Source organism: Rhodococcus sp. NPDC079359 (assembly GCF_040702585.1).
GTDB lineage: Bacteria > Actinomycetota > Actinomycetes > Mycobacteriales > Mycobacteriaceae > Rhodococcoides.
Genome location: NZ_JBFBLH010000001.1, coordinates 519,044 through 576,714, shown reverse-complemented (window position 1 = coordinate 576,714; position 57,671 = coordinate 519,044). Strand labels below are relative to the sequence as shown.

The window sequence follows — 57,671 nt, the reverse complement described above, 5'->3', positions numbered from 1 at the left end:
GCCATACCAGCGCAGCGTTGCACCGGTTCGAGCAGCAAGCTCTTGCCACGGAACGAGATTGGCGTGGTGCTCGAGTTCGGTGACGACGATCTCGTCGCCGGGACCGAGGTGACGATCGAATCGTTGATCGGCAAGCACGTACGTCACGAGGTTGAGCGACTCGGTCGCGTTCTTGGTGAACACGATCTCGTCGACATCCGCCCCGACGAACGACGCGATGGCCGCGCGCGCACCTTCGTAGGCGTCGGTGGCCTCTTCGGCCAACTGATGCGCCCCGCGATGCACAGCGGCGTTGCACGTGGTCAGGAACTCACGCTCGGCGTCGAGTACCTGCACGGGCCGCTGCGAGGTGGCACCGGAATCGAGGTACACCAACGGCTTCCCGTCGCGGACGGTGCGCGAGAGGATGGGGAAATCGCGACGAACCGTGGCGACATCGAACGATGTCGCCACCGCCGCAGCTGCGGGTGCAGCCATACTCATGCTCCGGTGGTCGCGGCCTGCGCGTAACCGGCGTATCCGTTGGCTTCGAGCTCGTCGGCCAGCTCTGCACCGCCGGACTTCACGATTTCGCCGTTGACGAAGACGTGGACGAAGTCGGGCTTGATGTAGCGCAGGATGCGGGTGTAGTGCGTGATCAGCAGCACTCCGCCGTCTTCACGCTCCTTGTACTTGTTGACGCCCTCGGACACCACGCGCAGAGCATCGACGTCGAGGCCGGAGTCGGTCTCGTCGAGGATGGCGATCTTCGGCTTGAGCAGTCCCAGCTGGAGAATCTCGTGACGCTTCTTCTCGCCGCCGGAGAAGCCTTCGTTGACGTTGCGCTCGAGGAAGTTGGCCTCGATCTCCAACTCGCTCATGGCGGTCTTGGCTTCCTTGACCCAGTGCCGAAGCTTGGGGGCCTCACCGCGCACGGCGGTGGCGGCGGTACGCAGGAAGTTCGACATCGAGACGCCGGGCACCTCCACCGGGTACTGCATCGCCAGGAACAGGCCGGCACGAGCGCGCTCGTCGACACTCATCTCGAGCACGTCTTCACCGTCGAGGGTGATGGTGCCGGAGGTCACCGTGTACTTGGGGTGGCCTGCGATGGCGTAGGACAGCGTGGACTTGCCGGAACCGTTGGGCCCCATGATCGCGTGCGTCTCACCGGACTTCACGGTGAGGTCGACACCCTTGAGGATGTTGATGGGCTCCGCGGTCGAGTCGGAGTTGGCGACGCTGACGTGCAGATCGCGGATTTCGAGTGTGGACATCACAGTTCCTTTGTGCAGTCGAGAAAGGTTCGGGTGAGACCTACGCGCCGGCGACGGCGAGTTCGGTCTCGATGGCGGCGTCGAGACGCTCGCGTACGGCGGGGACCGGAATCTTGTCGATGATCTCGTGGAAGAAGCCCCGGACGACGAGTCGGCGAGCAACCTCCTCCGAGATGCCACGAGCGCGCAGGTAGAACAGCTGCTCGTCGTCGAACCGGCCGGTGGCGCTGGCGTGGCCTGCTCCGACGATCTCCCCGGTCTCGATCTCTAGGTTCGGCACCGAGTCGGCGCGAGCGCCATCGGTCAGGACCAGGTTCCGGTTGAGCTCGTAGGTCTCGGTGCCCTCGGCCTCGGCTCGGATCAGAACATCGCCGATCCACACGGTGTGCGCGTCGACGGTTCCGGGTCCGGTTTCGCCCTGCAGCGCGCCCTTGTACATCACGTTGGACTTGCAATGCGGTGCCGAATGGTCGACGAGCAGTCGCTGCTCGAGGTGCTGGCCTGCGTCGGCGAAATACACACCGAGCATGTTCGCGTCGCCGCCGGGTGCGCTGTAGCGCACGGTCGGGCTGATGCGCACCAGGTCGCCGCCGAGACTGACGTTGTAGTGCCGCAGCACGGCGTCGCGTCCGAGCATCGCGTGGTGTGCGGCGACGTGCACGGCGTCGGACTGCCAGTCCTGGATCAGTACGACGTGCAACTGCGAGCTGTCACCGAGAACGAACTCGACGTTCTCGGCGTACGTTCCGCTACCCCGCTGGTCGATCACGACGGTGGCGCGAGCGAACGTGCCGAGCCTGATCTGCACGTGGCCGTAGGCGACGTGGTCGACCCCGGGACCGTCGACGGTGATCTCGATCGGATCGGCCACCTCGACCTCGTTCGGCACGGAGACGATCGTGGCCTCGGTGAACGCCGAGAATGCCTGTGCGGCAATACGATCGGCCGGGACACCGGCCTTGCCCAGTCGCTCGTCGTCGCGGCCGACGGTCTCCACGACCACCGACTCCGGGGCGCCGACGGTGACCCGAGCGGCCCCGTCGGCGACAGCGGAACCGTCGTGCAAGCCGCGCAGCCGACGCAGCGGCGTGAAACGCCACAGCTCGTCACGGCCGGACGGGATCTCGAATGCATTCACGTCGTAGGACGTGAACTGAGTGCCCTTGTTCTCGACGAGCTTCGACTTGTCTTCCTTGGCCGACTCTGGATTCTCGGATGCCACAGCACCCATGACTCCGGTGAGGGGGTTGTTCACTTATCCGACCGACCCTTCCATCTGCAGCTCGATGAGCCGGTTGAGCTCGAGCGCGTATTCCATCGGCAGTTCGCGAGCGATCGGCTCGACGAAGCCGCGCACGACCATCGCCATGGCCTCGTCCTCGGTCATGCCGCGGCTCATCAGGTAGAACAACTGATCGTCGCTGACCTTCGAGACGGTGGCCTCGTGGCCCATCGACACGTCGTCCTCGCGGATGTCGACGTACGGGTACGTGTCGGAACGACTGATCGTGTCGACGAGCAACGCGTCGCACTTGACCGTCGAGCGCGAGCCGTGCGCACCCTTGTTGATCTGGATCAGACCGCGGTACGACGTCCGGCCACCGCCGCGAGCGACGGACTTGCTGACGATGTTCGAGGACGTGTGCGGTGCCAGGTGCAGCATCTTCGAGCCGGTGTCCTGGTGCTGGTCCGGGCCTGCGAACGCGACCGAGAGAACCTCACCCTTGGCGTACTCACCGGTCATCCAGACGGCCGGGTACTTCATGGTGACCTTGGAGCCGATGTTGCCGTCGACCCACTCCATGGTTGCGCCCGCCTCGGCCTTGGCACGCTTGGTGACGAGGTTGTAGACGTTGTTCGACCAGTTCTGGATGGTCGTGTAGCGGCAGCGACCACCCTTCTTGACGATGATCTCGACCACGGCGGAGTGCAGCGAATCCGACTTGTAGATCGGTGCGGTGCAGCCCTCGACGTAGTGCACGTAGGCACCCTCGTCGACGATGATCAGCGTGCGCTCGAACTGACCCATGTTCTCGGTGTTGATCCGGAAGTAGGCCTGCAGCGGGATGTCCACGTGGACGCCCGGCGGGATGTAGATGAAGGATCCACCGGACCACACCGCGGTGTTCAATGCGGAGAACTTGTTGTCGCCTGCGGGGATGACGGTGCCGAAGTACTCCCGGAACAGCTCCGGCTGCTCCTTCAGGGCGGTGTCGGTGTCGAGGAACAACACTCCCTGGGCCTCGAGGTCCTCACGGATCGAGTGGTAGACCACCTCGGACTCGTACTGAGCAGCGACACCGGAGACGAGGCGCTGCTTCTCCGCCTCGGGGATGCCGAGCTTGTCGTACGTGTTCTTGATGTCTTCCGGCAGGTCTTCCCACGTGGCAGCCTGCTTCTCGCTGGACCGCACGAAGTACTTGATGTTGTCGAAATCGATGCCGTCGAGGTTGGAACCCCAGTTCGGCATCGGCTTGCGCTCGAACGTCTTGAGCGCCTTCAGGCGTGCCTCGAGCATCCACTCGGGCTCGCTCTTCTTCTGCGAGATGTCCCGAACGACGGCCTCGGAAAGACCGCGCTTGGCACTTTCACCGGCTACGTCCGAGTCGGCCCAGCCGTATCCGTAGGTGCCGAGCGAGGCGATGGTCTCGTCCTGGGTCAGCGGCGCGGTGGGTGTCACCTGGTCTGGTGTGACGGTCATGCGGGCTCCTTCCGGAGGCGTGGGCGTTCTCCGACACGGGGCTGCGCGTCGGGAGTCTTCTTGTCGGAACTATCGGTGTTCGAGTACCGCGTCGGTGACAGCGGTACGTGCGTCGTGCAGGCGCAATTGCCGTTTGCGATGGTCGCCAAACGCTGCACGTGCGTGCCGAGGATCTCGGCGAACGCGGTTTGCTCGGCCTCGCACAGCTCCGGAAACTCGGAGGCGACGTGCGACACCGGGCAGTGGTGCTGGCAGATCTGCACACCGTTGCCCACCTGACGGGTGGTGGCAGAAAAGCCCGCCGCGCTGAACGCGTCGGCGATCCGGTCGGCAGCGTCCTCCACGGCATGCGCATCGGAACCCGTGGCCGGCTCCACGTCGGCCACGATGGTGTTGACGCGTTGCCGCGCGAATGTCTCGATGGCCGCGTCCCCGCCGATCTTGCGTAACTGCCGCATGGCGGCACCGGCAAGATCGTCGTAGGTGTGGCCGAGACGGTTACGCCCGGCTGCGGTGAGCTGGAAGTGCTTCGCCGGTCGGCCTCGGCCCCGTTGCCGGGCACCTGCGGGGGTTGTGATGCGGGCCTCGCCCGCGTCGATGAGTGCGTCCAGGTGACGTCGGACACCCGCCGCGCTCAACCCCAGTCGAGTGCCGATGTCGGAGGCGGTGATGGGGCCTTCCTCCAGCAGCAGCGTGACCACAGCGCTCCGCGTCTGCCCCTCGGGCGCCGACGTGGGTCGCACCGACGAAACGCCTGCGCCGGAGGCCGACGACTCGACACTTCCCGGACGCACGAGCGAGCTCTCGGTTGTTTTCACAACACCAGTGTGACGGAATTGCTGTACTCGGTCCAGCAAGGGTGCCCTATGCGGGCTACTCACCCAGCGCGGTGGCCGATGCGCATGTCGTCGGGTGGAGCACCGTGCAGGTGGTGACCGAGTGCCCCGCTACGCTCCCACTGTGCCATCGACCGACAGTGAGCCCAGTTTCGAGAGCTCACCTTCCGCGGGCGGTCCCGGTTCTCCCCCGGTGTCCGGCACATCGAAGTCCACGCCGGCCGCACTCGTCCACAGGTTCGTCGTGGCCCCGGCACGTCGAGTCATCGGCCTCGAGCCCACGCCTCCGGGCGGGGTGGTGGCAACCCTGCACGGAGACGAGCAGGAGGCACCGGGGCTGAATCCGGCGGAGACGAACCAGCTCAGGAACATCCGCCGTTTCGGCGCCGCGGGCGCACTGCTGATGGCGATCGGAGCACTCGGCGCAGGCGCGCAGCCGGTGCTGCAGAACCCGATCGCAGGCGTCCGACTCCTGAGCCTGCCGTCCCGGATGGCGACCACCGCACTGACCGTCACGATGACCGGAACCGTCATCGTGGTGCTCGCGTGGTTGCTGCTGGGAAGATTCGCGTTGGGACGCTTGCGATCGGGAGCGACCCCGCGGCGACTCACCCGCTCCCAGATGGACCGCACGTTGCTGCTGTGGATCCTGCCGTTGTGCGTGGCACCGCCGATGTTCTCGCGCGACGTCTACTCGTACCTGGCTCAGAGCGAGATCACCGCACGCGGACTCGACCCGTACGAGGTCGGTCCGGTCGATGCACTCGGGGCCGACAACGTACTGACCCGAACGGTTCCCAACATCTGGCGGGAGACCCCGGCACCCTACGGCCCGCTGTTCCTGTGGATGGGGCGTGGCATCACGTACCTGACCGGCGAGAACATCGTCGCCGGCATCTTTCTGCATCGCCTGCTCGCATTGGCGGGCGTGGCGTTGATCGTCTGGTCGCTGCCCCGCCTCGCCCGACGCTGCGGGGTTGCGTCGGTGACGGCACTGTGGCTCGGTGCCGCGAATCCGTTGCTGCTCTTCCATCTGGTGGCCGGTATCCACAACGAGGCCCTGATGATCGGGCTGATGCTGGCCGGTACCGAACTGGCGCTTCGCGCGATCGAGCGCTCGGGTCCCCTCCGCAACAGCGATATCGCGTTCCTCGTCGGCGGTGCAGGCTTGATCGCGCTGTCGTCTTCGATCAAGATTCCCTCGCTCATCGCGCTCGGCTTCGTGGGGATGGCCCTGTCGAGGAGGTGGGGCGGGACCCTCAGATCCGTGGTGTACGCCGCAATCCTGCTCGGCTCGATAGCCGTCGCGGTCCAAGTCGCGGTGAGCCTGGGCAGTGGGCTCGGCTTCGGCTGGATCAACACTCTGGGGACCGCCGGCGTGGTGCGCAGCTGGATGTCGATTCCCACGATTCTCGGGCTGGGCACCGGTTTCGTCGGCGTACTCCTCGGCCTCGGCGACCACACCACCGCTGTGTTGGGTCTCACTCGCCCGATCGCTGCCGTCGTCGCGGGAATCATCGTCGTCCGCATGCTCATCGCCGTTCTGCGCGGCCGTCTGCATCCGGTCGGCGCACTCGGCGTCGCGCTCGGTGCCGTCGTCCTGTTGTTCCCCGTGGTCCAACCCTGGTACCTGCTGTGGGCGGTGATTCCGCTGGCGGCATGGGCCACCACTTCCTCGTTCCGGCGTCCGGCCATCGCCTTCTCGTCGTTGGTGAGTGTGATCCTGATGCCGAACGGCAGTGAGTACCAGCCGTTCCAGATCGTGCAGGCCGCAGTCATGACCATCCTGACGATCGCAGTGCTCTACCTGTTCACGCGAAACCGGCTGCCGTGGCCCACCCGCACCGGACCACCGGCACGCGACCGCAGCGCAGACGAATACGCTGAGTCCTCGTGATCTCCGGGACGTCCGACGCGACGCAACCTGTCGTACAGCTGACCGACGTACGCAAGTCGTACGACGGTGTCAGTGCCGTCGACGGACTCAGCCTGAACATCGGCCCCGGCGAGGTTCTCGCACTGCTGGGCCCCAACGGTGCCGGAAAAACCACCACCGTCGAGATGTGCGAAGGATTCGTCGTACCAGACGGCGGCTCGGTCCGAGTCCTCGGACTCGACCCCGTCGCGCAGTCGGCGCAGCTGCGGCCACGCATCGGCGTCATGCTCCAGGGCGGAGGTGCGTACCCCGGTTCCAAAGCCGGCGAGATGCTCCAACTCGTCGCCTCGTACTCGGCCGACCCCCTCGATCCGGCGTGGCTGCTCGACTGCCTCGGCCTCACCTCGGCCGTCCGCACCCCGTACCGGCGGCTCTCCGGTGGGCAGCAGCAGCGGCTCGCCCTGGCCTGCGCCATCGTCGGACGACCCGAACTGGTGTTCCTCGACGAACCGACCGCCGGGCTCGACGCCCAGGCCCGGCTGCTCGTGTGGGAGCTGATCGACGCCCTGCGCCGCGACGGAGTCGGCATTCTGCTCACGACACATCTGATGGACGAGGCCGAGCAGCTCGCAGACCGGCTGACGATCATCGACAACGGTCGCGTCGTCGCCTCGGGCACTCCCTCGGAGCTGACCAAGCAGGGTGCCGAGGGCCAACTGCGCTTCACCGCACCCCCTGGACTCGAACTCTCCATGCTCGACGCGGCTCTTCCCCCGGGGTACGTACCGTCGGAACCGACTCCCGGTTCCTATGTGGTCGCCGGTGTGATCGAGCCGCAGATCCTGGTGATCGTCACGTCCTGGTGTGCACAGCAGGACGTGTTGGCGACCGAACTGCAGGTCGACCAGCGCCGCCTCGAGGACGTGTTCCTCGAACTGACCGGCAGAGAATTGAGGAAGTGACCGTGCGCAGAGAAGCCCGGCTCGCCGACAACCGATTCGAGACAGGTCTGTTCACGCCTCGCCCGCAGCCCGCGTCGGCTGCACGTATGTTGCTCGCGCAGACCCGCCTCGAGCTGAAGTTGTTGCTGCGCAACGGTGAACAGTTGCTGCTGACGATGTTCATCCCGATCACGTTGCTGATCGGATTGACCCTGCTGCCCTTCGGCGAGCTCGGCGACGACCGAGTTGCCCGAGTGGTCCCGGCCGTGATGATGGTGGCCATCATGTCGACGGCGTTCACCGGGCAGGCGATCGCCGTCGGGTTCGATCGTCGCTACGGTGCCCTCAAGAGGCTCGGGGCAACACCGCTCCCTCGTTGGGGCATCATCGGCGGCAAATCCGCTGCCGTGGTGATCGTGGTGATTCTGCAGTCGGTTCTGCTCGGCTCGATCGGCGTCGCTCTCGGATGGCGCCCGAGCGTGACGGGTCTGTTGCTCGGTGCCGTCATCATCGCTCTGGGAACCGTCACCTTCGCGTCCATGGGGTTGCTGCTGGGCGGCACCCTGCGCGCCGAGATCGTGTTGGCGCTGGCGAACATCGCCTGGTTCGTGATGCTGGGCGTCGGCAGCGTGGTGTTCGTAGACGACCAGATCCCCCAGGGACTGCAGAACGTGGCACGCATCGTTCCGTCCGGCGCACTGGGCGAGGCACTGAGCAGGGGTGTGGCGTCGTCGTTCGACGTGTTCGGTGTGGTCGTACTGCTGGTGTGGGCTGCGGTGTGCAGCACGCTCGCCGTGCGCACGTTCAAGTTCACCTGAGTCACGCTCGCTACCCAACGACGCTCTGTAGTTGATCGGCGTTTACCATCGTGGAGTGCCTTACCTCCTACGGAAGCTCTATGGCGTATTCCTGCGCGTCGTCGATCTCCTGCCACTGCCGTCGCTTCGTGTGCAGCGAATTCTGGCTTTCATCGCAATCCTGACGCAGGGCGGCATCGCCGTCACCGGTGCAGTCGTTCGCGTCACCGGATCCGGTCTCGGCTGCCCCACGTGGCCGCAATGCTTCCCCGGTAGCTTCACTCCCGTCGGAGTGTCCGAGGTGCCGATTCTGCATCAGGCCGTGGAGTTCGGCAATCGCCTGCTCACATTCGTGGTCGTTCTCGCGGCCGCCGCTGTCGTGATCGCCGTCACCAGGGCGCGGCGTCGTCGCGGAGTGCTGTTCTTCGCATGGCTGATGCCACTCGGTACCGTCGTGCAGGCCGTGATCGGTGGATTCACCGTGCTGACCGGACTGCTGTGGTGGACCGTCGCCGTTCACCTCGTCGTCTCGATGGCGATGGTGTGGCTGGCCACGCTGCTGTACGCCAAGGTGGGCGAGAGCGATGCGGCATCGGAGTCGACGCCGACGGTGCCCGGTGCTCTGCGAGCGCTGACGGGACTGTCCGGGATTGCTCTGGCGGGTGTGCTGATCGCGGGCACCATGGTGACCGGAGCCGGTCCGCACGCAGGCGACAAGAGCATCGAGGAACCGGTACCGCGCCTCGGTATCGAGATCGTGACGCTGGTGCACGCGCACTCGCAGTTCCTCGTCGGCTACCTGGCGTTGCTCGTCGGACTGGCATTCGCGCTGTATGCAGTGCGTGCGCCGAAGGCGGTCACGTTTCGACTCAACGTCCTGATCGCTCTGGTGCTCGCACAGTCTCTGATCGGACTGGTCCAGTACTTCACCGGGGTTCCGGCCGTGCTCGTCGCCTTCCACGTGGCCGGTGCGGGCGCGTGTACCGCCGCCACCGCGGCCGTCTGGGCGGCCTGCCGAACTCGCGGCCCGGCAACGTCCGAGAAGATCGAGACCGCCGAGGACGTTGCAGTTCGCTCCTGACGATCGGCCGAACTTCGAACAGGGTGGAGGGGCAGCCGACCTCCCCCTCAGATGGCCGACTGCCCCTCCACTGACTTCGACGCACCGGGTACCGAGATGGTTCCCGCCTGATCCAACAAGTTTTGCGACTTGTCTCCGCTCAGACGATCGCCTGGTTGCGCGCCTTCGGGAACTTCTTCTGATTCGCCACCCACCCGGCCATCTTCTCGTGGTGTCCGGGTGCCGGATTGACCGAACTGACCAGCTCGCGGTCCCATTCGGCCTCGGTCAACTGGTCGAGACCGTCGACGATCGCGCGGGCGATGGCGGTCGTCGCCACCACCTGGTCCCCCAGAACTCCATCGGCACCGACCATGGTGAGCCGAGTCCCGGCCCGACCGACCGGCTGGATCACCACGTTGGCAGAGTTGCCGTGGTCGGCGAGAAAGCTCTTCACGGCCGCGAGCGTTCCCTTGGGAACCTCGTCCGACTCGTTCTTCTCGATGCCCGCACTGTCGATTTCGGTAGCCATGCCGACACGATACCGAGGTCGTTCACGATCCCCGCATCGACCCGTCGAGTCGTTACTGATCGGTAACTTCGCTCGCGTGCGCGCATCGAGCAGATCTGTACACCCCAGTGCGACGCGCCCGTGTAGAACGGTGTTCATGCGTGCCATTCGAATCGACAACACCGGCGGACCCGAGGTCATGAACGTCGTCAACGTTCCGACACCGACACCAGGACCCGGTCAACTCCTGGTCCGGATCGACGCCATCGGCATCAACTACATCGATACGTACTTTCGGCGCGGACTGTATCCCCGCGCGCTGCCGTACGTTCCCGGCGACGAAGGATCCGGGATGATCGAACAACTCGGAGCGGACGTCACCGGCTTCGCGCCGGGACACCGCGTCGCCTGGGCCGCAGCACCGGGTAGCTACGCCGAATACGTCCTGGTCGACGCCTCCTCGGCCATCGCGGTTCCCGACGGCGTTCCTGCCGATCAGGCCGCCTCGGCACTGCTGCAGGGCATGACGGCGCACTATCTGATCGAATCCACCTACCCGGCCCAGCCGGGTGACACCGTCCTGGTACACGCCGGCGCAGGAGGCGTCGGACTGCTGTTGACGCAGATGGCGGTGACCAAGGGCGTGAACGTGATCACGACGGTATCCACGGACGCGAAGGCCGAACTGTCGAAACAGACCGGCGCAGCGCACGTGCTCCGGTACGACGACGACATCGCCGCACGCGTTCGCGAGATCACCGACGGCGAGGGCGTCCATGCGGTGTACGACGGCGTCGGTGCGGACACGTTCGAGGCAAGTCTGGCGTCGCTCCGAATCAGGGGCACGCTGGCTCTGTTCGGTGCCGCGAGCGGTCCGGTCCCGCCCATGGATCCGCAGCGGCTGAACGGCGCAGGATCTCTGTTCCTGACCAGGCCCACGCTCGCGCATCACATACGGGACAGAGCCGAACTGGAGTGGCGCGCCGGAGATGTATTCGCAGCGATCGCAAGCGGAGCGCTCACGGTCCGGGTCGGTGCGCGCTACGCACTCGAGGACGCGGGGAAGGCCCACATCGACCTCGAGTCACGCAGGACGACCGGCTCCATCGTTCTGGTTCCCTGATTCGGCTCTCGGCGGACGCTCGCTCAGGAGAAGATCTGGGCGAGCGTTTGCCAGCCGAGCACCGAGTCGACGGCAAGGCCGCAGAACACCAGTGCCAGGTATTCGTTGGAGAGAATGAACAGCTTGAGGGGCTTGACCGGAGTTCCCGCTCGGACGCCTGCGTACAGGCGGTGCGCCACGACGAGGAACCACACTCCCGACGCCACGGCGACGGCCGCGTAGACGATGCCCGAGCCCGGTGCCAACGCGAGCGTTGCGGCAACGGTGGCCCACGCGTAGAGCACGATGTGCTTGGTGACCTTGGTTTCCGAGGCGACCGCAGGCAGCATCGGCACGTTGGCGGCCTGGTAGTCCTCCTTGTAGCGGAGCATGAGCGCCCAGGTGTGCGGCGGCGTCCACAGGAAGATGACCAGGAACATCACCAGCGCCTGCCACCCGATCGTGCCGGTCACGGCGGACCAGCCGATCATCACCGGCATGCAACCGGCCGCGCCACCCCACACCACGTTCTGCGAGGTGCGCCGCTTGAGCACGAGTGTGTAGACGAAGATGTAGAAGCAGATGGTGACGACGGCAAGCACACCGCTGAGCATGTTGGTGGTGGCCCACAGCCAGAAGAACGAGAACACACCCAGGACGAGCCCGAAGATCAGGGCGTGCGAGACGGGCATGGCACCGCGGGCGAGTGGGCGCTTCTCGGTGCGCTTCATCACCTTGTCGATGTCTGCGTCGACCACCATGTTCAGCGTGTTGGCGCTGGCCGCGGCCAGCATTCCGCCGAAGAGCGTGGTGAGGATCAGCCACGGATCGACGTTTCCTCGGTCGGCCAGCAGCATCGCCGGAATGGTCGTGACGAGGAGGAGTTCGATGACCCGGGGCTTCGTGAGCGCGACATACGCAAGAAAGAGTGCGAATGCTCTGCGCGGGGCGGACGTCGTCGGCGCGGCCTGCGTGGGCTCACCCGTGTCGTCTGCTCCGAATCCGGGGCCGCCGGCGAAACCGTGTCCGCCCGGCTGCTGCCCAATTCGCACTGCTACTCCTCGCACGACTGTTGTTCTCTGGCGCTCGGCCACTTGCTCGCGTGCCACCGGCACGCGGTTGACTCTCCATGGCGACAGTTCGGCGCCTGCGCGCACGCGCGGCCGACCGCAATTGCTACCGCGGGAGCCGACGAACGTACGCCTACTACGACCGATGGTAGACGGCTGGGTTTGCACCTCCAATTCGCAGGGCACCCAAAGTGAGGAATATGTCGCCTACGAGTAACCCCCGCGCAATCGCCCGGGGGAAGGCACGACAGTAGGGTCGGACAGAACTAGGCTGGTGGAGGACGTCCTTCGGCACCGACCACATGCGTGCTCCAACCAGGCGCATCGCAGTCGCCGCCGAGCGACGATTCCTCGGAGCCACAACTCGAACGAATGTCAGGAGATTTCTGCTCGTGTCGATCACAGACGATATTGACGTCCTCACCACGGCGCACCACCCGAGCGACTGGACGGACCTGGACACCCGAGCGGTCGACACCGTTCGTGTTCTGGCAGCGGACGCAGTGCAGAAGGTCGGCAACGGCCACCCCGGAACCGCGATGAGCCTGGCTCCCCTCGCCTACACCCTCTTTCAGCGCACCATGCGCCACGACCCCACCGACACGCACTGGATCGGCCGCGACCGGTTCGTGCTCTCGTGCGGGCACTCGAGCCTGACCCTCTACCTGCAGCTCTATTTGGGCGGCTTCGGACTCGAGCTCGCCGACATCGAGGCACTGCGCACCTACAAGTCCAAGACACCCGGACACCCCGAGTTTCGCCACACCGACGGCGTCGAGATCACCACCGGTCCGCTCGGCCAGGGACTCGCCTCCGCCGTGGGCATGGCCATGGCGGCGCGCCGCGAGCGTGGCCTGTTCGATCCCGAGCCCGCTCTGGGCGAGAGCCCGTTCGATCACTTCATCTACGTGATCGCCTCCGACGGAGACATCGAAGAAGGCGTCACGTCCGAGGCGTCGTCGCTGGCCGGTACACAGCAGCTCGGCAACCTGATCCTGTTCTACGACGACAACAAGATCTCCATCGAGCACTCCACCGACATCGCCCTCAGCGAGAACACCGCCGCGCGCTACGAGGCCTACGGCTGGCACGTCCAGGTGGTCGAGGGCGGCGAGAACGTCACCGCGATCGAAGAGGCCGTCGAGGCTGCCAAGGCCGTCACCGACAAGCCGTCGATCATCGTCCTGCGCACCATCATCGGTTTCCCGGCCCCCACCATGATGAACACCGGTGCTGTTCACGGTGCCGCACTGGGCGACGAGGAGATCGCGAAGGTCAAGCAGGCACTCGATTTCGACCCCGCCAAGACGTTCGAGGTCACCGACGAGGTCATCGGTCACACCCGCAAGCTTCAGGAACGCGGCCGTACGGCCCACGCCGAGTGGACCGTCGAATTCGACGCCTGGGCCGCGCGCGAGCCCGAGCGCAAGAAGCTGCTGGACCGCCTGACCCAGGGCACGTTGCCCGAGAACTGGACCGACGTTCTGCCCACCTGGGAGCCCGGCAGCAAGGCCGTCGCGACGCGTGCGGCGTCGGGCGAGGTCCTCAACGCCGTCGGACCTGTTCTCCCGGAGCTGTGGGGCGGCTCCGCCGACCTGGCCGGCAGCAACAACACCACGATCAAGGGTGCGAAGTCCTTCGGCCCCACGTCGATCTCCACCGACGACTGGGATGCCGAGCCGTACGGCCGCACGCTGCACTTCGGCATCCGTGAGCACGCGATGGGTGCCATCCTGTCCGGCATCGTCATGCACGGCCCGACCCGTGCCTACGGCGGAACGTTCATGCAGTTCAGCGACTACATGCGGCCGGCAGTTCGACTCGCGTCGTTGATGGACATCGACCCCATCTACGTATGGACGCACGACTCCATCGGCCTCGGCGAGGACGGCCCGACGCACCAGCCGGTCGAGCATCTCGCCGCGCTGCGGGCCATCCCCAACCTGTCGGTGGTACGCCCCGGTGACGCCAACGAAACCGCATTCGCATGGCAGGCCGTGCTGGCCAAGTCCAGCAGCAGCGGACCCGTCGGTCTCGCGCTGACGCGTCAGGGCATCCCGATTCTCGAGGGCACCAGCTACGAGGGCGTCTCGAAGGGTGGATACATTCTCGTCGAGTCGTCCAAGGCGACCCCGGACGTCGTCCTGATCGGCACCGGCTCCGAGCTGCAGTACGCCGTGGAGGCGCAGAAGCAGCTCGAGGCGCAGGGCATCGCCGCCCGCGTCGTCTCGATGCCGTGCGTCGAGTGGTTCGAGAGCCAGGATCAGAACTACCGCGACCAGGTGATCCCGCCCACCGTCAAGGCCCGGGTGTCGATCGAAGCCGGCATCGCGATGCCGTGGTGGAAGATCGTCGGCGGCTTCGGCGAGATCATCTCGCTCGAGCACTACGGCGAATCTGCCGACGCTGCAACACTTTTCCGCGAGTTCGGCTTCACGGCCGAGGCCGTCACCGCAGCCGCACAGCGCTCCATCACCAATGTGAAGGGATAGTTCATGACCCAGAACAAGAATCTCGCAGAGCTCTCCGCCGCCGGAATCTCGGTATGGCTGGACGACCTGTCCCGTGATCGCATCCGCTCGGGCAACCTGAAAGACCTGATCGACACCAAGAGCGTCGTCGGAGTGACCACCAACCCGTCGATCTTCCAGGCAGCCCTGAGCACGGGCGATGCCTACGACGAGCAGGTGACCAAGCTCGCCGGTGAAGGTGCCGACGTCGAGACCACGATCCGCACGGTCACCACGGACGACGTTCGCGAGGCCTGCGACATCCTGATGCCTCAGTACGAGGCAAGTGCAGGCGTGGACGGCCGGGTGTCGATCGAGGTCGATCCCCGCATGGCGCACGATGCCGACAAGACGTACGAGCAGGCCGTCGAGCTGTGGAAGATCGTCGACCGCCCGAATCTGCTCATCAAGATCCCGGCCACCGAGGCCGGAATCCCCGCAATCGCCAAGGTGATCGGCGAGGGAATCAGCGTCAACGTCACGCTGATCTTCTCCGTCGAGCGCTACGAACTGGTGATGAACGCCTACCTCGAGGGTCTCGAAAAGGCGCGCGCAGCCGGTCACGACCTCGACAAGATCCACTCGGTCGCGTCGTTCTTCGTCTCCCGCGTGGACAGCGAGATCGATTCCCGACTCGATGCGATCGGCACCCCCGATGCCGAGGCACTCAAGGGCAAGGCCGCTCTGGCGAACGCGCGCCTCGCCTACGTGGCGTACCAGCAGATCTTCGAGGTCGCTCCTCGATTCCGCGAGCTCGTCGGTAGCGGCGCGCGTCCGCAGCGTCCGCTGTGGGCGTCGACCGGCGTGAAGTCCGACGCCTACCCCGACACCATGTACGTCACCGAGCTCGTCTCACCGAACACGGTGAACACGATGCCGGAGAAGACCATGGACGCGGTTGCCGATCACGGCGAGGTCGTCGGCGACACCGTTTCGGGCAAGGGACCGGAATCGCAGGAGATCTTCGACCGCATCTCGGCGCTCGGTATCGACATCACCGACGTCTTCCTGACGTTGGAGAACGAAGGCGTCCAGAAGTTCGAGGCCGCCTGGAACGAGTTGCTCGAGGCCACCGGCGAGCAGCTTCGCCAAGCAGGTCAGAAGAGCTGATCGACTGTGCCCACCGCAGAAACCGAACCTCTCCATTCCGCGGACTGGCTCAACCCTCTCCGCGACGCGCGAGACAAGCGGCTCCCCCGCATCGCGGGCCCGTGCAGCATGGTCATCTTCGGAGTGACCGGCGATCTCGCGCGTAAGAAGCTCATGCCTGCGGTGTACGACCTGGCGAACCGGGGGCTTCTACCCCCCGGTTTCGCCCTGGTCGGGTTTGCCCGGCGGGAATGGCAGAACCAGGACTTCGCCAAGATCGTGCACGACTCCGTGCGCGATCACGCGCGAACGCCGTTCAGCGAGGAGGTGTGGAACACCCTCGCCGAGGGATTCCGGTTCGTCCAAGGCTCCTTCGACGACGACGACGCGTTCGACGAGCTGTCACGAACACTGACCGAGCTCGACGAGACCCGCGGCACCGGCGGCAATCACGCCTTCTATCTGTCCATCCCACCCAGCGCGTTCCCCGTCGTCCTCGAGCAGCTCTCGCGCTCGGGACTGGCGCAGAGCAAGGACGGCAATTGGCGACGCGTGGTGATCGAGAAGCCGTTCGGACACGATCTGCAGAGCGCGAAAGAGCTCAACGCGGTCGTGAACCGAGTGTTCCCCGAGGACACCGTGTTTCGGATCGACCACTATCTCGGCAAGGAGACAGTGCAGAACATCCTGGCACTGCGCTTCGCCAACCAGCTGTTCGATCCGATCTGGAATGCGCATTACGTCGACCACGTTCAGATCACGATGGCCGAGGACATCGGATTGGGCGGTCGCGCGGGGTATTACGACGGAATCGGTGCCGCCCGCGACGTCATCCAGAACCACCTTCTGCAGCTTCTCGCCATCACCGCGATGGAGGAGCCGGTCAGCTTCAACCCCAAGGAACTGCAGTCGGAGAAGATCAAGGTGCTCTCGGCAACCAAACTTGCCGAGCCACTCGATCGAACCTCGGCGCGCGGTCAGTACTCCGCGGGGTGGCAGGGCAGCCAGAAAGTGAAGGGGCTCAAGGAGGAAGAGGGTTTCGACTCCGAGTCGAACACCGAAACCTACGCCGCCATCACCCTGGAGGTGGATACGCGACGCTGGGGTGGGGTGCCGTTCTACCTTCGGACCGGCAAGGCACTCGGGCGTCGAGTCACCGAGATCGCGATGGTGTTCAAACGCGCTCCGCACCTACCGTTCGACGCCACGATGACCGAGGAACTCGGTCAGAACGCGTTGGTGATCCGAGTCCAGCCCGACGAGGGCGTGACGATGCGGTTCGGCTCCAAGGTGCCGGGCTCGAGCATGCAGGTGCGCGACGTCAGCATGGACTTCAGCTACGGCCAGGCGTTCACCGAATCCTCGCCCGAGGCGTACGAACGCCTCATCCTCGACGTGCTGCTCGGTGAGCCGTCGCTGTTCCCGGTCAATGCCGAAGTGGAACTGTCGTGGAAGATCCTCGATCCCATTCTGGAATTCTGGGCTTCCGGCGGCACCGCGGAACCGTACGAAGCCGGTACCTGGGGGCCTTCCTCGGGTGACGAGATGATGCACCGCACCGGACGCGAATGGAGAAGACCGTGATTGTCGACATCCCCGCCACGACGACGGCCGAGGTCGGCAAGAAGTTGGTGGAGGTGCGCGAAGCAGGCGGTGCGGTGACCATCGGCCGGGTGCTGACACTGATCGTCGCCAGCCGTGATCCGGCCAAGGCCGAACGGGCGATCGACGCAGCGAACGAGGCCAGCCGCGAGCATCCGTGCCGCGTCATCGTGCTCATTCACGGAGACCGATCCGCAGAATCGAGCCTCGACGCACAGATCCGTGTGGGCGGAGACGCCGGTGCATCGGAGGTCGTGGTGTTGCGCCTGAACGGCGAACTCGCCGATCACGAGCACAGTGTGGTGATCCCGTTCCTGCTGCCCGATACCCCGATCGTGGCGTGGTGGCCGGACGAGGCACCGACCGTTCCAGCGAAGGATCCGCTGGGACGCTTGGCAATTCGCCGGATCACCGATGCCACGAACTCGCCCGACACCACGGCGACGATCAAGGGTCGGCTCAGCAGCTACACCGAGGGCGACACCGATCTCTCCTGGAGTCGCATCACGTACTGGCGCGGCCTGTTGGCCACCGCGCTCGACCAGGCTCCGTTCGAGGCGGTCGTCTCGGCCACTGTGTCCGGACTGGCCGAAGAACCCGCACTCGACATCCTGGCAGGTTGGCTGGCCGCCAAACTCGACGTGCCGGTCCACCGCCGTGCGGGTGAGCTGAAGGTGGAGCTGATCAGAGAGAACAGCAGCATCTCGCTGACGCGTCCGCAGACCGGCAAGACCGCAACCCTGCGACGCACCGGTCAGCCCGACGCGGAGGTCGCACTGGCGCGTCGCAACACTCGCGAGTGCCTCGCCGAGGAACTGCGCAGACTCGACACGGACGAGATCTACGAACTCGCCCTGCACGGACTGTCGAAAGTGAGCTATGAGTAAGACATCGGTACTCCAGTACTTGGACGCGCAGGCCCTGGTCGACGCTGCACGATCTCGCTTCGTCGACGTGGTCACGGCCGCGCAGGCCGAGCGCGGCTCCGCATCGGTGGTGCTCACCGGTGGTGGCACCGGAATCGCGCTGCTGGAAGCGCTACGTGAGGACTCCGGATCGATCGACTGGGGCAAGGTCGACATCTACTTCGGCGACGAACGCTTCCTGCCCTCGGGTGATCCCGAACGCAACGAGGTCCAGGCCTCGGAGGCGCTGCTCGATCACGTCGATGTTCACCCGGATCGGGTGTTCCGGATGGCCGCATCCGACGGACCACACGGCAGCGACCCCGAGGTGGCCGCCGCAACGTACGCACAGATCCTGCATTCCGGATCGGAGGGTGAGCCGACGCCCCGGTTCGACGTCCATCTCCTCGGAATGGGCGGCGAAGGCCATATCAATTCACTCTTCCCCCACACCGATGCAGTGCGTGAGCAGCACCGCTTCGTCGTGGCGGTCGAGGACTCCCCCAAGCCCCCGCCGGTGCGCATCACACTGACGCTGCCTGCGGTTCGCCGCGCACAGCACGTGTGGTTGCTCGTCTCGGGAGCGAACAAAGCCGACGCCGTCGCCGCTGCGGTGGGCGGAGCCGATTCCGACGACGTCCCGTCGGCAGGCGCGCTCGGCACCGAATCGACGGTCTGGTTCGTCGATGCAGGCGCTGCGTCAAAGCTGGACACGGTCTGATCCCACCCGACTAATCGGGGTCGGCAGCGTCGGGGTCACATCCGGGCCGCTCGCAGTCGTAGTCGCCGACGCTCCGGGCATATCCTGATATCGAACGACCGATCCGCCTACTGCTCATGCGGTAGGCGGATCCGTCTCTCCAGGTATCGATCGAACTGCTGCACTGCGTCATACCTCGTTGGACGCGATCGACCGACAACCGGTTCCTCGCCCCTCGTGCGTGGCTAACCGCTGTTGCGCAGCGCCGTCGCGAGACCGTTCATCGTCAGCAGAATTCCTCGCTTGACCCGTTCGTCGTCGTCACCGTTGCGGTATCGACGCAGCATCTCGACCTGCATCTGATTGAGCGGCTCGAGGTACGGGAAGCGATTGTGCACCGAGCGCTCGAGCGACGGGTTGTCTTCGAGCAGACGACTGTGACCGGTGATCTTCAGGTACATCCGCACCGTCGTGGCATGTTCGGCTTCGATCATCCCGAAGATCCGCGCGCGCAGGTCCGCGTCGGGAACCAACTCCGCGTACCGAGCCGCGATGCCCAAGTCCGATTTGGCCATGACCTGCGCGAGGTTGGACAGAACGGTCTGGAAGAACGGCCACTTTCGATACAGCTCGGTCAGCACCTCGAGCTTGGAATCGTCGTCGCCGACCCACTCCTCGAATGCCGAACCTGTGCCGTACCAGCCGGGCAGCATCACGCGGCACTGACTCCACGACATCACCCAAGGAATGGCACGCAGGTCGTACACCGAGTTCGTCGGCTTTCTCGATGCCGGACGGGAGCCGATGTTCAGCTCACCGACCTCGGCTACCGGCGTCGACGTTCGGAAGTACTCGACGAAACCGGGCTCCTCGTGCACCAGCCGGCCGTAGGCCGCACGCGCCTTCGCGGCGAGGTCGTCCAGGATGTCGTATGCGGCTTCTGCGCCGTCTCCGAGACCCTCCACATCCAGCAGAGTCGATTCGAGAGTTCCCGCAACCAGAGACTCGAGGTTTCGGCGCGCCATGGACGGCTCGGCGTATTTCGCCGCGATGATCTCGCCCTGCTCGGTGAGCCGCAACGATCCCTGTACCACTCCGGGCGGCTGCGCCAGGATCGCGTCGTAGCTGGGACCGCCGCCGCGGCCGACCGTACCGCCGCGACCATGGAAGAGCCGCAGACGAATACCCGTCTTGCGTGAGGCCTCGAGCAGATCCAACTCGGCGCGGTACAGCGCCCAGTTCGCCGCGAGGTATCCACCGTCCTTGTTCGAGTCCGAATACCCCAGCATGACTTCCTGGTTCATGCCGCGCCCAGCGACCAGCGCGCGATAGATCGGAACGTCGAGCGTGGCGAGCAGGGTCGCGGCACCCTGCTGCAGATCCTCGATGGTCTCGAACAGTGGCACGACACCCACCGTCGACGTGGGTGCCGAGCCGTCGGTGCCGGGGTCGAAGATGCCTGCTTCCTTGAGCAGCAACGCCGCTTCGAGCATGTCACTGACCGACTGACACATGCTGATGATGTAGTTCTGGATGGTGTCGGGGCCCAGGTGGTCGATGGCCTCCTTGGCGGCCCTGACGATGCCCAGTTCCTTGGTGGCGAGCTCACTGAGCTGCGCGTTGGGGCCGACGAGCGGCCGCCTGGTCGCAAGTTCCTGCGACAGAACCGAGACCCGCTCGTCCTCCCCGAGGGACATGTAATCGGAGTGGACACCGGCCCAGGCCAACAGCTCGGCGACCACCTCTTCGTGTGTCTCGGAGTTCTGCCTCATGTCCAACGCCTGCAGATGGAATCCGAACGTCTCGACCGACTGCCGAAGCCGGAGCAGACGATCGTCGGCGATCAATGCATCCCCGTCGGCCCGCAGAGCCCGATCGATGACGTCGAGGTCGTCGAGAACGTCTTGCGGACCGGCGTACTTCTGCGCACCGAGGTCGATCCCGGAGACCGGCACCGCGTCGAGCACAGCCCGGGCGGTGGCCGTGAGCCGCGCCCGGATACCGGCGACGGCGACGCGATACGGCTCGTCCGATCGACGGTCGTCCGGCTCGGTCGATGCGCCGGCCAGCGCCTTGAGATCCTCGGTGACATCCACCAGACGCGCGGACATCGACAGTTCCTTCTCCAGCGCGACCAATTCGTCGAGGTAATGCTCGAACGCCACGTATCCCGCTTGATGGGTCGCGGTGTGGACCACCTCTGCGGTCACATTCGGATTGCCGTCGCGGTCGCCGCCGATCCAGGAACCGGGCCGGAGAATGGGTCGAGGCAGTAGATCGTCCTCGGGCCACCGTGCCCGCAGCGCTGCCCGCACGTCGGCGTTCAACGCCGGCATGACATCGAACAGGGAGGACTCGAAGTACCGGAGGCCGACCTCGATTTCGTCCTGAATCCTCAACCGCGACAACCGAATCAGAGCCGTCTCCCACAGGGTCAGTACTTGCCTGCGGATCTGCACGTCGATGGCGGCCAGTTCCTTCGCCGCAGTGGCGGCCTTGCCCTCACGTGCCGCAGCGGCGACATCGCGGCGCCGCATCAGCTCGGTGATCTTCGACTGCACATCGAACACGGTGCGTCGACGTGTTTCGGTGGGGTGCGCGGTGATCACCGGCGCGACCAACGCATCTGTCAGGGCCGCGGCCACCTGCTCACGCGACGGTGCTGCGGCATCGATCTTGAGCCAGGTGGCGTCGAGACTGCTGTCCTGTGGCGGGTCCTCGCGATCGAGGTGAATCGCTCGACGACGTTCGCGGTGCAGATCCTCGGCAAGATTGGCCAGCAGCGAGAAGTGACTGAACGCGCGAATCAGTGGAACTGCCTGTGCCACTTCGACGTCGGTGTAGCGACCGACGGAATCGTCGCGTTCTATCTCCGACCTGCGTACCGCGAAGGATTCGACGCGAGCCGACTCGATCAGCTCGAAGACGTCGTCGCCCTCGTGCTCGCGAATGATCTCACCCAGGATGCCGCCCAGATAGCGGATGTCCTCACGGAGAGGCTCTGTCAACTCCCGACCCTGAGCTGTCGGTGGGACGAAGGCTGGGGAACCGACTGACTCGTAGGAGGATTCGCTCATCCACCCAGTATCGTCGCTCCGTCACCAACTCGCACTCGGAGCCGAATCCGATCAGGTGTACTTGATCTCCAGACCGATACCGAGGATGGCGATGAGCCAGATGATGCCGGTGAAGACCGTGAGGCGATCGAGGTTCTTCTCGACAACGGTGGAACCGGAGAGGCTGGACTGGACTCCGCCACCGAACAGGCTGGACAATCCGCCGCCCTTGCCGCGATGCAGCAGGATCAGCAAGATCAGTGCCAGGCTGGTGACGACCAGCAGAATATCCAGAAACAGATCCATGTCCACCTCAAACTCGATTCGATGCCTTCAGCAGCCTACCTGGCCCCGCGAACGGCTTCGGACACCCCGCCGAAGCGAGGTGTCCGAAAACCGTTCGGTACAGCGTTGCCGATGGCCGATCAGGGCAGGGGTCCACCTGCGGCGATGGCCGACAACGTGGCGAACTCGTCCGCCTTGAGCGAAGCGCCACCGACGAGGGCACCGTCGACATCGGGCTGTCCGACGATCTCGCCGACGTTCTTCGCGTTGACCGAGCCGCCGTAGAGCACTCGCACGCCCGCGGCGACCTCGTCCGAGGACAGCGCCTTCAGTTCCTCACGAATGGCACCGCACACTTCCTGAGCGTCCGACGCCGACGCGACCCGGCCGGTACCGATGGCCCATACCGGCTCGTAGGCGATGACGACCTTGGAGATGTCGTCGGCCGACAGTCCTTCGAGCGACCCGCGCAGCTGTGCCACGTTGTAGGCCACGTGCTCGCCGGCCTCACGGATGTTCAGACCCTCGCCGATGCACACGATCGGGGTGAGCCCGTTCTTCAGGGCCGCCTTCGTCTTGGCGAGCACGACGGCGTCGTCCTCGCTGTGCAGCGTGCGTCGCTCGGAGTGACCGACGACGACGAAGGTGCACCCCAGCTTGGCCAGCATCGATCCGCTGATCTCACCGGTGAAGGCACCCTTGTCCTCGGACGAGACGTCCTGTGCACCGTAGGTGAGCAGGAGTTTGTCGCCCTCGACCAGGGTCTGCACGCTGCGGATGTCGGTGAACGGCGGGATCACCGTCACGTCGACCTTGTCGAAGTACTTCTCGGGCAACGAGAATGCGATCTTCTGCACCAGCGAGATGGCCTCGAGGTGGTTGAGGTTCATCTTCCAGTTGCCCGCGATGAGCGGCTTACGTGCCATGCGTTACGCCTCCAGGACGGATAGGCCGGGGAGCTGCTTGCCTTCGAGGTATTCGAGGGATGCACCGCCGCCGGTGGAGATGTGCGAGAAGCCGTCGTCGGGCAGTCCGAGGGTGCGTACCGCCGCGGCCGAGTCGCCGCCACCGACGACGCTGAACGCGCCCTTCTCGGTGGCTCCGATGATCGCTTCGGCGATGCCCTTGGTGCCGGCCGAGAACTTGTCGAACTCGAACACTCCGGCCGGTCCGTTCCAGAAGACGGTCTTGGCATTCGAGAGGACGACAGCAAAGCGGCTGACCGAATCGGGTCCGATGTCCAGACCCATCCAGCCGTCCGGAATCTCGGATGCCTTCACGGTCTTCGCCTCGGCGTCTGCCGCGAACTTGTCTCCGACGACGATGTCGACGGGCAGGTGGATCACGTCGCCGAAACGCTCGAGCAGGTCCTTGCAGACCTCGATCTGATCCTCCTGCAACAGCGAGTTGCCGACCGAATACCCCTGCGCGGCAAGGAAAGTGAACGCCATACCGCCGCCGATGACGAGGGTGTCGACCTTGGGGGCCAACGCCTCGATGACGCCGAGCTTGTCCGAGACCTTGGAGCCGCCGAGCACCACCGCGTACGGACGCGCGGCGTCCTCGGTGAGCTTGGCCAGCACCTCGACCTCTGCAGCGACGAGAGTGCCCGCGTAGTGCGGCAGCAACTGCGCCACGTCGTAGACCGATGCCTGCTTACGGTGCACGACGCCGAATCCGTCGGAGACGAATGCTGCGTCGTCGCCGGCCAGAGCAACGAGCTCACGAGCCAGAGCAGCTCGCTCGGACTCGTCCTTGCTGGTCTCGCGCGGATCGAAGCGAATGTTCTCGAGCAGCAGCACATCGCCGTCGGTCAGACCCTCGGCCCGAGCCTCGGCGTCCTGACCCACCACGTCGCCCGCGAGCTGAACGTGGCGGCCCAGCAGTTCGCCGAGCTTCGCTGCGACCGGAGCCAGGCTGTACTTCGCGTCCGGCTTGCCGTCGGGACGACCGAGGTGCGCGGTCACGATGACCTTGGCACCCGCCTCGACCAGTGCCCGGAGAGTCGGGATCGACGCCTGGATGCGGCCGGGGTCGGTGATCGTGCCGTCCTCGAGCGGGACATTGAAGTCCGATCGCACGAGGACGCCACGGCCTTCGACACCGGCATCGAGCAGATCCTGCAGTGTCTTGACAGCCATCGGTGTCAGAGGGACTTGCCGACGAGACCGATGAGGTCGGCGAGGCGGTTGGAGTAGCCCCACTCGTTGTCGTACCAGGAGACGATCTTGACCTGGTCGTCGATGACCTTCGTCAGCGGCGCGTCGAAGATCGACGAGTGCGGGTCGGTGACGATGTCCGAGGAGACGATCGGATCGGTGTTGTACTTCAGGATGCCCTTGAGGGGGCCCTCGGCTGCGGCCTTCATGGCGGCGTTGATGTCGTCGGCGCTGGCCTTCTTCTTCAGCAGCGCAGTCAGGTCGGTGACCGAGCCGGTGGGGATCGGTACCCGAAGCGCGTAGCCGTCGAGCTTGCCGAGCAGCTGCGGGAGAACCAGGCCGATGGCCTTGGCCGCGCCGGTGCCGGTCGGCACCACGTTCAGGGCTGCGGCGCGGGCGCGACGCAGATCGCTGTGCGGGCCGTCCTGCAGGTTCTGGTCCTGCGTGTACGCGTGAATGGTGGTCATCAGACCCGAGACGATGCCGAACTCGTCGTCGAGAACCTTGGCGATGGGGCCGAGGCAGTTGGTGGTGCACGACGCGTTGGAGATGATGTTCTGGCTGCCGTCGTACTTGTCGTCGTTGACGCCCATCACGATGGTGATGTCCTCGCCCTTGGCGGGCGCGGAGATGATGACCTTCTTGGCACCGGCGTCGATGTGGCCCTGTGCCTTCGCAGCGTCGGTGAAGATGCCGGTGGACTCGACGACGACGTCGACACCCAGGTCACCCCACGGAAGTGCGGACGGGCCCTCACGCAGCGACAGCGCCTTGATCTTCTGGCCACCGACGACGATGGTGTCCTCGCCCTCGAGCGAGACATCGTGCGGCAAGCGACCCAGGATCGAGTCGTACTTGAGCAGGTGTGCGAGCGATGCGTTGTCGGTCAGGTCGTTGACAGCAACGATTTCGATGTCGGTGGTACCGAGCGCCTTCTGCGCATCGACAGCCCTGAAGAAGTTACGCCCGATGCGGCCGAAGCCGTTGACGCCTACCCGGATCGTCACTGTTCGCTCCTAAAAGTTGTGAAAGCAGATGTCTGATTGTGCCTGCGTGCGGGGTGCCACACGCGGTTCCCACCCTAGTGTGCGCGCAGGCAGAGCGCGCGCATCACGTGATCGGGCCGGTCATGCCTCGTCGAGCAACTCGGCGGTGACGGCGGACTCGGTGTCCGGAATTCCGGTTTCCTTCGCCTTGCGGTCGGCCATGGACAGCAGGCGTCGAATTCGGCCTGCCACGGCGTCCTTGGTCATCGGCGGGTCGGCCAACTGGCCGAGTTCCTCGAGCGACGCCTGGCGATGCTGCACTCGGAGCGAGCCCGCGGCGGCCAGATGATCCGGCACATCCTCGCCGAGGATGTGCAGGGCCCGCTCGACGCGCGCTGCGGCGGCGACGGCGGCCCTGGCCGAGCGGCGCAGGTTGGCGTCGTCGAAGTTGGCGAGCCGGTTCGCGGTGGCCCTGACCTCGCGTCGCATCCGTCGTTCTTCCCAGATGAGCCGGGTGTCCTGTGCGCCCATGCGGGTGAGCAGTGCCCCGATCGCCTCGCCGTCGCGGACGACCACTCGATCGGTGCCGCGGACCTCGCGTGCCTTGGCGGCCACGCCGAGGCGTCGAGCGGCTCCGACGAGCGCGAGAGCTGCCTCGGGACCCGGGCAGCTGATCTCCAGAGACGAGGACCGACCCGGTTCGGTGAGTGAACCGTGCGCCAGGAATGCGCCCCGCCATGCCGCCTCGGAGTCCCCCACCGTGCCGCCGACCACCTGGGCGGGCAGGCCGCGAACCGGGCGACCGCGCAGGTCCAACAGGCCGGTCTGCCGCGCCAGTGCCTCGCCGTCCTTGGCCACGCGCACCACGTAGCGAGAGGTCTTGCGGAGCCCGCCCGCTCCGAGCATGTGCACGTCGGAGGAGTAGCCGTACAGCTCGAAGATCTCCCGACGCAGCCGTCTCGCAATGGACCCGAGGTCCACCTCTGCCTCGACCACCACTCGGCCTGCCACGATGTGCAATCCACCGGCGAATCGCAGGAGTGCGGACACCTCGGCCTTGCGGCAACTGACCTGACTGACGGTGAGCCTGCTCAGCTCGTCCTTGACCTCCGCTGTCATGGCCACGAAGTGATCCCCTCTCTGCGTGCGGTAGTCGGTGCGGTGCCGTCGGTGGACGACACGATGGAACCGAGAGCCGCAGCAAGCTTGCCGTAATGATGTGCGTGGGTGCCGTTTTCGGCAACGTCGACGTAAACGACCTCGGCACCGAGCCGGGCCGCTGCCCGCGCCACGTGCTCGCGGTTGCTGCCTTCCGGGACCGAGGCGGAATCGACCAACACGTAGTCGATTCCCAAATCCGGTGCGTGTTGGGAGAGTACGTGGACATGGCGCTCGGCGGAGAATCCGGTGGTCTCCCCCAGCTCCGGTGCGAGGTTCAACACCAGTACCTTCGGCGCGCTCGTGCGAGCGAGCGCGGCGAGCTGATCGGGCACCAACACGTGCGGGATGACGCTGGAGAACCACGATCCCGGTCCGAGCACCACGAGGTCGGCCTTCTCGATCGCAGCGAGTGCATCCGCCGAGGCAGGCGGTTCGGGTGGCAACAGTCGAACGCGGCGAACCTTGCCCGGAGTCGTCGCCACCGCAACCTGTCCGCGAATGACGCGGCTCACGCGTGGGTCGTCCTCCAGACCGGAGACATCGGCCTCGATGTCGAGTGCGATCGGCGACATCGGAAGCACCCGTCCGTCGATTCCGAGCATCCGCACCATCTCGTCGAGTGCGGCGATCGGATCGCCCAGTACCTCGGTGAGGCCGGCGAGGATGAGGTTGCCCACCGAATGTCCGGCCAGAGCGCCCGTGCCGCCGAAGCGGTGCTGCAGGACGTCCGTCCAGAGCTGCGTCCTCTCGTCCGATCGTGCCAGCGCAGCCAGTGCCATGCGCAGGTCTCCGGGCGGAATGACGCCGAGCTCGGCCCGCAGACGCCCCGAGGATCCCCCGTCGTCGGCGACCGTGACGATGGCGGTGACGTCGGGACCGAGCAGCCGGGCCGCCGACAGCGTGGCGTACAGGCCGTGCCCGCCGCCGAGCGCGACGATCCTGGGGCCCGCTGCCGGTACTTCGGTGTCGACCTCGCTCATTCGCGACCCAGATCCCGATGCAGCACGCGCACCGACACATCACCCTGGTCGGCGAGTATTGCCGCCAGTGCCTCGGTCATCGCGACACTTCGATGCTTTCCTCCGGTGCAGCCAACGGCCACCGTCATGTACCTCTTGCCTTCCCGCACGTATCCCTCGATGGTCAGATTCAGCAGGTGCGTGTACGTCTGCAGGTAGTCGCGTGCCCCGTCCTGCCCCAACACGTAATCGCGAACGTCCGCGTCCTGGCCGGTGTGTTCGCGCAGCTCGGGCACCCAGTGTGGGTTGGGCAGAAAGCGCACGTCGCAGACCAGGTCGGCGTCCATCGGCAGGCCGTACTTGAAGCCGAACGACTGCACGGTGACGCCCACTCCTGTGGTCTCGGCCGCACCGAACACCGTCTCGATCTTGCGCCGGAGTTGATGCACGGACAGGGACGTGGTGTCCACCGTGAGATCCGCAGCTGCCTTGACCTGAGCGAGTCGCAACCGTTCGGCGGTGATGCCCTCGGTCAGCGTTCCGTCCTGACCGTCGTTCTGCAGGGGATGGCTACGCCGGTTGGACTCGAATCGACGGATCAGCACGGCGTCGGACGCGTCGAGGAAGAGCACTCTGTTGCGCACGCCCTTGGAGTCGAGTTCTTTCACCACCCAGCCCAGATCGCCGGTGAACAGGCGGCTTCGAACGTCCATCACCAGTGCCAGACGCTCGATTCTGGGCTTGGACTCGCGTCCGAGATCGACCATCTTGGAGATGAGCTCCGGCGGTAGGTTGTCGGCGACGTACCAGCCGAGATCCTCGAGAATCTTGGCCGCAGTGCGCAATCCTGCGCCGGACACCCCGGTGACCAACGCCACCTCGATCTCGTCGTGCTGCGACTCCCCCTCGATGGACTGCTCGAGGTGTTCTTCGGACGGTGGATGTCTCTGTGTCTGGTGTTCGCTCACTACGAAGCCTGTCCCGCCGATTCCACACGCGGTGCGATCGCATGTTCCGCCGTGTTCTCGCCCGATGTCGTTGCACTTGCGTTGCCATCATCGCCTACATCGGCGTCGTCCGTGTCGGAACCCAGCGCGGCCAGCACCGACTTGGCCGTGGTCTCTCCGATTCCCGGAACCTCGACGATCTCCGCGACCGTCGCACGCTTGAGGTTGGCGACCGAACCGAAGTGTGCCACCAACGCTGTTCGACGCGACTCACCGAGTCCGCGAACCGAATCGAGGGCCGACGCCGTCATCCGCCGTGATCGCTTGCTGCGATGGAACGTGATCGCAAACCGGTGCGCTTCGTCTCGGACCCGTTGCAGCAGATAGAGCGATTCGCTCGTGCGCGGCAGGATGACCGGATCCTCCTCCCCCGGAACCCATACTTCCTCGAGACGCTTCGCCAGACCGACCACAGCGACGTCGGTCACGCCGAGCTCGTCCAGTACCGCTGCGGCGGCGGCCACCTGAGGGGCACCGCCGTCGACGACGAAGAGGTTGGGTGGATACGCGAACTTTCGTGGTCTGCCGGTCTGCGGATCCAAGGCCGCTTCGGGGGCCAGATCGCCCCCTGTCCCCTCGGCCGTACCGTCGGCCGAATGTCGCAGGAATCGGCGACGAGTCACCTCGGCGATGCTCGCCACGTCGTCGGAATGCCCGTCGCCTGCCGCTTCCTTGATCGCGTAGTGGCGGTAGTCGCTCTTGCGGGGCAGTCCGTCCTCGAAGACGACGAGCGAGGCCACCACGTCGGTTCCCTGCACGTGGGAGATGTCGATGCACTCGATACGCAGTGGTGCGGAATCCAGATCCAGCGCCTCCTGAATACCCTGCAGCGCAGCCGATCTGGACGTGAAGTCGCCTGCACGCTTGAGCTTGTGCTGCTGCAGGGCCTCCTTGGCGTTGCGCTCGACGGTCTCGGCCAACGCCTTCTTGTCGCCGCGTTGCGGAACGCGCAAGGTCACGTTCGAGCCCCGGAGTTCACTGAGCCAGACCTGAACCTCGTCGGCGTTGTCCGGCAGGACCGGAACCAGTACTTCCCTCGGGACGGCATTGGATCCACCGTCGTCGCCGCCCGGTGCCTGTGCGGACAGGGCGGCCTGCTCGCCGTAGAACTGCGTCAGGAACTGTTCGACCAGAGCGGGCAGATCGGCCTCGTCCTGGCGTTCGATCACCTCGCCTGCCTTCTCCACCACCCAGCCGCGTTGCCCTCGCACACGGCCGCCGCGGACGTGGAATACCTGAACTGCCGCTTCCAGGGCATCGGTGGCGAAGGCGACGAGATCGGCGTCGGTGCCGTCGCCGAGCACCACTGCCTGCTTCTCCAGTGCTCGACGCAGCGCACCGACGTCGTCTCGCAGACGCGCGGCGGTCTCGAAATCGAGGTCCTCGGACGCAGCCTGCATCTTCTTCTCGAGCTGACGAACGAGCTTGTCCGTCTTACCGGCCAGGAAGTCACAGAAGTCCTCGACGGTGCGCCGATGCTCGTCGGCGCTGACTCGGCCGACGCACGGTGCCGAGCACTTGTCGATGTATCCCAGCAGGCAGGGTCTGCCGATCTGACTGTGGCGCTTCAACACTCCGGTCGAGCACGTGCGCGCGGGGAACACCCGCAACAGAAGATCCAGCGTCTCCCGAATGGCCCACGCGTGCGCGTAGGGGCCGAAATACCGCACGCCCTTGCGCCTCGGTCCGCGGTAGACGAACAGCCGGGGGTATTCCTCGTTCATCGTCACCGCGAGCATCGGATAGCTCTTGTCGTCGCGGTAGCGAACGTTGAACCGCGGATCGAATTCCTTGATCCAGTTGTACTCGAGCTGCAGGGCCTCGACTTCGGTGGTCACCACGGTCCACTCCACCGACGCCGCGGTGGTCACCATCTGGCGGGTGCGAGGATGCAGCGAGGCGATGTCGGCGAAGTAGGAATTGAGCCGACTGCGGAGGCTTTTGGCCTTTCCTACGTAGACGACGCGACCGTGCGGATCGCGGAATTTGTACACCCCCGGCTCCACCGGGATGGTTCCGGTGGCCGGGCGGTAGGTAGCGGGGTCGGACACGGCAACCACGTTAGCCGTCGGGTCCGACGTTCTCCGCATCCGCAGCTCAGCTGTGGTGCGGAGGTCCGACGTCAGTCCCGATCGACCTCGATGTCCGGAACGGAGGCGGCGGGCGCGTACTTGCGTTCGAGGGTGCGGAACTGTCTCACCGCCGCGACCGCGTGGTCACGATCGTTGGACTGGATGGCCATCACGTTGATGAACTCGTCGTCGGGAATGTCGACTCTGGCCCACATGGCTCCGTCCGGGAAAGACAGGCCACGCACCAGATCCCACTCGATGAGACGCTCCGACAACAGGTTCCGTACCGCGACACCGGCCGGCCCGACGCGAATGCGCGGGCGCGTCAGCACCAGTGCCAGGCCTCCCAGAAGGACTCCGATTCCCGCCATCGCGAGCTGGTCGGCGGTTCTGAAGTACACCCCGGTCGGCGACACTCGCAGCAGGACGGCGACGGTCGAGTGAGCCACCACGAGCAGTACCGCGGTCGCGATGGCGTAGCGGGCCGACTTACGCGACTTCACCACCATGTCCCACTCGGCGGACGGTGCGCTGCCGGTCACGTGAACTCCTGATTCGTCCAGGGTTGGCGGAGGTGCTTGAGAGTCAGCGCCGTGTCGATCGCGGCCGCCGTGGCCTGAGCGCCCTTGTCCTCGAACGAACCGGGCAGTCCGGCGCGATCGAGCGCCTGCTGCTCGTCGTTGGTGGTCAGCACACCGTTGGTGACCGGAGTGCCCTCGTCGAGCGAGACACGCGTCAGCCCGGCCGTCACGGCGTCGCACACGTACTCGAAATGTGGTGTGCCCCCACGGATGACGACGCCGAGAGCGACGACGGCGTCGTGGTTGCGGGCCAGCGCCTGCGCGACGACGGGCAGTTCGATGGCTCCGGCGACACGGATGACCGTGACGTCCTCGATCCCCGCCGACTCGGCTTTGCGAAGTGCACCGTCGAGCAGCGCCTGGGAGATCTTCTGGTGCCATTGACCGGCCACGATCGCCAGCTTGAGATCACTCGCGCCTGCCAGCTGCAGGGTGGGTTCGCCTTCGCCGCTCATGAGGTGGTCCCATTTTCGAAGTCGTCGAGCCCGGTGAGGTCGTGGCCCATGCGGTCGCGCTTGGTGCGCAGGTAGGTGAGGTTCTCGGCGTTGGCGCGCAACGGCATCGGCACTCGCTCGGTGACGTGCAACCCGTAGCCGTCGAGTCCCACTCGTTTGGCGGGGTTGTTGGTCAGCAACCGCATCGAGGACACGCCGAGGTCGACGAGGATCTGGGCACCGATTCCGTAGTCGCGCGAGTCGGCGGGGAGTCCGAGCTGCAGGTTGGCGTCGACGGTGTCGGAGCCTGCGTCCTGGAGTTGGTAGGCCTGGAGCTTGTGCAGCAGACCGATGCCGCGACCTTCGTGTCCGCGCATGTACAGCACGATGCCGCGGTCCTCGGCGGCGACCATTTCCAGCGCCGCGTCCAGCTGTGGTCCGCAGTCGCAGCGCAGTGATCCGAACACGTCGCCGGTGAGGCACTCGGAGTGCACTCGAACGAGCACGTCGTTGCCGTCCCCGTCGGGGCCCGCGATGTCGCCGCGGACGAGCGCGACGTGCTCGACCTCGTCGTAGATGCTCTGGTAGCCGACAGCGCGGAACGTGCCGTGGCTGGTGGGGATTCGGGCGTCGGCGACGCGAACGACGTGCTTCTCGTGCTTGCGACGCCAGGCGATGAGGTCGGCGATGGAGATGAGAGCGAGGTCGTGTTCGTCGGCGAAGACGCGCAGTTCGTCGGTCTGTGCCATCGCGCCCTCGTCCTTCTGGCTGACGATTTCACAGATGACGCCTGCAGGCCTCAGATCTGCCATGCGGGCGAGGTCGACGGCCGCCTCGGTGTGGCCGGGGCGACGCAGCACTCCACCGTCCTTGGCGCGCAGGGGTACGACGTGGCCTGGTCGGGTGAAGTCGTTGGCTCCGGTGTCGGGATCGGCGAGCAGTCGCATCGTGGCCGCCCGGTCGGAGGCCGAGATTCCGGTGCCGATGCCTTCGCGGGCGTCGACGGTGACGGTGTACGCGGTGCCGTGCTTGTCCTGATTGGTGGCGAACATCGGTGGCAGGCCCAGGCGGTCGCAGTCCTCACCGGAGAGCGGAACGCACAGGTAACCGGAGGTGTAGCGGACCATGAAGGCGACCAGTTCGGGGGTGGCCTTCTCGGCGGCGAAGATGAGGTCGCCTTCGTTCTCGCGGTCCTCGTCGTCGACGACCACCACTGCTTTGCCCGCAGCGATGTCCGCAACTGCGCGCTCGATACTGTCGAACCTGGTCACCACGGTGTGCTCCATACGTCTCGGGCCTGGCTCAGCGCCCTGGAAATTCTCCGATGCACCATCGATTGCGTGCACGTCAACAGTACTTACTGCGCGTCGATCGTCTGCAGCCGCTCCACGTACTTGGCGATGACGTCGACTTCGAGGTTGACCGGCGTTCCGACCTCGGCCGTGCCGAGAGTGGTCAGGTCGAGGGTGGTGGGGATCAGCGAGATCTCGAACCAGTGCGCACCGTCGTCGGTGCCGAGTCCGGAGACGGTGAGCGAGACGCCGTCGACGGTGATCGAGCCCTTCTCGACGACGTAGCGTGCGACCGAGGTGGGCAACGCGATGCGCACGACCGTCCAGTTCTCCGACGGGGACCGGCCGATGATGGTCCCGGTGCCGTCCACATGGCCTTGCACCAGGTGCCCACCGAGACGGCTGCCGAGCGCGGCTGCCCGCTCAAGGTTGACGCGGCTGCCCACGTCGAGGGCACCGAGGCTGGAGCGGTTCAGAGTTTCCTGCATGACGTCGGCGGTGAATCCGCCGTCCGGCAGCACCTCGACGACGGTCAGGCAGACGCCGTTCACGGCGATGGAGTCGCCGTGGCCTGCATCGGAGGTCACCACCGGTCCGCGGACGGTGAACCGCGCGGCGTCGGGAAGTTCGTCCTTGGCCACGATCTCGCCGAGCTCTTCGACAATTCCGGTGAACATCTACTTCGCTCCTTCGGGCACGACGCCGATCAGAATGTCGTTGCCGATCATGGTCACTGTCTCCGTGCGGAACCGAATTGCGTCGGCAATTGTTCCGATACCCGCATTCTCCACCGCTGCGGGCCCGCTGCCCAATACGGCCGGCGCGACGTACGCCACGACGCGGTCTACGAGCCCCGCGGCGAGGAACGCTCCGGCCAACGTCGGACCGCCTTCGAGCTGGATGTCGGTGTGCTCGTGCAGAGCGTCGATCACGGCGGCGGGATCGTGTGTGTCCAGGAACACGGTGGGTGCGTCGGATCCACGGATTGCCGCGGTCGACGGAATCGGCCGCGATCCGACGACGACGCGCACCGGTTGGTGGGGTGCAAGGGTCCCGTCGGGACGTCGTGCGGTCAGGCGCGGGTCGTCGGCCAAGACGGTCCCGGAACCGACGACGATCGCGTCGAGCTTGGCCCGTTCGGCGTGAACGTGCGCCCGGGACTGCGGTCCGGTGATCCACTGGCTCGTGCCGTCCGCAGCCGCGCTACGTCCGTCGAGGGTGGCGGCATACTTCCACGTCACGTGCGGCCGCCCGGTGCGTTGCTTGTGCAACCAGGCTCGCAGCGGCCCCTGCCGCACCTCGGTCTCGCCGGTCCCCTGGTCGACGCGAATGCCCGCCGCTCGCAGGGCTACCCCGCCGCCCGATGCGAGCGGATTCGGATCTGCGACGGCGTGCACGACCGCGGCGATGCCTGCAGCGATCAGGGCCTGTGAGCACGGTCCGGTGCGGCCGGTGTGGTTGCAGGGTTCGAGGGTCACCACCGCGGTACCGCCGCGAGCTCGGTCCCCGGCCTCGGCCAGCGCGACGATTTCGGCGTGTGGCCCGCCGGGCGGGCGAGTCGAACCGATGCCGACGACGATGCCGTCGGCATCGAGGATCACCGCGCCGACCGGGGGGTTGGGACTGCTGATGCCCCGGGCGGCTTCGGATGCCTCGACGGCGAGGGCCATGGCGTCCGCGACGGACAGTGCTGCGCCCCGGCCGTTCATTACGACAGGTGGTGTGATGCGCGGGCGGCGCGGGCTCGGAGGTCGCGCACGGCGACCGCAGGGTCGGCGGTGTTGTAGACGGCAGATCCGGCCACGAAACAGTCGATTCCGGCCTCCGCGGCCTGCTCGATCGTGTCGGAGTTGATGCCGCCGTCGATTTCCACAATCAGTCTGAGATCACCGGAATCGACAAGTGCCCGAACAGCTTTCGTTTTGGAGAGCACCTCGGGCATGAACGACTGTCCGCCGAAGCCCGGCTCCACGCTCATCACCAGCAGGGTGTCGAAGTCGCGCAGGATCTCGAGGTACGGCTCGATGGGTGTTCCGGGCTTGACGGACAGGCCCGCTTTCGCACCCGCGGCGCGGATATCGCGTGCCACGGCTGACGGGTCGTCGGTTGCCTCGGCGTGAAAAGTGACGTTGTACGCCCCAGCCTCGGCGTAGGGCGGAGCCCAGCGGGCCGGGTCCTCGATCATCAGGTGGCAGTCGAGGGGGATGTTCGTCGCCTTCAGCAAGCTCTCCACTACCGGCAGACCCAGGGTGAGGTTCGGCACGAAGTGCGCGTCCATGACGTCGACGTGCAGCCAGTCGGCTCCGGCCACCGCCTCGGCTTCGGCAGCCAGACGAGCGAAATCAGCGGACAGGATCGAGGGGGCAATCATCGGGGAAACCACGATTGACGAGCCTAGCCCAGCCGGTATCGTTCGCCCATGACCACCATGGATTACGCGGCGACGGTGATCGCCGAGTTGCCCGAGGTCACCGAGGGTGTTCGGTACGGCCATCCGGCGTGGTCGGTGGGCAAGAACGTGTTCGCGTGGATTCGGCCGTTCAGCAAGGCCGATCTGAAGCGATTCGGCAGCGAGATCCCGCCCAGCGGGCCGATCCTCGCGGTCCGCACCGCTGATCTGAACGAAAAGGAAGCCATCCTCGCAGCCCACCCGCGGGCGTGCTTCACCATCCCGCATTTCGACGGGTTCGCCGCCGTTCTGGTCGACATCGACAACACCGGCGACGACGAACTGCGAGAACTGATCGTCGACGGCTGGCTCGTCTACGCCCCGAAGGATGTGGCCGAGACGTTCCTGGCCGGCGACTGATCACATCGGCTTTCCGGTCACATCGGTTTGCTGGTCACATCGGTTTACGCAGCGCCGCCATGAACATTGCATCCGTGCCGTGTCGGTGCGGCCACAGTTGCACGGACGTACCGTCACCGAGTTGTGGCACGCCCGGCACCAGCTCACGGGTATCGAGCGGCTCGACGCCGTAGCGGCGGATCGCGTCGGCGACGACGGCCGTGGTTTCGGACAGATGCGGCGAGCAGGTCGAGTACAGCACCACCCCACCGGGGCGAACCAGCTCTATTGCCGCTGCCAGCAGTTCTTTCTGCAGTGTGACGAGTGCCGCCACGTCGGAAGGTTGTCGACGCCAGCGTGCTTCGGGCCTGCGGCGCAGGGCACCGAGTCCGGTGCACGGCGCATCGACGAGCACTCGGTCGTAGCCGCCGTCGAGTCCGGACGCTCGACCGTCGACGGTGTGCACCGTCACCGGAAGATCCTTCGTCGTCTTCGACACCAGATCGGCTCGGTGCGGGGTCGGTTCGACGGCGTCGACCGTGGCACCGTCGATCTCGGCGATGGCACCGATCAGGGCAGCTTTACCGCCCGGTCCAGCGCAAAGGTCCAGCCACCGGCCACCGTCCTCGCCGACGAGCGGTGCCAGGGTGAGCGCCCGGCCGACGAGTTGACTGCCTTCGTCCTGCACTCCGGCCAACCCGTCACGGACGGCGTCGATCTTGCCGGGATCACCGCCGTCGAGGTGCACGGCGTACGGCGAATAGGGCCCCTCTTCTCCCCCGGTGATCAGCGCCAGTTCTTCGGCGGAGATCTCACCGGGCCGGGCGACCAGATGCACCGAGGGGCGCGCGTCGTCGGCCTCGAGGACAGCGGCGAGTTCACCGGCGTCGGCACCGAGCGCATCGGCGAAGGCCTGCGCGATCCACTTGGGATGCGCGTACTCGAACGCGAGGTGACCGACGGGATCGACCCCCGCCTCGGGCGCAAGTTCGTCGACCCACTGCGCCGCCGTGCGTTCGGACACGCGCCGCAATACGGCGTTGACGAAACCTGCTTTGCCGGAACCGAATTCGGACCGAGCCAGGTCGACCGACGTGGCGACGGCGGCGTGAGGAGCCACCCGGGTACGCAGCAGTTGGTATGAGCCGAGCCGCAGAATGTCGAGTAGTGGTCCGTCGATCTCGGCGGCGGGCCGACCGGCGGCGTGGGCGATCACGGCGTCGAGCACACCACGCGCTCGGGACGCGCCGTACGCGAGTTCGGTGGCCAGTGCCGCGTCGCGTGAGTCCAGCTTGCGCTCTCGCAGCAAACCGGGCAGCACGAGGTTGGCGTAGGCATCCCGCTCGCGAACGGCCTTCAGCACGTCCCTGGCCGCGCGACGGGCCGGATCTATCGCGTCGACGGCACGAGGTCCCCCGCCCTGCGGGGGCCGGTTTCCCTTCGGACCACGCGCACCGGGCGACTTCTTGGTGGTCTTTCGGGCCGGACTCGACTCGCGCTTTCGAGGCCTGTCGGGTTCTGTCATCGCGCTACCGCCGTATCGTCCAGCCGAGCGCCGCGCGCCCAGTCGAGTGCCTTCATGAGCTTCTTGCCCTGCGGTTGAACTTCGCCGAGAACCACTGCCGTCGTACCCGTTCCGACGTGCACGCCGGACTTGCGCACCTCGATCGAACCTGGCGCGAGCGTGTCCTCGGAGTGCTGAACCGGTGAGATCTTGACGCGGAGTTCACCGATCGTCGTCCATGCGCCAGGTGCGGGGGTGACCGATCTGATGTGCCGATCGACGAATGCAGCAGACCGCGTCCAGTCGATGCGTGCGGCGTCGACGCTGACCTTGCTCGCGTAGGAGATCCCGTCCTCGGGCTGCGGATGCGCCGATGCCGTCCCGTCCTCGATCGCGTCGAGGGTGGCAGCGAGTAGGTCCGCTCCGCTCGACGCCAGCCGGGTGAGCAGGTCCCCTGTCGTGTCGGTTGCGCGTACCCGCTCGGTGACGACGCCGAGTACCGGGCCGGTGTCCATTCCCGCGTCGAGCAGGAAGGTGGAGGCACCGGTGATCTCGTCGCCTGCGGCGATGGCGGCCTGTACCGGCGCGGCACCTCGCCACGCGGGCAGCAACGAGAAGTGCAGATTGATCCAGCCGAAGCGAGGGATGTCCAGCACCGGCTGCGGCAGCAGTGCCCCGTACGCGACCACCGGACACACGTCGGGTGCGAGTTCGGTGAGCTGTGAGACGAAAACCGGATCCGAGGGCTTCGCGGGCGTGAACACGGGGATTCCGTGCTCGTCGGCCAGCTGCCCGACCGGTGACCGCATCGTCTTGCGACCTCTACCGGCAGCGGCGTCGGGCCGAGTCACCACGGCGATCACCTCGTGGCGTTCGGACTCGAGCAGTGCCCGCAGCGACGGGACCGCGGGCTCCGGTGTACCGGCAAAGACGACGCGCACTCGAGCAACTCCCTGGGATGGACGAAAGGATCTCGGGTGTCCATCCTAGGGAGTCGCGAGCACTGCGGACGATTCCGCACCTGCCGGTCACGGCGCGTCGGGGGCGTCGACCGTGTCGTCGGGATCTCGATCGGTCGAACCGTCCTCGGCGAGTATCCGATACAGCGACCTGCGGGCTTCGGTGAGAATCTCGGCGGCCTGCTCCACCTGTTTCGGTGTGCCCACTCCGGCGACCTGACCGGCTGCGCCCATCAACTGGCCGATGAGCGCCCGCAGATCCCGGGCGTCGACTCCGACGGACTCTGCCACGTCGTCCCACGGGCTGCCCAGTTCGGCACGATGGGCCTCGATATGCGTTCGACCCTCGTCGGTCAGTGCAGCGGTCTTGCGACCGGCCACCTTGTCGATGAGGACCAGGCCCTCGTCTTCGAGTTGCGACAGAGCCGGATAGATGGAGCCCGGGCTCGGCTTCCAGGTGCCGTTGCTCTTCTCGGCGATCTGCTGGATCAGTTCGTATCCGTGCATCGGACGTTCCTCGAGCAGCAGGAGGATTGCAGCGCGCACGTCCCCGCGACGCCCTCGCCCTCCCCGACCGCGACCTCGACCGAAATCTGCGTTCGGCCCGAAACCACCGGGACCGAAGCCGGGGCGCATGCCTTCCGGTCCCCGTCCGAACGGCCCACCGGCACCGTGCCTGCTCCGTTCACCGTGACCTCTCCTGCCGCGGCCGCGCTCTCGTGGACCGTGATCGTCCGACGGGCCGCGGTCCTCACTCTGCGCGACCCACATCTGGAACGGCGCGCCACGCATGTGTCGACGTGCTCCTGCGCGACGTCCGAATTCGTGTGCGAATCCTTCGAATGCGTAATTCATGTCTTGCTCCTTCGTATCGATTGACATGTCGACGATATATCGACAATAGATCTTTGGCAAGGTCCAGAGGCAACCTCCACGTTTCCCGACTGCGAGGAACGCGCCCCGGATGGCTCACGCTCGCTAGGATGACGCGGTCGGTACGAGCTCTCGTCCAACGGACCGAAACAGCGGCCGGCTCTACCGCGCTCGCGCAACCGCGCTCGCGCACCAACGAGGGAGGCCGTATGGCCGGATCGACGAGGCGACGCGTGACCGTCGTGCTCGGATGCGTCCTCGCCATCGTCCTGCTCGCCGGCTCCGACGTTCTCGGCCAACGAACCTCCGTATTGATCGACGACATCGCACAGCTCGCGGGAGGTATCACCGCGACGATCGTCTGCTGGCGGACGGCCTCGAGAAGAACGGGCACCGAACGGCAGTGGCGCGTTCTGATGGCCGCCGGAATGGCCTGCTGGAGTGCAGGCATGGCGGTCTGGGCCTTCTATCGATCCGCTCTCGACATGCCGCTGCCGACCGCGTCCGTCGCCGACGTCGGATTCTTTCTCTTCCCGATCTTCGCCGTGCCTGCCCTGCTGGCCTTCGTCGGCCCTTCGCCCTGGCGGGCTGCCTCGAGTGCACGCCATGTCTGGGTGATGTCGTTGCTCGACGGGGCCGTCGTCGTCGGGTCGCTCTTCGTTCTCTCCTGGGCAACCGTGCTCGGCGCGGTCGTGCATTCGTCGGAATCCGACTCGATCGAGTTCCTGGTGGCGATCATGTACCCCATCACCGACCTGGTACTCGTGGCCATGATCGTGCTGCTCGCCGTGATCCCGAGGATCGCCGCGCGATATCGGACGCAGCTCACCCTGCTCGGCACCGGAATCCTCATGATGGCGATATCCGACAGCATCTACGCGTATCTCGTCGCCACCGGTGCGGACTTCATGCCGGTTCTGACCGACGGCGGATTCATCGCAGGCACAGCGCTCATCGCCCTCGCGGCCGCTGCCCCGAGGACCGTGGACGACAACCCGGCACCGCGTGACTCGTCGACACACGGCTCGTCGCCGTACGGATCGGAGCCCACCGAGTCGGACTGCACCGAGGCCGTCACCGGCGCGAGAACGCAATTGCTGTTGCCGTACGCACTCATGGGTGCGATCGGGATCGTGTTGGCGATACTGCGTGTGCAGACCGGGGCGCTGGACTCGACTGTGGTGGTACTCGGGGTTGCAGTGGTGTTGCTCTCACTCGTTCGCCAGGTGATCACCCTGGTGCAGAACGACAATCTGCTGCGGAGCCTGACTCGGGCGCAGGCCGAGTTGACGTACCGCGCGCATCACGACGGGCTGACCGGATTGCTCAACCGGTCGTCGTTCGACGAGCACCTTCGGGCGGCGGTGCACGACGCCCGAGCGGGCCGGGGCCGCGCCGTCCTGCTCCTGATCGACCTCGACGACTTCAAGAGCGTCAACGACAGATTCGGACATGGTGGCGGCGACCGACTACTGGTCGAACTTGCACGCCGCCTCGACCGATGCGTCGTGGACGGAGTAGTGGCGCGCTTCGGCGGCGACGAGTTCACCGCCCTGGTGTACGCCGACCTCGATGCCGGTCGCGCGACGGCGGTCCGCATCGCCGAGACGATGCGGACCGCCCACGAGATCGACGGCCATTCGGTGTCGGTCGGCGTGTGCGTGGGCGTGGTGCAGATCGGTCAGCTCGACCGCACACCCCACGACACCACGACCGTGGCCGGCTCCGACACCGCCGACGAGGACGAGCTGATGCGGCTGGCCGATCGAGCGATGTACGAGGCCAAACGCGAGGGCAAGGCCGGCATCTACGCCTACGACACCGCGGGTGCACTCACCGCGGTGCCGAGCACCTCCGATCAGGCGACCCTGGGGACCAGGCCGAAAATGGTTGCAGGTGAACCGGATCCGGCTCGGTTGATCGGGCCGCCGACCAGAACGTAGGCACCCGTGGTAGGAATCGACTCCAGATTGGTCAGGTTCTCCAGGCTGATCCGACGCCGGTCGTAGAGCTTGACCGACACCGGATAGGTGTCGTCGTTGCCCAGATCGGGCCCGAAGGTGTCGGTGCCGAGGGCACCTCTTTCGGCTAGCCTGCCCGTGTCGATCAACCACTGTGCTGCCTCCGGAGAGAACCCGGGTTGGTGCGTCACACCGTCCGCGTCCGCGTTGGCGTACGCATCGGTCCCCCAGCGTGACGCCCATCCGGTCCACAGAACGACAGCCGCCCCTGGCGGAATGGCACCGTTGACTGCTTCCCAGTTCTGCAGGTCGGCCACGGTCACGGCGTAGTCGGCGTCGGCCGCCGCCCGATCACGAATGTCGATCTTCACCGCGGGCAGAAACAGATCCTCCGGATCGAGCTGGTCGGCGGTCAGCCCACCTTCCTGGAAGTGCGCGGGTGCGCCCCAGTGCGTGCCGGTGTGCTCGCCCTCCTTGACGTACTGGAGGTAGAAGCCGTCGTCTGCGACGGTGAACGCCGTCTCGAGCGAGAATTCGGGATCGCCGGGAAAGATCGGGGTGAGCGCCGGATCGTTGACGTGTGACAGGGACACGATCCGTAGCAGTCGGTCCAACGGAACGGTCGGTGTCGGTGGCTGCGCCGAGCCGGTACCGGGCAGGGCGTCGGCGGTGGCAGGTGCGGCCAGACGGGCACCGATCACCACTGCCAAACCTGTTGTCGCACGGCGAAAGAGCTGCCTTCTCTTCATGTCCCCGACCCACCTTTCATCGGCGCCCCGTGCGCCGCCCCGAGGCAACCCTAGGCCACGTCGAGCCGGGACGGCGGAATCAGCCGATTCGAATCGGGTCTATCTGGACCCGCACTCCGCCGCCGAGTTTCTTGGCACTGCGCGATGCCTGCGCGGTGGCCAGTGCCCGCGCCAACGCCGCCCCGGTGCTGCGCGGCACGCGTATCAACAACCGCTGCACATCACCGGGAAGTGCGTCCTCACCGCCGCCCGCCGGCGCCCGTTGGCCGTCCGGCAGATCGACCGGACCGAGTATTTCCACCGACTCGGGCAGATCTGCGCTCTCCACCAGCGCGGTGATCGCATCGGTGGTTCCGTCGACGGCCGCAACGTGCACGGCAGGCGGGAACCGTACCTCCACTCGCTCGTCCAACTGACTTCTGGCGTGCCACAGCGGGTCCCAGCGAACCAGTGCCTGCACCGTGGGTATCTCGGACTCGGCGACGACGACCACTCGGCCGCCTGCCGTGCCCGGCCGAACCAAAGCGGCGGCGGTCATCCACCGACGCAGTGTCTCCTCGGCCGCGCGCAGGTCTGCCCGGCCGAGCAGGGCCCAGCCGTCCAGCAAGAGGGCCGCACCGTATCCACCGTCGACCGTCGGCTCGGCACCGACGGTGGACACGACGAGACCGGCACCGGGTCGGACGGCGTCGAGCACGGCGGCGCCTCCCGAGTTGTGAACCGGTACACCGGGAAATGCCCGTCCGAGTTCTTCGGCGGTGCGGCCCGCGCCGATCACGACCGCACGCAGGTTGCGCGATCCGCATACCGTGCACCGATGCGCGGTGTCTGCGATTCCGCACCACGAGCACGTCGGACTCCCTGCTCCGTCGCTCCCCGGGGCCGACGGCAGCGCCAACGGACCGTTGCACCGGCGACACCGAGCCGGATGTCGACACTTCGCGCACGCCAGTGACGGCACATAGCCCCCGCGCGGAACCTGAACCAGCACAGGCGAATCGGCCTTCAGCGCGGCCCGCGCCGCCTCGAACGCGATCGCGGGCAACCGGGCGACACGGGCTGCCGGATCCCGCGCGAGCGCATGGTCCGAGTCGGCCAAGGCCACCACGTGGGGTTGACGCTCACGGACAAGCTCACGTGGAGCCACCAGGTCGTGTGCCCAACCGGAATCCACGAGAGCTTCCGCCTCCGCTGTCCGCGCATGTCCGCCGATGACCACCGCGGCTGCGGAGACGTGCGCTCGCAGCAACGCCACTTCTCGGGCATGCGGATACGGCGAACGGGGCTCGGCGAAACTGTCGTCACCGTCGTCCCAGATGGCGATCATGCCGAGAGTGGACACCGGAGCGAACACGGCGCTTCGTGTCCCCACCACGACGACCGGGCCCGATCGCAGACCACGCAACCATTGCCGATACCGCTTCGCCGGGCCCAAACCGGCCGACAGCGCCACCACCCGGTCGGCACCGAGCAGAGCCGTGCAGGCCGTCTCCAGACGATCGAGGTCTCGCTGATCGGGCACCACGACCACCGCGGACCGACCGCCGGCCACGGTCACGGCGGCGGCCTCCGCCAACCGCACCGGCCACAGCTCACCGGGCAACGCCTGCCATACCGCGCGCGGTATGCGTCCCGACGCCAACGCCTCGAGGAAGTTCGAGCCGTGGGTGTAGGCCGACCAGGCTGCCCGGTCGATGTCGGGCTCGGCCGGGGGCTCGACGGCGGGTGTCTGTTCCGCCTCGACTCGGGCGTGGCGAGCCGGGATCGCCAGCCGCAGCACGTCCGCCCTGGTCCCGGCGTATCGATCGGCCACCGCCACGGCCAGTTCAGCGATCTCCGGAGTCAGAACCTGCTCCGCGGACACCACCCGATCGAGCCAGCCGAGCTTGCCGGAATGCTCGGTCTCGGCCAGTCTGGCCAGCACGAAACCGTCGACCAGCCGGCCCGCGAACCGCACCCGAACTCGGACACCCGGCTGAGCATCATTGCTCACCTCTTCGGGCACGAGGTAGTCGAACTCGCGGTCGAGATGCGGCAGCGGCAACATCGGAAGAATGCGCGCGATCGGGAGATCCGACGCCGCCACCCGCGCTACGCCCGCCACCGCACCTCCTCCTCGATTCTCACCCCACACTCGATGTCGGAGCACCGAGTCGGTGCGAGCAGGGTACGTGCAGAACGGTCGAAACCGAACTCAGAGTCCGGCAGCCTCCCGGAGCTTGCCGGCGCGGTCGGTGGACTCCCACGGAAGATCGATGTCGGTGCGGCCGAAGTGACCGTACGCCGCGGTGGGCGCGTAGATCGGTCGCAGCAGGTCCAGATCACGAATGATGGCACCGGGACGCAGGTCGAACACCTCGCTGATCGCCGCCTGAATGCGCGCGGGATCGGTCTTCTCGGTGCCGAACGTCTCGACGAACAACCCGACCGGTGCCGCCTTGCCGATGGCGTACGCCACCTGGACCTCGATGCGATCGGCGAGACCGGCAGCAACAGCGTTCTTCGCGACCCAGCGCATCGCGTACGCAGCACTGCGGTCCACCTTGGACGGGTCCTTGCCGGAGAACGCACCGCCACCGTGCCGTGCCATGCCGCCATAGGTGTCGACGATGATCTTGCGGCCGGTCAGTCCGGCGTCGCCCATCGGTCCACCGAGGACGAACTTTCCGGTGGGATTGACCAACAGACGCACGTTGGACGTGTCCAGTGTCGGCACGTCCAACTCGGCGAGCACCGAGCCCAGCACCTTCTCACGAATGTCGGGAGTGAGCAGGTTGTCGAGATCGATGTCGGCTGCGTGCTGAGTCGAGATCACGACGGTGTCGAGACGAACGGCATTGTCACCGTCGTACTCGATCGTCACCTGCGTCTTGCCGTCCGGACGCAGGTACGGCAGCACTCCGCTCTTGCGGACCTCGGTCAGTCGCCGAGAGAGCCGGTGCGCCAACGCGATCGGCAGCGGCATCAGCTCGGGAGTGTCGGTGTTGGCGTAGCCGAACATCAACCCCTGATCCCCCGCGCCCTGACGGTCGATCTCGTCGTCGGACAGTCCCTCGACTCGGGCCTCGTGCGAGTGATCGACGCCCTGAGCGATCTCGGGAGACTGCGCGCCGATCGCGACGTTGACACCGCACGAATTTCCGTCGAACCCCTTGGCCGACGAGTCGTACCCGATCTCGAGCACCTTCTCGCGCACGATCTTGGGGATGTCGGCGTATGCGGTGGTGTTGACCTCACCCGCGACATGCACCTGGCCGGTCGTGACCAGAGTCTCCACGGCCACACGGGCACGCGGATCCTCCGTCAGCAGAGCATCGAGAATGGAATCGCTGATGGCGTCACAGATCTTGTCGGGGTGACCCTCTGTGACGGACTCGCTGGTGAAAAGCCGACTACCGGACTTGCTCACGGACTTCCTCTCGACGCATGTTCCTGCCCGACCCGACGCCTCGCGCCGGTCGGGCACTCCACGAAAATTGACGTTCCTTCGGTGTTATCGCCCCTGCCGGAGCCGCGCAAACCTCTACGGCACTACACGTGGTGCCCAGCACGGTAGCCGGTACGACATCGATCGTGCACTCTCGGCATCGTCACGAATTCGACTTCGGTCGAGCACTCCGCGCATCGAGCATCTGCGCCACAGAATCCAGCACGCGGCTCGCGAGGAGTGCTTTCGAGCCCTCGCCGAGCGCCGCTTCGGAACCGTCGGAACCGAGCAGCCAGCCGTCGTTGTGGTCGACCTCGAACGCCTTGCCGTCCCCGACGGCGTTGACCACGAGCAGGTCGCAGCCCTTGCGTTCGAGCTTGGCCCGCGCGTACGTCAGCACGTCTCCGTTCGCGTCCCCGGTCTCGGCGGCGAATCCGACGATGACCGTCGACGGTTCGAGTTCACCGTCGCGGCGAGCGGACACGAGGCCGGCGAGTATGTCGTCGTTGCGGACCAGCGGGATCGACGACGGTTCGTCGGCCCCCTTCTTGATCTTGCTGCCCGCGATGGATTCGGGGCGGAAGTCGGCGACCGCGGCCGCCATCACCACGGCGTCGACACCGACGGCAAGTTTGCGAACGGCTTCCTGCATGTCCGACGCCGTCTTGACGTGCACCACGTCGACCGCGGCCGGGGCGTCGAGGTCGCTGGTGTACCCGGCGACCAACGTCACCTGGGCTCCTCGTTGCGCTGCCACTCGCGCAAGCGCATATCCCTGCTTGCCCGAGCTTCGGTTGCCCAGAAAACGAACCGGATCGAGAGGCTCGCGAGTGCCCCCGGCAGAGACAAGAACACGACGTCCTTCGAGATCCCGAGGGAGCGCATCCCCTCGCTCGGTCACCAGCATGGAGAGCGCAAAGATCTCGTCCGGCTCCGGTAGCCGACCCGACCCGGTGTCTCGCCCGGTCAGACGCCCCGATGCCGGTTCGATCACGTGTGTACCGCGAGAACGAAGGGTCGCGACGTTGGCGACCGTCGCGGGGTGCTCCCACATCTCGGTGTGCATCGCCGGGGCCAGGACCACCGGGCACCGCGCCGTGAGCAGGGTGGCCGTCAGAAGATCGTCCGCACGTCCCCCGGCGATGCGGGCCATGAGGTCCGCGGTGGCGGGCGCGACGACGACGAGGTCTGCCTCCTGACCCAGTCGCACATGCGGGACTTCCGGCACGTCCGCGAAGACGCCGGTGTGCACCGGTTGGCCGGACAACGCCTCGAATGTCGCGCGCCCGACGAACTCCAGGGCGGATGCGGTCGGGATCACCCGGACCTGGTGCCCGCTCTCGGTGAAACTGCGGATGAGCGAACAACTCTTGTAGGCGGCGATACCTCCGCCGACTCCGACGACAACGTGCAAGTCAGATGTCCTCTGTGAGGTTCTTATTCGCCTTCGGTGTGCTCGAGCAGGTCCGCGTGGATCTCGCGGAGAGCGATCGACAGCGGCTTCTCCTGCAGACCCGGCTCGACCAACGGTCCCACGTACTCGAGGATGCCGTCACCGAGCTGGTTGTAGTAGTCGTTGATCTGGCGGGCACGCTTGGCTGCGTAGATCACGAGGGCGTACTTGGACGAGGTGCGGGCGAGCAGCTCGTCGATGGGCGGATTGGTGATGCCGAGCGGCGTGTCGTAGGCCGGCAGAGCGCTGCGTCCGTCGAAGTCGGAAACGGCCGCTGAAATGCTGCTCACTGATGATCTCCTGAAATTGCATCGTTGGTGCTACGAACTAGCTGGTCGGGGCCTCGTGCGCCGTGAAAATGGTCAGCTGTTGCCGGCCGACGACCTACCGACCAACAAGGATACCAACTGTTCGCACGAATGGTCGACATCGGTATTGACAACCACCGTGTCGAACTCGTCCTGTGCGGCCAATTCCACCCGTGCGGTCTCCAATCTCCGCTCGGTGGCCGCGCTCTCCTCGGTCGCGCGCCCGACCAGACGAGAGACGAGGTCGTCCCACGTCGGTGGAGCCATGAACACCAGCATCGCCTCGGGCTTGGACACCCGCACGGCACGGGCACCGGCCAGATCGAGCTCGAGCAACACCGGGCTACCCGCCTCCAGCGCGGCCTCCACCGGTGCGGCCGGAGTCCCCGACCGCTGCAGACCACCGTGAATGCTCGCCCACTCGAGCAACTCGTCGTCGGCGATCATCCGATCGAACTCGCCGGCCGACACGAAGTGGTAATCCTGACCGTCCACCTCACCGGGCCGCGGTGCTCGCGTCGTGACCGACACGCTGAACACCAGCTCGGGCAGCGCAGCACGCACGAGCCGAACGACACTGGACTTGCCGACGCCGGAGGGGCCGGACAACACCACCAACCGGCCGCGCTCGATCTCCGGGACCGATGTCGCCGCAGTGTCACTCACCGTCGTCAGGCCTCGAAATCGAACTTCGTCAACAGCGCCTTGCGCTGCCGATCTCCGAGACCGCGCAGTCGACGGGTGGGCGCGATCTCCAATTCCGTCATCAGCTCCGCGGCCTTGACCTTGCCCACCTTCGGCAGGGCCTCGAGCAACGCGGAGACCTTCATCTTTCCGAGAATCTCGTCCGTCTCGGCATCCGTGAGCACCTGCTTGAGATCGGTGCCACCGCGCTTGAGGCGCTCCTTGAGCTCGGCGCGCGCTTTCCTGGCGATCGCTGCCTTCTCGAGGGCAGCGGCACGCTGCTCGGGCGTCAACTGGGGAAGGGCCACTGTCGGTTCCTCCGTCTTCTCGTTCTGGGCGATACGACGTGCACGATCGCTGTCGGCACGTCGACCATCGATGTTCCACTGCCACGGACCACGTTCATCGGCGCTCCACACCGGCGATCCGCACTGTTCGTCGGCAGCGCTAGCGACCGTACCGACGACTGCCGCTCACCGCTAACCCGGCCCCGAATGCCGGAGCACGGCAGCGTCGACTATGCGAGACCGGCTTCGATCTCGTCGCGCAACCGCGTCGCCGCGTCGCGCAATGCCGTCACCGACGGGCCTGCCGCCAGGACACCCCGAGAGGAGTTGGGAAGCAACAGCTCACGCGAATCGCGGAAGATCTCCGCGAGATCTGCAACCGTTGCTCCCTGCGCTCCCAGACCCGGCGCGAGTATGGGTCCGGTGTAGTTCGACAGGTCGAGACCGTGATCACGAGTGGCACCGACGACCAAGCCCACCGTGTCGGCGTCGACGCGGTTGCGCTTCCCCGCCGCGTCGACGATCGACTGAGCCACCGTCTCGCCGTCCGAGGTCGCCGCCTGCTGCAGGGCCGAGCCCTCCGCATTCGAGGTCCGAGCCAGCACGAACAGACCGCGCCGGTGTCGCACCGCTCGATCGACGGTCTCCCCCAGTGAATCGAAGCCCAGGTACGGCGACACCGTCACAGCATCCGAGGACAACGGAGAATCGGGTTCCAGCCAGGCCTGCGCGTACGCATCCATCGTGGTTCCGATGTCGCCGCGCTTCGCATCGGAGATCACCATGGTGCCCGCATCCCGAAGCACACCGACAGTGCGTTCGAGCACCGCATACCCGGCAGATCCGTACGCCTCGAAGAACGCCACCTGAGGCTTGACGATGGCCACCTCGCCGACGAACGCCTCGACGCACAGCTCGGCGAACACTTCGAGACCGTCCGCCGAGCGAGGCAGGTCCCACGCCTCGAGCAGCGCCGGGTGCGGATCGATTCCGACACACAGTCGACCACGGGCCGCAACCGCGGCGCGCAACCGATCCGACCAGGTGTGATGGCTCACTCCACTCCCAGCCCCTGCTTCAGACCGGCGTGCAGGTCCTGCAACGAGCGAACACCGATTCCTCCGGCGATGCCGGCTTCGATGCCCTGCACTGCTGCCGACGCACCCTGCACCGTGGTGATGCACGGAATGTTCTGCGCAACTGCCGCGCTACGGATCTCGTACCCGTCGACGCGGGGGCCGGAGTTGCCGTACGGGGTGTTGATCACCATGGCGATGTCACCGGCGAGTATCCGGTCGACGATGGTCCGCTCCCCTGCGGGCACGTCCTCACCGGACTGCTTGTAGACCTGCTCACATTTGATTCCGTTGCGCCGCAACACATCTGCGGTTCCTTCGGTCGCCAGGATCGTGAAGCCCAGATCCGCCAGTCGCTTCACCGGGAAGATCAGTGATCGCTTGTCCTTGTTGGCCACCGATACGAACACCGCGCCACCCGCGGGCAACGAGCCGTACGCCGCAGTCTGACTCTTGGCGAAAGCGGTACCGAAATCGAAGTCGATTCCCATCACCTCACCGGTGGACTTCATCTCCGGGCTCAGCAAGGTGTCCACTCCGGTCCCGTCCGCGCGGCGGAACCGGTTGAAGGGCAACACCGCTTCCTTGACGGCGATCGGGGATCCGGCCGGGACGGTGCCACCGTCGCCGTTCTCGGGCAGGATTCCCGCGCTCCGGAGTTCGGCGATGCTCTCCCCGAGCATGACGCGAGCGCAGGCCTTCGCGAGCTGAACTGCCGTCGCCTTGGACACGAACGGAACCGTACGGCTCGCGCGAGGATTGGCTTCGAGGACGTACAGGATGTCGTCCTTGAGTGCGTACTGCACGTTGAGCAGACCGCGTACGCCGATGCCCTTCGCGAGCGCCTCGGTGGACCGTCGGACGTTCTCGATGTCGGTCTTGCCCAGCGTGATCGGCGGCAACGCACAGGCCGAGTCGCCGGAGTGGATACCGGCCTCCTCGATGTGTTCCATGATGCCGCCGATGTAGACCTCGGTGCCGTCGCACAGTGCGTCGACGTCGATTTCGACTGCGTCTTCGAGGAACCGGTCGACCAGCACCGGACGGTCGTCCGAGATCTCCGTCGCGTTGGAGATGTACGTGGCCAGCGACGCCTCGTCGTACACGATCTCCATGCCGCGTCCGCCGAGCACGTAGGACGGGCGCACCAGCACCGGGTAACCGATTCCGGCGGCGATCTCACGGGCTCCGTCGAACGTCGTTGCGGTGCCGTACTTCGCTGCCGGCAATCCGGCTGCGTCGAGCACCTTGCCGAACTCGCCCCGGTCCTCGGCGAGATCGATGGCCTCGGGCGACGTTCCGACGATCGGGACACCCGCGGCCTTCAGTCGCTTGGCCAGTCCGAGCGGGGTCTGACCGCCGAGCTGGACGATGACGCCTCGCACCGTGCCCGACGCGGCCTCGGCCCGGTACACCTCGAGGACGTCCTCGAAGGTCAGTGGCTCGAAGTACAGGCGGTCGGCGGTGTCGTAGTCGGTGGAGACGGTTTCCGGGTTGCAGTTGACCATCACCGTCTCGTACCCGGCCTCGGACAGTGTCTGCGCCGCGTGCACACAGCTGTAGTCGAATTCGATGCCCTGACCGATGCGGTTGGGACCCGAGCCCAGGATAAGCACCTTGGGGCGGTCCGGCTGCGGGGCCACCTCGGATTCGGCGTCGGGGTCGAGTTCGTAGGTGCCGTAGTGGTACGGCGTCTTGGCCTCGAACTCTGCGGCGCAGGTGTCGACCGTCTTGTAGACCGGATGCACACCGAGCTCGGTACGCAGCGCACGCACACCGTCCTCACCGCCGAGTTCGGGACGCAGAGCGGCGATCTGTCGGTCGGACAGTCCGTGGTACTTCGCCTGACGCAGCAGCGCCTCGTCGAATTCGGCCGCCTCGCGGACCTGGACGCCGAGTTCGTGGATCTGCTGGAACTGATCGAGGAACCAGGGGTCGATCTTGGTGGCCTCGAAGAGCTGCTCGAGGGTGGCGCCCATCGCGAAGGCCTTCTCGATCCCGTACATCCGACCGTCCTGAGGAACGGACAGGTCCTTCAGCAGAGCGTCGAGGCTCTCGGCCTCGACCTCGGGGCCGGTCCAGTACCCCGCGCGCTTGGTTTCGAGCGAGCGCATCACCTTGCCGAATGCCTCGGTGAAGTTGCGGCCGATGGACATCGCTTCACCGACGGACTTCATCGTCGTGGTCAGCGTGCCGTCGGCACCGGGGAACTTCTCGAACGCGAACCGCGGTGCCTTGACGACCACGTAGTCCAGGGTCGGCTCGAAGCAGGCCGGGGTCTCGCGGGTGATGTCGTTGACGATCTCGTCGAGGGTGTAGCCGATGGCCAGCTTGGCGGCCATCTTCGCGATCGGGTAACCGGTTGCCTTCGATGCCAGTGCCGACGAGCGCGACACGCGGGGGTTCATCTCGATGACGACGAGGCGGCCGTCCGCCGGATCCATCGCGAACTGGATGTTGCAGCCACCGGTGTCGACGCCCACCTCACGCAGGATGTCGATGGAGAGGTCACGCATCTTCTGGTACTCGCGGTCGGTCAGCGTCATGGCCGGGGCGACGGTCACCGAGTCGCCGGTGTGCACGCCAACTGGGTCCACGTTCTCGATGGAGCACACGATGACCACGTTGTCGCGGCCGTCGCGCATGAGCTCGAGCTCGTATTCCTTCCAGCCGAGGATGGACTCCTCGATGAGGACGTTCGCCGTGGGCGAGGCGGCCAGCCCGCCGCCGGCGATCCGGGTCAGATCCTCGTCGTTGTAGGCCAGTCCCGAACCCAGACCACCCATCGTGAACGACGGCCGGACGACAACCGGGAAGCCGAGCTCGGCAACGGTCGCACGGACCTCGTCCATCGTGTAGCAGACGGCCGACTTGGCGGATTCGCCACCGACCTTGGCCACGATGTCCTTGAACTTCTGGCGATCCTCGCCGCGCTGGATGGCGTCGAAGTCGGCACCGATCAGCTCGACGCCGTACTTGGTGAGAATGCCCTGATCGTGCAGTGCGACAGCGGCATTGAGTGCTGTCTGCCCACCGAGCGTGGCGAGCACGGCCTGGATGGGGTGGCCCTGCTCGGCCTCGCGGGCGAAAATCTTCTCGATGAACTCCGCGGTGATCGGCTCGACGTAGGTGGCGTCGGCGAACTCGGGGTCGGTCATGATCGTCGCGGGGTTGGAGTTGACGAGGCTGACGCGCAGTCCCTCCTCGCGCAGCACTCGGCAGGCCTGGGTGCCGGAGTAGTCGAACTCACAGGCCTGACCGATGACGATCGGGCCGGATCCGATGACCAGGACGTGGTTCAGGTCTGTGCGGCGTGGCATTACTTCTTCTCCTGAAGGACGCTGGTGAAACGGTCGAAGAGGTAGGCGGCGTCGTGTGGACCGGCCGCGGCCTCGGGGTGGTACTGCACGGAGAAGGCGCTTCCACTGATCAGTTCGACGCCTTCGACGGTGTCGTCGTTGGCGCAGGTGTGGCTGATGCGGGCGCGGCCGAAGTCGGTGTCGAACTCCTCGCCCGCTTCGCCTTCGAGTGCGAATCCGTGGTTCTGCGCGGTGATCGCGATGCGTCCGGTGGTGTGCTCGATGACCGGGATGTTCATGCCGCGGTGGCCGAACTTCATCTTGTAGGTGCCACGGCCCAGTGCCCGCCCGAAGATCTGATTTCCGAAGCAGATACCGAACAGCGGCAGCTCACGTTCGAGTACCTGCCTGGTCAACGCGACGCTGGTGTCCGCCGTGGCCGGGTCGCCCGGTCCGTTGGAGAGGAAGACACCGTCCGGGTTCAGTTCCAGAACCTGCTCGATGGTGGTGTTCGAAGGCACCACGTGCACGCGGATACCGCGCTCGGCGAACATCCGCGGAGTGTTGGTCTTGATACCGAGATCGACTGCGACGACGGTGAACCGAGCATCACCGGACGGCTCGATGGTGTAGCCGGCTCCGGTGGTCACTTCACCGGCGAGGTCGGCACCGAGCATGGACGGCTGACCGACCACCTGCTCGAGCATCTCCTCCGAGGTGCCGAGTGCGTCGCCGGAGAACACTCCCGCTCGCATCGATCCGCGGGTGCGCAGGTGCCGTACCAGGGCGCGTGTGTCGATTCCGGCGATGCCCACCACGTTCTGGGCCTCGAGCTGATCCTGCAGAGTTCCTGTCGAGCGCCAACTCGAGGTGCGGCGCGCCGGATCTCGAACGACGTATCCGGCGACCCAGATCTTGTTGGGATCCTGGGCGCTGGCGGCTTCACCGTCCTCCTGGTTCCAGCCGGTGTTGCCGATCTGCGGCGCGGTCGCGACGACGATCTGTCGGTGATAGCTCGGGTCGGTCAGTGTCTCCTGGTACCCGGTCATTCCGGTACAGAACACGGCCTCGCCGAGGGTGCGCCCCTGTGCGCCGAATGTGGTGCCGCGGAATGTCCGGCCGTCCTCCAGAACAAGAACTGCGCTGCTCACGCGGTTTCCTCCTTGGTTTCTCCGGTGGAACTCGCTGTCCACACCGGGTAGATCTGCTTGTCGTCGGCCCGGAAGCCGGTGTCTATCTCGGTCCCCGTCGGGAGCTCCCAACGAATGACCAGAAGCCCGTCCTTGGTCATGACCTTGCCCGCCAACCCGCGCTCGGTGCGGATCGCACGGATCGATTCCGCTGGAATCCAGATGGGAGATTCACCGTCTCGATCGAGCAGAATGCCCTTCTCGTATCGCGACAGTTCGCCGGTGGCGCGATGGCCGATGTCGCCGACGGCGATGCGGTCCTGCCAGCTCGGCGCGATGGTGCTGCCGACGTACAGGCCGGTGGCCGGCTCGATGTGAGTGGCACCCAGATTTTCGGGCACGGCCGGGAATTCACCGATTCGCTCTTCCTGACGCTTCTGCCGTCCTCGCCAACCCCAGAAGATCAGGGCGATCATCAGCGCCCAGAACAGGACGAATCCGATGACGATGAGAACTCTGTCCACGGCTCTACTCTCCCGCTCTGTTCGCCACGACTCCGTCGCGAACGGTGATTCGTCCGCGCAACACCGTCGTGGTCACCTTCGAGGAGAAGGTCATGTCCTCGAACGGCGTGTTGTGTGCGACGCTGGCCAGCTTCTTGCCCGAGACCGTCCAGCTCGAATTCGCATCCACCAGCGTCAGATTGGCGATCTCACCGACCTCGATGGGTCGACCCTGATCGGACAGTCCGACGATTTCGGCGGGACGCTCGCTCATCACCCGCGCCACGCCGCGCCAATCGAGCAGGCCCGGGGTCACCATCGTGTCGACGACGATCGACAGTGCGGTTTCGAGCCCGAGCATCCCGGGACGGGCGATCGAGAACTCACAGCACTTGTCCTGTTCGGCATGCGGAGCGTGATCGGTTGCCACACAATCGATCACACCGTCGGCCAGGCCCTTCCGCAGGGCGTCGACATCGGATTTCTCTCGCAGCGGCGGGTTCACCTTGTTGATCGCGTCGTACGTCTCGAGCCGTGAGTCGTCCAGCAGCAGGTGATGCGGGGTGACCTCGGCAGTGATCGAAATGCCCTGTCCACGTGCCCATTTCATCAGCTCGACGGTGCCCGCGGTGGACGCGTGGCAGATGTGCACCCGCGCACCCGCATCACGGGCCAGCAAGGCGTCGCGCGCGACGATCGATTCTTCGGCCGCGCGTGGCCAACCGGCCAGTCCGAGCCGCGCCGCAGTGGGCCCCTCGTGTGCGACGGCACCGACGGTGAGCCTGGGCTCCTCGGCGTGCTGAGCGATGAGGACACCGAGCGAACTCGAGTACTCCAACGCCCGACGCATGATCAGTGGATCGTCGACGCAGTGGCCGTCGTCCGAGAACATCTTCACCCGGCCGATTCCCGCTGCCATCGTGGCCATCTCGGCGAGCTGCTTGCCCTTCAATCCGACCGTGATCGCACCGACCGGGTGGACGTCGACGAGGCCGACTTCCTGTCCCCGACGCCAGACGTGATCGGTGACCACCACCGAGTCGGCAACCGGATCGGTATTCGCCATCGCGAACACCGCGGTGTAGCCGCCCAGAGCCGCTGCCGCCGAACCGGATTCGATCGTTTCGGTGTCCTCGCGGCCGGGTTCGCGCAGGTGCGTGTGCATGTCGACGAACCCGGGCAGCAGAATCTGGCCGCGGGCATCGACCACCTCGGCTCCGTCGGCGTCGAGGTCCGCACCGATTCCGGCGATCTCTTCGCCGGTGATCAGAACATCGGTCTCGGGGCCCTCGCCGTACAGCAGCACGCCGCGGAGCAGGACGGAGGTCTCAGGTGCGTTCACGATGCACCCCCGTCCGAACCGACCAGCAATCGGAACAGCACCGCCATCCGCACGTGAACTCCATTCGTAACCTGTTGCAGAACTGCAGTTTTCGGAGAATCGGCCACCGAGGACGCGATCTCCATACCGCGAAGCATCGGACCCGGGTGCAGGACGACGGCGTGCTCGGGCAGCAGGTCGAGGCGGCGCTGCGAGAGCCCGTACGTGATGGAGTACTCACGAGCGGAGGGGAAGAACCCGCCGTTCATTCGCTCGGCCTGCACTCTGAGCATCAGCACCGCGTCCAGACCGGGCAGTTCGGCGTCGATATCGTGCGAGACCCGCACCGGCCAGCCGGTCACTCCGACGGGCAGCAGGGTAGGTGGTGCGATCAGCACCACTTCGGCACCGAGCGTGGCCAGCAGGATCGCATTCGAGCGCGCCACCCGGCTGTGCAGGATGTCGCCGACGATCGCCACCCGACGGCCGGCGATGTCCCCGAGTCGTTGACGAACCGTCAGGGCGTCGAGCAGGGCCTGGGTGGGGTGTTCGTGGGTACCGTCGCCTGCGTTGATCACCGCCGGGCCGCCACCAGGAGTGGAGCCTGCGGAACGACCGTCGAGGCCAGTTCCCTGATCGGCGGTCCATTGTGCGATCTGGTGTGCAGCACCCGATGCCGGGTGTCGGACGATGAGGGCGTCGGCTCCGGCGGCGCGCAACGTCATCGCGGTGTCGCGGAGCGATTCTCCCTTCGACACCGACGAGCTGCTGGCGCTGACGTTGATGACATCGGCGCTCATCCACTTGCCTGCGACCTCGAACGAAACGCGGGTGCGCGTCGAGTTCTCGAAGAACACCGTCATGATGGTGCGTCCGCGCAGTGTCGGTAGTTTCTTGACCTCGCGGCCGAGAAGCGCCTGCTCGAATCGTTCGGCTTCGTCGAGAATCTCGGTGGCCGATTCGGCCGTCAGGTCGGCGACCGAGAGCAAGTGCTTCATCGAGCGGATCCTCCCTCGGACAGGCTGACCCCGTCGCGACCGTCGTGTTCGGAGAGCAGCACCGACACGTCCTCGGTGCGCGCTGTGGGGACGTTCTTGCCGACGTAGTCCGCACGAAGCGGAAGTTCGCGATGGCCGCGGTCGATGAGGACCGCCAGCTGCACCGCACGGGGGCGACCGAGGTCACGCAGTGCGTCGAGCGCGGACCGTACGGTTCGCCCGGAGAACAGTACGTCGTCGACGAGTACGACCAGTACGTCGTCGACGCCGCCTGTGGGCACCGAGGTGCGTTCGAGTGGTCGGTGCGGCTTGTTCCGCAGATCGTCGCGGTAGAGGGTGATGTCGAGGGACCCGAGCGGAGGCCGCACGCCCGAAAATGCCTCGATACGTTCTGCGAGTCGTTCCGCCAGCGTGGTCCCACGCGTGGGGATGCCCAGTAGCACCACGCGCGGCGAGTCCGCGGCGTCGAGGGCCGTCTTCTCGATGATCTGATGGGCCATGCGGGAGATGGTGCGTCCCACATCGGCCGAGGACAGCAATTCGCGAACGGCGGGGTTCGCGGACGAGCTTTCGGGCGCAGGCAAACTACGACCTCCTTCTCCGCCTCTCTGGACGGATCGTTAAAGGATGTCTGACAACAACTGCGTAGAGCCTAGCAACGCTCTGCGAACCGAGACCAGCAGGCTCGCAGAGCGTTCGGTCACACGTGCGTCGACCGTGCGATCACTGCTCGGCGTCGACCGACGCTTCACCGGACGCATCGGACTGCGTACGACTCGAGACGGCCGCGGCCGCGGCGCGTACCTGCGGCGCGACCAGGACGATCTGACCCAGCACGCCGTTGACGAAGCCGGGCGAATCGTCGGTGGACAGCTGTTTGGCCAGCTCGACGGCTTCGTCGACGGCGACGACCGGTGGGACGTCGGTGGCGTGGAACAACTCCCACACCGCAACGCGCAGGATGGCCCTGTCCACTGCAGGCAGACGGGTGAGCGTCCAGTCCTTGAGGTGATCGGCGATCACGCCGTCGAGGCGATCGAGATTCTCAGCTACGCCCTCGACCAAGGTCGAGGTGTAATCACTGACGGGAGCGATCGTGTCGTCGCCGCGTGCGAGTTCGATGCGTTCGGTGGTCAGGTTCACCGGGTCGACGTTGCGCGCCTCCGCCTCGAACAGAAAGTCCACCGCCCGCTTGCGGGCCTTGTGACGCGCACCCAGCTTCTTCGCACCGGGGGCACCGTTCTGCGGGGCGGAGGATGTCGACTTCTTCGATGACACGTTAGGAGTTCACACGCCCGAGGTAGTTTCCGTCACGTGAGTCGACCTTGAGCTTGTCGCCGGTGTTGATGAACAGCGGCACCGAGATCTCGGCTCCGGTCTCGAGGGTCGCCGGCTTGGTGCCG

General features: G+C 66.1%; 53 protein-coding genes (2 of these 53 running past the window's edge). 12 read left to right on the top strand and 41 right to left on the bottom strand.

The window, feature by feature from the left end:
* The 5 genes in view from AB0362_RS02760 to AB0362_RS02740 are tightly spaced (at most 40 nt apart) and all read right to left on the bottom strand, a layout consistent with a single transcriptional unit that may run on beyond the window.
* Nucleotides 1-477: the beginning of a cysteine desulfurase gene (locus AB0362_RS02760; protein ID WP_317784691.1), read on the bottom strand. Its footprint begins 825 nt before the window's first position; the window shows 477 of its 1,302 coding nt (coding positions 1-477); the start codon lies at nt 475-477; its stop codon lies beyond the left edge, outside the window.
* 2 nt (nt 478-479) lie between these two features.
* Entirely contained in the window at nt 480-1,256 is a 777-nt protein-coding gene (gene sufC / locus AB0362_RS02755) for a Fe-S cluster assembly ATPase SufC (RefSeq protein ID WP_094641863.1), read from the bottom strand.
* A gap of 40 nt (nt 1,257-1,296) precedes the next feature.
* Complete coding sequence (sufD, locus tag AB0362_RS02750; protein WP_317784742.1) at nt 1,297-2,487, bottom strand: Fe-S cluster assembly protein SufD; 1,191 nt, start codon at nt 2,485-2,487, stop codon at nt 1,297-1,299.
* A gap of 24 nt (nt 2,488-2,511) precedes the next feature.
* Entirely contained in the window at nt 2,512-3,957 is a 1,446-nt protein-coding gene (sufB, locus tag AB0362_RS02745) for a Fe-S cluster assembly protein SufB (protein ID WP_032377835.1), read from the bottom strand.
* The gene (locus AB0362_RS02740; RefSeq protein ID WP_082898612.1) at nt 3,954-4,811 is read right to left on the bottom strand and encodes a metalloregulator ArsR/SmtB family transcription factor; all 858 of its coding nucleotides are present in this window, start codon (nt 4,809-4,811) and stop codon (nt 3,954-3,956) included. Before AB0362_RS02740 ends, sufB begins: the two co-directional genes overlap by 4 nt.
* Before the next feature lie 226 nt (nt 4,812-5,037).
* On the opposite strand from AB0362_RS02740, the gene mptB reads away from it, so the two are divergent.
* Genes mptB through AB0362_RS02720 form a run of 4 tightly spaced genes read left to right on the top strand, consistent with a single transcriptional unit; the run spans nt 5,038 to nt 9,488 of the window.
* On the top strand, nt 5,038-6,690 hold the full coding sequence (gene mptB / locus AB0362_RS02735; RefSeq protein ID WP_317784741.1) for a polyprenol phosphomannose-dependent alpha 1,6 mannosyltransferase MptB: 1,653 nt from the start codon (nt 5,038-5,040) through the stop codon (nt 6,688-6,690).
* The gene (locus tag AB0362_RS02730; RefSeq protein WP_366234768.1) at nt 6,687-7,631 is read left to right on the top strand and encodes an ABC transporter ATP-binding protein; all 945 of its coding nucleotides are present in this window, start codon (nt 6,687-6,689) and stop codon (nt 7,629-7,631) included. The genes mptB and AB0362_RS02730 overlap by 4 nt, the downstream gene beginning before the upstream one ends.
* Nucleotides 7,628-8,428 carry an ABC transporter permease gene (locus AB0362_RS02725; RefSeq protein ID WP_366234767.1) on the top strand — a complete coding sequence of 267 codons (801 nt, stop codon included), beginning with the start codon at nt 7,628-7,630 and terminating at the stop codon, nt 8,426-8,428. The genes AB0362_RS02730 and AB0362_RS02725 overlap by 4 nt, the downstream gene beginning before the upstream one ends.
* A gap of 55 nt (nt 8,429-8,483) precedes the next feature.
* Nucleotides 8,484-9,488, top strand: coding sequence for a heme A synthase (locus AB0362_RS02720; RefSeq protein WP_366234766.1), 1,005 nt, complete (start codon nt 8,484-8,486; stop codon nt 9,486-9,488).
* Nucleotides 9,489-9,627: 139 nt separating this feature from the next.
* On the opposite strand, the gene AB0362_RS02715 is transcribed toward AB0362_RS02720, so the two are convergent.
* Nucleotides 9,628-9,999 (bottom strand): hypothetical protein, encoded by a 372-nt coding sequence (locus AB0362_RS02715; protein ID WP_366234765.1) that lies wholly within the window; start codon nt 9,997-9,999, stop codon nt 9,628-9,630.
* Nucleotides 10,000-10,135: 136 nt separating this feature from the next.
* Between AB0362_RS02715 and AB0362_RS02710 the strand changes: the two genes are divergently transcribed.
* Nucleotides 10,136-11,101, top strand: a complete 966-nt coding sequence (locus tag AB0362_RS02710; RefSeq protein WP_366234764.1) for a quinone oxidoreductase — start codon at nt 10,136-10,138, stop codon at nt 11,099-11,101.
* 23 nt (nt 11,102-11,124) lie between these two features.
* Here AB0362_RS02710 and AB0362_RS02705 read toward each other — a convergent pair whose 3' ends face one another.
* Complete coding sequence (locus AB0362_RS02705) at nt 11,125-12,132, bottom strand: heme o synthase (protein ID WP_366234763.1); 1,008 nt, start codon at nt 12,130-12,132, stop codon at nt 11,125-11,127.
* 410 nt (nt 12,133-12,542) lie between these two features.
* Here AB0362_RS02705 and tkt point away from each other — a divergent pair, with 410 nt between their 5' ends.
* From tkt to pgl, 5 genes are read left to right on the top strand one after another with little or no spacing between them, the layout of a single operon-like run.
* Nucleotides 12,543-14,642, top strand: coding sequence for a transketolase (tkt, locus tag AB0362_RS02700; protein WP_149405827.1), 2,100 nt, complete (start codon nt 12,543-12,545; stop codon nt 14,640-14,642).
* A gap of 3 nt (nt 14,643-14,645) precedes the next feature.
* Nucleotides 14,646-15,770 (top strand): transaldolase, encoded by a 1,125-nt coding sequence (tal, locus tag AB0362_RS02695; RefSeq protein WP_317784684.1) that lies wholly within the window; start codon nt 14,646-14,648, stop codon nt 15,768-15,770.
* A gap of 6 nt (nt 15,771-15,776) precedes the next feature.
* Entirely contained in the window at nt 15,777-17,333 is a 1,557-nt protein-coding gene (gene zwf / locus AB0362_RS02690; RefSeq protein ID WP_094615170.1) for a glucose-6-phosphate dehydrogenase, read from the top strand.
* Complete coding sequence (gene opcA, locus AB0362_RS02685; RefSeq protein WP_170946023.1) at nt 17,330-18,238, top strand: glucose-6-phosphate dehydrogenase assembly protein OpcA; 909 nt, start codon at nt 17,330-17,332, stop codon at nt 18,236-18,238. The genes zwf and opcA overlap by 4 nt, the downstream gene beginning before the upstream one ends.
* Nucleotides 18,231-18,977 carry a 6-phosphogluconolactonase gene (pgl, locus tag AB0362_RS02680; protein WP_366234762.1) on the top strand — a complete coding sequence of 249 codons (747 nt, stop codon included), beginning with the start codon at nt 18,231-18,233 and terminating at the stop codon, nt 18,975-18,977. The genes opcA and pgl overlap by 8 nt, the downstream gene beginning before the upstream one ends.
* A 224-nt stretch (nt 18,978-19,201) precedes the next feature.
* Here pgl and ppc read toward each other — a convergent pair whose 3' ends face one another.
* The 15 genes from ppc to rpe all read right to left on the bottom strand — a co-directional run bounded on the left by ppc (nt 19,202) and on the right by rpe (nt 35,331).
* Nucleotides 19,202-22,033, bottom strand: a complete 2,832-nt coding sequence (gene ppc / locus AB0362_RS02675; RefSeq protein WP_149405831.1) for a phosphoenolpyruvate carboxylase — start codon at nt 22,031-22,033, stop codon at nt 19,202-19,204.
* Between the two features lie 51 nt (nt 22,034-22,084).
* A complete protein-coding gene (gene secG / locus AB0362_RS02670) occupies nt 22,085-22,318 on the bottom strand; it encodes a preprotein translocase subunit SecG (protein ID WP_068050526.1) in 234 nt (77 codons plus the stop codon).
* A 119-nt stretch (nt 22,319-22,437) separates the two neighbouring features.
* Nucleotides 22,438-23,223 (bottom strand): triose-phosphate isomerase, encoded by a 786-nt coding sequence (gene tpiA / locus AB0362_RS02665; RefSeq protein WP_068050527.1) that lies wholly within the window; start codon nt 23,221-23,223, stop codon nt 22,438-22,440.
* Nucleotides 23,224-23,226: 3 nt separating this feature from the next.
* Nucleotides 23,227-24,438 (bottom strand): phosphoglycerate kinase, encoded by a 1,212-nt coding sequence (locus AB0362_RS02660; RefSeq protein WP_121869930.1) that lies wholly within the window; start codon nt 24,436-24,438, stop codon nt 23,227-23,229.
* A gap of 5 nt (nt 24,439-24,443) precedes the next feature.
* A complete protein-coding gene (gene gap, locus AB0362_RS02655; protein ID WP_032365753.1) occupies nt 24,444-25,463 on the bottom strand; it encodes a type I glyceraldehyde-3-phosphate dehydrogenase in 1,020 nt (339 codons plus the stop codon).
* Nucleotides 25,464-25,583: 120 nt separating this feature from the next.
* Nucleotides 25,584-26,567 (bottom strand): DNA-binding protein WhiA, encoded by a 984-nt coding sequence (gene whiA / locus AB0362_RS02650; protein ID WP_366234761.1) that lies wholly within the window; start codon nt 26,565-26,567, stop codon nt 25,584-25,586.
* Nucleotides 26,558-27,583, bottom strand: coding sequence for a uridine diphosphate-N-acetylglucosamine-binding protein YvcK (gene yvcK / locus AB0362_RS02645; protein ID WP_149405832.1), 1,026 nt, complete (start codon nt 27,581-27,583; stop codon nt 26,558-26,560). Before yvcK ends, whiA begins: the two co-directional genes overlap by 10 nt.
* The gene (gene rapZ, locus AB0362_RS02640; RefSeq protein ID WP_094642373.1) at nt 27,580-28,473 is read right to left on the bottom strand and encodes an RNase adapter RapZ; all 894 of its coding nucleotides are present in this window, start codon (nt 28,471-28,473) and stop codon (nt 27,580-27,582) included. Before rapZ ends, yvcK begins: the two co-directional genes overlap by 4 nt.
* Nucleotides 28,474-28,529: 56 nt before the next feature.
* Nucleotides 28,530-30,620, bottom strand: coding sequence for an excinuclease ABC subunit UvrC (gene uvrC / locus AB0362_RS02635; protein WP_317784679.1), 2,091 nt, complete (start codon nt 30,618-30,620; stop codon nt 28,530-28,532).
* Between the two features lie 71 nt (nt 30,621-30,691).
* Nucleotides 30,692-31,150 (bottom strand): PH domain-containing protein, encoded by a 459-nt coding sequence (locus AB0362_RS02630; protein ID WP_068050542.1) that lies wholly within the window; start codon nt 31,148-31,150, stop codon nt 30,692-30,694.
* 29 nt (nt 31,151-31,179) lie between these two features.
* Entirely contained in the window at nt 31,180-31,677 is a 498-nt protein-coding gene (ribH, locus tag AB0362_RS02625) for a 6,7-dimethyl-8-ribityllumazine synthase (protein WP_032398003.1), read from the bottom strand.
* A complete protein-coding gene (locus tag AB0362_RS02620) occupies nt 31,674-32,927 on the bottom strand; it encodes a bifunctional 3,4-dihydroxy-2-butanone-4-phosphate synthase/GTP cyclohydrolase II (protein ID WP_149405834.1) in 1,254 nt (417 codons plus the stop codon). The genes ribH and AB0362_RS02620 overlap by 4 nt, the downstream gene beginning before the upstream one ends.
* An 86-nt stretch (nt 32,928-33,013) precedes the next feature.
* On the bottom strand, nt 33,014-33,625 hold the full coding sequence (locus AB0362_RS02615) for a riboflavin synthase (protein ID WP_366234760.1): 612 nt from the start codon (nt 33,623-33,625) through the stop codon (nt 33,014-33,016).
* Nucleotides 33,626-34,657 carry a bifunctional diaminohydroxyphosphoribosylaminopyrimidine deaminase/5-amino-6-(5-phosphoribosylamino)uracil reductase RibD gene (ribD, locus tag AB0362_RS02610; protein ID WP_366234759.1) on the bottom strand — a complete coding sequence of 344 codons (1,032 nt, stop codon included), beginning with the start codon at nt 34,655-34,657 and terminating at the stop codon, nt 33,626-33,628.
* Nucleotides 34,657-35,331, bottom strand: a complete 675-nt coding sequence (gene rpe, locus AB0362_RS02605) for a ribulose-phosphate 3-epimerase (protein ID WP_366234758.1) — start codon at nt 35,329-35,331, stop codon at nt 34,657-34,659. Before rpe ends, ribD begins: the two co-directional genes overlap by 1 nt.
* Nucleotides 35,332-35,367: 36 nt before the next feature.
* On the opposite strand from rpe, the gene AB0362_RS02600 reads away from it, so the two are divergent.
* Nucleotides 35,368-35,757: an MmcQ/YjbR family DNA-binding protein gene (locus AB0362_RS02600; protein ID WP_366234757.1), complete on the top strand. Its 390-nt coding sequence runs from the start codon at nt 35,368-35,370 to the stop codon at nt 35,755-35,757.
* A 34-nt stretch (nt 35,758-35,791) separates the two neighbouring features.
* Here the strand turns inward: AB0362_RS02600 and AB0362_RS02595 are convergent, their stop codons facing one another.
* The 3 genes from AB0362_RS02595 to AB0362_RS02585 form a co-directional block, all read right to left on the bottom strand.
* Entirely contained in the window at nt 35,792-37,261 is a 1,470-nt protein-coding gene (locus tag AB0362_RS02595) for a transcription antitermination factor NusB (RefSeq protein WP_149405838.1), read from the bottom strand.
* The gene (fmt, locus tag AB0362_RS02590) at nt 37,258-38,181 is read right to left on the bottom strand and encodes a methionyl-tRNA formyltransferase (RefSeq protein ID WP_366234756.1); all 924 of its coding nucleotides are present in this window, start codon (nt 38,179-38,181) and stop codon (nt 37,258-37,260) included. The genes AB0362_RS02595 and fmt overlap by 4 nt, the downstream gene beginning before the upstream one ends.
* A gap of 87 nt (nt 38,182-38,268) precedes the next feature.
* Nucleotides 38,269-38,991 (bottom strand): PadR family transcriptional regulator, encoded by a 723-nt coding sequence (locus AB0362_RS02585; protein ID WP_317784739.1) that lies wholly within the window; start codon nt 38,989-38,991, stop codon nt 38,269-38,271.
* A 191-nt stretch (nt 38,992-39,182) separates the two neighbouring features.
* On the opposite strand from AB0362_RS02585, the gene AB0362_RS02580 reads away from it, so the two are divergent.
* On the top strand, nt 39,183-41,015 hold the full coding sequence (locus AB0362_RS02580; RefSeq protein WP_366234755.1) for a diguanylate cyclase: 1,833 nt from the start codon (nt 39,183-39,185) through the stop codon (nt 41,013-41,015).
* Here the strand turns inward: AB0362_RS02580 and AB0362_RS02575 are convergent.
* From AB0362_RS02575 to efp, 16 genes are all read right to left on the bottom strand, one after another.
* A complete protein-coding gene (locus tag AB0362_RS02575) occupies nt 40,931-41,782 on the bottom strand; it encodes a cyclase family protein (RefSeq protein WP_317784675.1) in 852 nt (283 codons plus the stop codon). The genes AB0362_RS02580 and AB0362_RS02575 overlap by 85 nt on opposite strands.
* A gap of 79 nt (nt 41,783-41,861) precedes the next feature.
* Nucleotides 41,862-43,829 carry a primosomal protein N' gene (locus AB0362_RS02570; protein WP_366234974.1) on the bottom strand — a complete coding sequence of 656 codons (1,968 nt, stop codon included), beginning with the start codon at nt 43,827-43,829 and terminating at the stop codon, nt 41,862-41,864.
* Nucleotides 43,830-43,976: 147 nt separating this feature from the next.
* Nucleotides 43,977-45,191 (bottom strand): methionine adenosyltransferase, encoded by a 1,215-nt coding sequence (metK, locus tag AB0362_RS02565; protein ID WP_037189390.1) that lies wholly within the window; start codon nt 45,189-45,191, stop codon nt 43,977-43,979.
* 181 nt (nt 45,192-45,372) lie between these two features.
* On the bottom strand, nt 45,373-46,623 hold the full coding sequence (gene coaBC, locus AB0362_RS02560) for a bifunctional phosphopantothenoylcysteine decarboxylase/phosphopantothenate--cysteine ligase CoaBC (RefSeq protein WP_317784674.1): 1,251 nt from the start codon (nt 46,621-46,623) through the stop codon (nt 45,373-45,375).
* A 23-nt stretch (nt 46,624-46,646) separates the two neighbouring features.
* Nucleotides 46,647-46,952, bottom strand: coding sequence for a DNA-directed RNA polymerase subunit omega (rpoZ, locus tag AB0362_RS02555; RefSeq protein WP_032377808.1), 306 nt, complete (start codon nt 46,950-46,952; stop codon nt 46,647-46,649).
* A gap of 72 nt (nt 46,953-47,024) precedes the next feature.
* The gene (gene gmk, locus AB0362_RS02550) at nt 47,025-47,636 is read right to left on the bottom strand and encodes a guanylate kinase (RefSeq protein WP_366234754.1); all 612 of its coding nucleotides are present in this window, start codon (nt 47,634-47,636) and stop codon (nt 47,025-47,027) included.
* Between the two features lie 5 nt (nt 47,637-47,641).
* The gene (mihF, locus tag AB0362_RS02545; RefSeq protein WP_008716579.1) at nt 47,642-47,962 is read right to left on the bottom strand and encodes an integration host factor, actinobacterial type; all 321 of its coding nucleotides are present in this window, start codon (nt 47,960-47,962) and stop codon (nt 47,642-47,644) included.
* A gap of 209 nt (nt 47,963-48,171) precedes the next feature.
* Nucleotides 48,172-48,999, bottom strand: a complete 828-nt coding sequence (pyrF, locus tag AB0362_RS02540) for an orotidine-5'-phosphate decarboxylase (protein WP_188078620.1) — start codon at nt 48,997-48,999, stop codon at nt 48,172-48,174.
* Entirely contained in the window at nt 48,996-52,337 is a 3,342-nt protein-coding gene (gene carB / locus AB0362_RS02535; protein ID WP_366234753.1) for a carbamoyl-phosphate synthase large subunit, read from the bottom strand. The genes pyrF and carB overlap by 4 nt, the downstream gene beginning before the upstream one ends.
* Nucleotides 52,337-53,467, bottom strand: coding sequence for a glutamine-hydrolyzing carbamoyl-phosphate synthase small subunit (carA, locus tag AB0362_RS02530; protein ID WP_366234752.1), 1,131 nt, complete (start codon nt 53,465-53,467; stop codon nt 52,337-52,339). The genes carB and carA overlap by 1 nt, the downstream gene beginning before the upstream one ends.
* Nucleotides 53,464-53,970: a transporter gene (locus AB0362_RS02525; RefSeq protein WP_317547268.1), complete on the bottom strand. Its 507-nt coding sequence runs from the start codon at nt 53,968-53,970 to the stop codon at nt 53,464-53,466. The genes carA and AB0362_RS02525 overlap by 4 nt, the downstream gene beginning before the upstream one ends.
* Nucleotides 53,971-53,974: 4 nt before the next feature.
* Nucleotides 53,975-55,291 (bottom strand): dihydroorotase, encoded by a 1,317-nt coding sequence (locus AB0362_RS02520; protein WP_366234751.1) that lies wholly within the window; start codon nt 55,289-55,291, stop codon nt 53,975-53,977.
* Nucleotides 55,288-56,268 (bottom strand): aspartate carbamoyltransferase catalytic subunit, encoded by a 981-nt coding sequence (locus AB0362_RS02515; RefSeq protein ID WP_366234750.1) that lies wholly within the window; start codon nt 56,266-56,268, stop codon nt 55,288-55,290. The genes AB0362_RS02520 and AB0362_RS02515 overlap by 4 nt, the downstream gene beginning before the upstream one ends.
* Nucleotides 56,265-56,852: a bifunctional pyr operon transcriptional regulator/uracil phosphoribosyltransferase PyrR gene (gene pyrR / locus AB0362_RS02510; protein WP_366234749.1), complete on the bottom strand. Its 588-nt coding sequence runs from the start codon at nt 56,850-56,852 to the stop codon at nt 56,265-56,267. Before pyrR ends, AB0362_RS02515 begins: the two co-directional genes overlap by 4 nt.
* 139 nt (nt 56,853-56,991) lie before the next feature.
* Complete coding sequence (nusB, locus tag AB0362_RS02505) at nt 56,992-57,546, bottom strand: transcription antitermination factor NusB (protein WP_366234748.1); 555 nt, start codon at nt 57,544-57,546, stop codon at nt 56,992-56,994.
* Between the two features lies 1 nt (nt 57,547).
* A protein-coding gene (gene efp / locus AB0362_RS02500) for an elongation factor P (protein ID WP_027496978.1) crosses the window boundary here: on the bottom strand, nt 57,548-57,671 show its final stretch. 440 nt of this gene lie beyond the right edge of the window; the window shows 124 of its 564 coding nt (coding positions 441-564); its start codon lies beyond the right edge, outside the window — the gene reads right to left on this strand; the stop codon is at nt 57,548-57,550.

Coding starts and splice junctions, on each gene's coding strand:
- carB (WP_366234753.1), bottom strand. CDS start 52,337: ATGCCACGCCGCACAGACCTGAACCACGTCCTGGTCATCGGATCCGGC.
- AB0362_RS02715 (WP_366234765.1), bottom strand. CDS start 9,999: ATGGCTACCGAAATCGACAGTGCGGGCATCGAGAAGAACGAGTCGGAC.
- AB0362_RS02630 (WP_068050542.1), bottom strand. CDS start 31,150: ATGGTGGTGAAGTCGCGTAAGTCGGCCCGCTACGCCATCGCGACCGCG.
- AB0362_RS02600 (WP_366234757.1), top strand. CDS start 35,368: ATGACCACCATGGATTACGCGGCGACGGTGATCGCCGAGTTGCCCGAG.
- AB0362_RS02515 (WP_366234750.1), bottom strand. CDS start 56,268: ATGAAGCACTTGCTCTCGGTCGCCGACCTGACGGCCGAATCGGCCACC.
- AB0362_RS02595 (WP_149405838.1), bottom strand. CDS start 37,261: ATGACAGAACCCGACAGGCCTCGAAAGCGCGAGTCGAGTCCGGCCCGA.
- tal (WP_317784684.1), top strand. CDS start 14,646: ATGACCCAGAACAAGAATCTCGCAGAGCTCTCCGCCGCCGGAATCTCG.
- sufB (WP_032377835.1), bottom strand. CDS start 3,957: ATGACCGTCACACCAGACCAGGTGACACCCACCGCGCCGCTGACCCAG.
- ribH (WP_032398003.1), bottom strand. CDS start 31,677: ATGAGCGGCGAAGGCGAACCCACCCTGCAGCTGGCAGGCGCGAGTGAT.
- AB0362_RS02710 (WP_366234764.1), top strand. CDS start 10,136: ATGCGTGCCATTCGAATCGACAACACCGGCGGACCCGAGGTCATGAAC.
- AB0362_RS02570 (WP_366234974.1), bottom strand. CDS start 43,829: ATGTTGCCGCTGCCGCATCTCGACCGCGAGTTCGACTACCTCGTGCCC.
- tpiA (WP_068050527.1), bottom strand. CDS start 23,223: ATGGCACGTAAGCCGCTCATCGCGGGCAACTGGAAGATGAACCTCAAC.
- ppc (WP_149405831.1), bottom strand. CDS start 22,033: ATGAGCGAATCCTCCTACGAGTCAGTCGGTTCCCCAGCCTTCGTCCCA.
- AB0362_RS02615 (WP_366234760.1), bottom strand. CDS start 33,625: ATGTTCACCGGAATTGTCGAAGAGCTCGGCGAGATCGTGGCCAAGGAC.
- AB0362_RS02575 (WP_317784675.1), bottom strand. CDS start 41,782: ATGAAGAGAAGGCAGCTCTTTCGCCGTGCGACAACAGGTTTGGCAGTG.
- yvcK (WP_149405832.1), bottom strand. CDS start 27,583: ATGAGCGAGGTCGACACCGAAGTACCGGCAGCGGGCCCCAGGATCGTC.
- AB0362_RS02580 (WP_366234755.1), top strand. CDS start 39,183: ATGACGCGGTCGGTACGAGCTCTCGTCCAACGGACCGAAACAGCGGCC.
- AB0362_RS02585 (WP_317784739.1), bottom strand. CDS start 38,991: ATGCGTGGCGCGCCGTTCCAGATGTGGGTCGCGCAGAGTGAGGACCGC.
- pgl (WP_366234762.1), top strand. CDS start 18,231: ATGAGTAAGACATCGGTACTCCAGTACTTGGACGCGCAGGCCCTGGTC.
- sufC (WP_094641863.1), bottom strand. CDS start 1,256: ATGTCCACACTCGAAATCCGCGATCTGCACGTCAGCGTCGCCAACTCC.
- secG (WP_068050526.1), bottom strand. CDS start 22,318: ATGGATCTGTTTCTGGATATTCTGCTGGTCGTCACCAGCCTGGCACTG.
- ribD (WP_366234759.1), bottom strand. CDS start 34,657: ATGAACGGCCGGGGCGCAGCACTGTCCGTCGCGGACGCCATGGCCCTC.
- sufD (WP_317784742.1), bottom strand. CDS start 2,487: ATGGGTGCTGTGGCATCCGAGAATCCAGAGTCGGCCAAGGAAGACAAG.
- AB0362_RS02660 (WP_121869930.1), bottom strand. CDS start 24,438: ATGGCTGTCAAGACACTGCAGGATCTGCTCGATGCCGGTGTCGAAGGC.